Origin of the sequence: Stenotrophomonas maltophilia (assembly GCF_001676385.1) — a bacterium.
GTDB classification, from domain to species: domain Bacteria; phylum Pseudomonadota; class Gammaproteobacteria; order Xanthomonadales; family Xanthomonadaceae; genus Stenotrophomonas; species Stenotrophomonas maltophilia_J.
On record NZ_LYVJ01000009.1, the window covers coordinates 114113 to 171091 of the forward strand.

The following is a 56979-nucleotide window of genomic DNA, read 5'->3' on the forward strand; positions in this document are numbered from 1 at the left end:
ATCAGCGCCGAGTTGGCCGTCCGGGCGCCGCTTGCAGCTTCCTTTGCGGCCTCGGCCGCGCGAACTCGGGCTTGAGCCTGCTCCAGCGCAGCGCGCGCCTCGCGCAACTGCGTCTGCGCATTCGTCAGCTCTTCTTTCGAGACAGCGCCTTCTTCAACCAGGTTCTGCCTACGGCGCTCGTCGATGACCGCTTTTTCATAGGCGGCGGTTACACGGGTCAGGTCACTGCGAGCGGTGGCGATCTCCGCAGCACGCAGGACCACTTGTCCCGCGAGGCTCTCGTCATTTCCCAGTAGTTGCCGCACTTGGCGCTGAGTACGTGCCAAATCCGCTTCGGCCTGCGCGACAGCAATCTTGGCGTCGGTATCGTCCAAAATCACCAACACGTCGCCAGCCTTTACGGCCTGCGTGTCACTGACCTTGACTTCCTTTACAGGGCCGGCAACGAGTGGTGTGATTTGGGCCACTTCCGCTGCCGTGTAGGCGTTATCCGTGGTGACGGATTTGCCTGCGAACAGAAGCGCCCACGCACCGTAGAGAACACCGATGGCGACCAAACCAACCGTCGCGATTAAAACGAGACGTTTGCGCTTCGCCCGCTTTCGTGAAGCCTCCGGCGTTGTGGAAGAATCTTGAGGGTCAGGGGGCATCGGAGCACTCATCGGGTCACCTGTTCATTCATTGAGGAATCGGAAAAGCCGCCGCCAAGGGCCTTTGTCAGCGCAATATCGAGGGATAGGCCGCGCACCCACAGGGCATTGACGGCCATCCGCGCATTGAGCGCGGCATCCTCCGTCGTTAGCACGGTTTGATAGTTGGATAAGCCGCCCTCGTAGCGGCGCTTGGCGAGTTGGTAGGCTTTGTCGCTGCTGACGACCGCCGACTCCGTTGCTTCGAGGCGGATCGGAAGCGCTTGCAAGCTCCTCACTGCGTCAGCGGTTTCTCTCAATGCTTGGACCAGTGCATCGTTGTAGCTGGCTACCGCGAACTCGTATTCGGCCCAAGCTCGGCTGTAGTTCGCTCGGAGCCTTCCACCCTCGAAAATGGGCAGATGGATGGCGACTCCGGCACGGCCCGCATCGGAACCCGAATCGAACAGGCGGTTCAGGCCCAGCGACTCGTAGCCAACCAAGGCGACCAGATTGACGCTGGGATAGAAGCTTGCCTTTGCAACGCCGATACGCTTGGCGGCCGACTCCACGCGCCATCGCGCTGCCACGATTTCGGGTTTGCGCCCGATCAGATCGCTCTTCAGTGTTTCCGGAAGCGCCAGAGACAGGCTTGGCGAAAGATGGGTCTCGTGGATATCCAGACCACGATCCGGTCCACGCCCTAGCAGAGCAGCGATCCCATTGCGAGCCAGTTCTATCCGTTCTTCCACGTCGGCCAAGTCAGCCCGTGCCAGCTTGGCCCTCGCATGTGCCTGTTCCAGTGTTGTTTGTGTATCGAGGCCCTGCTCAACGCGGCGCATCGCCATGCGCTCGGAGTCCTCACGGTTTCTGAGCGTATCTCTCGCCAGATCGCGCTGTACATGCAAGCCATTGAGTTGGACATAGCGGCTTGCGAGTTCCGTCGTCAGCAGGACGCGAGCTGCGGCGGCATCGGCTTGCACCGCCAGCGCCTCGGATGTGGCCGCATCCAGTGCGGAGCGGTTCTTTCCCCAAAAGTCGAGTTCCCATCCGAAATTCAGAGAAGCCGCACCATAGTCGTTCCACCCCTTGGGAACGACGTCCCTTGGGAAGATGCTGTTGTACGTCAGCTTCTGCTCGCTGGCGGATGCGTCGAGTGAGACAGAGGGAAACAGCGCTGCGCGCGCACCTTTCGATCGCGCAATAGCGGCATTGAGGCGAGCCTGCGCTTGCGCCATCGACGGCGAGTTAGCCAGCGCTTCGTCCATCAATTGGTCGAGTTGTGGATCGCCAAAGGACTTCCACCACGCCTGCGTTGGCCATTCACCGACAGGCGCCTCAAGGCTCTTGTTGGCCGCAAGCCCCTCCATTGATGCGGGCTTTTCCATCGGCCCCAGGTCCGGGATGGAGGCACATGACGCCAGGACTGCGCAGCAAATCGCCGCTGCAGCGGTCTTACGCCATGCGGCAGAGGGCTTATCGACAAAGGATGAATATTGGAGTGATGGGCTTGACATGGGGGCACCCGTAACTTGGCACGGCGCCATGCTAAACCGAGCGGTTCGGTGTAGTCAATAGCGAGAGTCGAACGGTAAAGCCAATGATGTCAAGGTGTTGTTGGAAGAAAGTTCAGTACCGATCGGTTTGTCTTGGACCGCTTATGTGCTATCGTGCTGCTTTACTTTCCGCAGCGGTGGACCGAACACATGACCACTTCGTCAGCGCGCTCGAAGGCGAGCACGCCTTCCAAGCATCCCTCGTCCACTGGGGGCGCAGTGCAATCAGAAAAGGCGCGCCTTGTCCTTGCCGGCGCAAGGACTGTCTTCTTGGCAAACGGCTTTAGCGCTGCGACGACCGACATGATTCAGCAGGCCGCCGGCGTATCGAAATCGACGGTGTACTCGCACTACCCAAACAAGGAAGCCTTGTTTGTGGCCGTCGTCGAGGCTGAATGTGAGCGGTTTCTTAGGGCCGTTCGTAAGCCCAAGTTTCCAGAAGAACGGCTCGCCGATATTCTGAACGCGATGGCGCTCGCCTACTTGGAGATTGTGCTGTCGCGTGACGGGTTGGCGCTATACCGCATGATTGCGGCCGAAGCGCCGAGGTTTCCTGAACTTGGAAGACGCTTCTACTTGGCCGGCCCCGCCGCCATAAACAACATCGTTGCGGAGACGTTGGAAGTCGCCTCCTCGAAAGGAGAGCTGGATCTTGGGAGCATTGGACTCGATTCCGCGGCGTCCCTGTTCGTGAATATGGTGCGTGGTGAAGCGCAGATGCAATGCGTAATGCACCCCGATGCTCCGGCGTCCGCTGCCCAGCGGGATCGGTGGGCGAAAGATGCCGTCACTACTTTTCTTCGTGCCTTCCAGAAAAATAGCTGAGTGCAGTCGTCACGTAAGTGCTGCCTCTCGTTCCATGCAATAGCGCTCAATCAGCCAATAGCGGGGCCGCGTGGTCGCCCCAGCTCCCACGATGTTGAGACCCCTCGCACCGTCACGGCCAGTTGCCGCCCCAGCCGTTGCTCGATCACCGGCTTCCACGGCACCAGCGAGAACCCCATACCATCGTCGAGCATCGCGTAGCGCCCGCTGGCGAGCATGACGGAACGCCGGTAGATACCAGTCACGCGCCGCCCGTCGGCCACCGGCCGATGCTCTAGGCCGGTTTCGGCGGCGATCTCCAGCGCGGCCTTCGCCAATTCACGCCCGCGCAGCGTCGCCAGCAGGTTGCGCGCGAGGACGACGCGCTGCCCACGATGCTCGGCCAGTCCTTGTTCAGCCAGGAAGTCGGCGCGCTGGCGCAGCGCGTCCTTGACCTCGGCCCCAAAACCCAGGTCGCCCAGTCCCTTGCAGCCACCGACCAACTGCTGGTCGAGCCAGGTGGCGCCGATCACCCGGGCCTGCCGCTCGATCGGCAAGTGCGCTTTCAGCTCGACCGCCACACCACCACCGAGGCGCTGCGCGTCGTACTGGCGGCCTCGCTCGGCCAGGTCGGCGGGCACGCGCCAGACGCCTTCAGCCTCGCGCTCCACGATGCCAGCGCGGCGCAGGGCTCCGAGCCGGCGTACATGGGCGGCCACTACCTCGCGCGGATCGCGGTCGTTCATGGCCTGACCTTGGGCAAGCGCAAGGTGATGATCGGTGCGGTACACGCCATAGGCGGCCAGCGCGGCGATGTTCCGGTCGGCGGCGCGCACGTCGGCCGCGCCTTTCACCTCCACCACGGCCCCGCTCGGGTACTGCTCTAGCTCGGCACGCGGCGGCAGCGTGACGTAGTGCGCCTTGCCGTCCGTGCCATCGACGATCAGATAGCCCTTGTCGTACAGCTCGTCGGCCAGCCCCTTGCCGACGACGCGACCGATGACGGCGCGGCCACCCTCGCCGGCCTGGAACACGGCCAGTTCGCGCTGCTTGCCACTCATCGCCCGTTGCATCGTGCGGATGATGTCGCCGCGCTCGCCCATTGCCCGCAAGGTTGGCTCGGCGTCGGCACGGACGGCCCACGTGCCGGGCTGCGGTTCGGACGCCAATCCCATGCGTTGTAGGTGTTGCAGGCGGCCGATCAGCACTTGCCGCTGGCGTTGCAACCGGGGTTCGGCGAAGCGTTCGACGCGCACCAAGCCATCGTCGGCGGCCTCGCGCTGCAAGGTGCGATCCAGGCCCGTCCAGCGCTCCTGATCGACTTCGCGCTGCATGGCGCGCTGCATCTCCAGCTCGGTGCGCGGCCCCAGCCATTCGGTCGCTAGTTCCGACGCACGCCGGCGCCTCCCCTCGGCGATGTAGTCGCGGGAAATGATGAGGTCTTTGCCGGTGTCATCCTTGCCGCGTAGGACGACGTGCGTGTGCGGGTTGTCGGTATTCCAATGATCGCCGGCGACCCATTCCAGCCGCGTGCCGAGGTCGGCCTCCATGCGCGCCATCAGGTGCCGGGTGTAAGTGCGCAGGTCGCCGAGTTGTTCGGCATCCTCCGGCGAGACGATGAAACGGAACTGGTGCCGGTCGTCAGCGCCGCGCTCCTTGAACGCTTCGAGCTCGGCGTCGTCGGTCGCCGGCCCGTAGGCGTGGCCCGGCCCGCCCTGGCGATCGACGCCTTCGCGCTCGATGTAGCGCAGGTGCGCGGCGGTCGAGCGCGGCCCGGCCTGCGCCAGATTCACCAGTCGCGCCTTGATCGTCACGCGCCGGGCGTTGGCCCCAAGTCCCCGGCCAGCGAAGCGCGCCGCGACGTGCCCGCGGCCTAGCCGGGAACCGGGTCGCTGGCCGACGTTGCCTGCCACCTTGCCGAGCTTCGTACCGGCTTTGTTGGCCTGCCGCAGCACCTTGTTGACGAAGGCATCGCCGCGCTGTTTCGGAGCGCCAGGCCGGACGTGGAATCGGTCATCGTCGCGCTGGCTCATGGCGTCGCTCCGTCCAAGACCAGCGCAGTCCAGCGGACGAAGCACGCGACTTCGCCAATGCCGATGCGGCATTGCGCACCTTCGCGGCACGCTGCCGCCCCGTGGCGCGTGCCGCGCTCCCCCCCACGTGCAGACAAGGTTTTCAAGCGGCCATGTGCCGCGACCTTTTATCTTGCCCTGCATCTTTCCCCAGCCTGACGGCACGGGGATGCGATGCCCCGGCGGCGCTGCGCGGGGCGCAGCCAGCCAGCCGGCGAACGCCCACCAGGCGGTAGGCCGGGCGCGTTCGGGACAAGCGATCTGCACAGGGAAATGCACGTTGCCGTGCAGCAGCGGATGCCGTGCGAAGTGCGGCGCGGATGCGCTCGCACTGCACGTATGGCGACATGGCGAATGCACGCGCATCGACACACCCGATGGCAGGTCAGCGGCAAGCGGTAGCGCGCCGGACATGCCACGGGAAGGACGAAGGCCCACGCGCCAGCGAAGCCGCAAGTCATGCACGGTCATGGCTGCTTCTCCAGATAGAGCGGCTGCGCGACGCCGATCACGGCGGATGCCTGGATCGGCCCGAAGTAGCGGCTGTCGAACGACGCCGGGTTGGTCGTGCTCAACAGGAACAGTTCGCCGTCGGCCAGCGGCCGGCAATGCGGCCAGGATGGCAGCGGACGGCCCAGGCGGTCGGCAGGCAGCACGGCGGCCATCGGCACGCCGTCTATACGTACCTGACCGGCGACGATGCAGACGTGTTGCGGCGCGACCGCACCCACACGCTTGAGCAGCGGGATGTGGGATGGCGGGTAGCCGCGCTGCGCAGCGAGCGCGGCCACGTCTGCCGGAAGCCGGGCCAGCACGATGCTGCCCACGGACAATGGACGTGGCGGCGAGCCGGCCCGCTCGATGCGATACCAGCCGACCGGCACGCTGTCCGACGGGTTGTAGACCACGTGCGCCGCAGGCCGCACGAAGGATGCCCAGGCCAGCGCAGCGAGGCCGCAGGCGGACAGAACGGCCGGCACGATGCGAGCGCGCAGGCGGGGGCGAGGTTCCGGTGGGGTTCCGGGCGTAGAGGCGGCCGTCATTGCAGCGTCCTCCCGGCCAGCCAGGCGGCATGCCGCTCGGCGGTGTATTCGGGCAGCGGCAGGCGCGCCGCCAGACGGTTGCGCAGCGTGCGCCAGTACGGGGACGACACGTCGATGGCGGCGATGCCCAGCGCCTCTATGGCATCGGTGCGTTCCAGCACGGCGCGCACCTTGCTTTCTCCTTCGACGTGCAGCAGCAGATGCGCGCCCGGCTGCACGCCGGGGATGCGCTGAAGAAGTAAACCGGTGACCGGCCCGAGCCCTGATCCCGATCAGCGCCGGGCATGATCGAAAGACGGCCCGCCGCCATCGGTTGCGGGCCGTCGCGCTGTTGCCGCGCCTGGCTAGCGTGCGGCACATGCCTCCCAATGGGGGCGGCCGTCGGCGCCGGGAGCCACGGCGATTGCACGGGTCGTACCCGTACCTGCCTGCAGGCAGAAGAACGCATTGAACCAGCGCGATTGCGCCTTTCCACCGCGGCCCTCGGCATGCCCCCACATTTCCACCTGGTAGCGCTTGCCGGGCTGCAGCGCCGGCTCGGCCACGCCCTCGCGCAGGGAATCACGCTCCCAGATCGGTGTGCCTCCGCTGCCGACCTCCATCACCGACACGCCGGTGATGCGTGGGGGATGGGCGCGCGTCTCGCTGCTGTCCGGCACGCCGAAGCACGGCACGCCACTGCGGTCCTGCACCGTGGCCGGCTGGTAGCGCGCCGGCGGAGAGGTGCAGCTGGCCATCATCTGCAGCAGCAGACCAAGCAGGGTCACCGGCAGTCGCACTCGCATCATCGGGTTGTCCTCGGCAGGTTGTCCTTGCTGCTGCGGTTGGCCAGGAAGCTGGCCAGGGTCCGCTCCAGCTGTGCGGCGGTATCGGGCGTGGTCTGGTACCGCACGTTGTTCATGCGCGACTGTGACCCACGGAACGTGACAAGGAAGTAGTCCGCCAGCATGTCGCCCTGCGCCTCCATGTTGTAATCATGGAACAGGCGCGTTTCATCGAGCAGGTAGTCGTAGCTCATGCCCGGCCTCGGTGCCCGCACCAGCTTGACGTTGTAGCGCCGAGCACCTAGTGGCCCAGCTAGATGGCGGCAAGGACGTGGCCGGCATCATCGCTGCTGCCTGCTGGCTCTGCAACATGCGCCGGCACCAATGTAAATCGCCGCCCTCCCCCGTGGCCTACCGTGCCTTCGTGCAAAATCGCCTGGCGAAGGGAAAGTGGCACCCGCCGAGCGTGGCCAAGTTGCTCCTTAGAACGCGTGGACCGCAACCACCCGCCAGATGAGCTCCGCCGCGCTGATGCCTTGCCCAAGGTACCGCCATCGGCCGTGAACGGCTCCTCCCCACCTGACCCGGCAGCATGCGGGAGCGGTTGGTCAAGAATCCGACCGCAGCTTGATCGAGCGCTACACCGCCGAGCATCGGAACCGGATAGGTGGGCGTCAACGAGTCAAAGACCCGCAGACTCTTGGCCACGCGCCCTGCCCAGGTTGACCGGAGAGGACAACGGACCGGCGAACACGTCCCCGGGCTGCTAGGTCACCAAGCGGTTGAGATCATCTTTCTGCCAGCGCCCCCCCCCTTGCGGACCGGGTCGCCCAAGGAGAAGCGGTTGGTCTGCGGAAAAGTATGGCGAGCTAACCTCCATGCTGCGGTTCTGGCCAACCCTGCACTTCGGGGTCTGGGTAGCCGGTAGAGCCGCCGCGAGAGCGGCGGCAGAGATCCGTAGGGCTCGGTGGTTAGCGACCAACTACTAGTTATCGTGCTTATACCACTGCCAGCAGCTTTGCCTTACCTGTTCCAATCCTTAGCTTGTCCAAGTAGTCGGCCCATGCTTGCATCATCCGGCGCCGCTCCGGAAGATGTTCAGCGCGGTTGTAGGCTGCTTTGATGGGGTTACGCTCCGCATGAGCTAACTGCCGCTCAATCGCATCCGAGGTCCACCCCATCTCGTGCAGGAGTGTGGATGCCATGCTCCGGAATCCATGACCCGTCATGTCGTCAGTCCCGTAGCCCAGCCTTCGCAGTGCTGCGTTAACGGTGTTCTCGCTCATGGGGTCGCGCAGGCTACGCACTGATGGGAAGATGTAACGGCTCTTACTGGTCAATGGGTGGAGCTCACGGAGAACCGCCAGGGCCTGCTTTGATAGGGGGACGATGTGTGCAACGCCCATCTTCATCTTTTCTGCTGGGATACACCATTGGCCAGCCTCGAAGTCGATCTCGGACCATTCCGCCTTCCTCAGTTCACCTGGACGGGTGAACACCAGCGGCGCGAACTTGAGGGCGCACAGGGTCGTGAGCTGGCCCGTGTATCCGTCAATCGCCCGCAGTAGCTGCCCAATCTCTGCAGGATCCGTGATCGATGCATAGTGACGGTTCTTTGTGGTCTTCAACGCCCCTCGTAGGGCTGCAGTAGGGTCCCGATCTAGCCGACCTGTGGCCACTGCGTATCGAAATACTTGGCCGCAGATCTGGCGCAGCCGTTGGGTCGACTCAATCTTGTCCTGGGCCTCAAGCCGGCGCAGAACTGACAGAACCTCTGCAGTGCTGATGTCTTCGATTGCGCGCTTACCTAGCCATGGGAATGCGTATGTCTCAAGCATCCACTTGGCTTTGGACCGCGTGCTGTCTGCCAGATCCCCTCTTGTCTCGAGCCACTCAAGGGCCAATGCTCCGAAGCGCCCATCTGCGGACAGCCGGGCCTTCAGCTTTCCCAACTGTTTCTCTTCAGACGGATCCTTGCCGTCTCGCAACTGCGCCCGCGCCGCATCGCGCTTGTCACACGCCTCCTTCAAGGTCACCTCTGGGTAGACCCCGATGGAGAGCAACTTCTCCTTGCCCGCATGGCGGTACTTCATTCGCCAGTAGCGATTGCCATTGGGCATGACCTGCAGGTAGAGCCCTGCTCCCACGGCAAGCTTGTAGGGCTTCTCCTTACCCTTTGCGTTCCTCGCAGCCATATCTGTCAACGACTTCTGAGCCATTGGGGGTACATCCTCCTATCAATCTAGCTTAGTCCCCCTTGTACCCCCAATTGCACCCCCTGAGAGGGCGGATGCTCATGGACGACTGGAGACAAAAAGCACAAAAAAACCCGCCATTTCAGCGGGATGATTGTGCACCGCGGACATTTGCGGATGCTAGTGGATCGGAAGATGGTGCCGCTTATCCGAATCGAACGGATGACCTACTGTTTACAAGACAGTTGCTCTACCAACTGAGCTAAAGCGGCGTGGTGGCGCACCGGCGGCAGCGCCGCGGTCCGGGGATTCTAGCGCAACCGCGTGCAATCCAGCGACCGGCTCTGTGCCGCCCCGCTGCGCTGCTGGGCCTGGGCCGGCTGCGTGCCCGCCGCCAGTTGCCCTTCCAGCCACCACTGGCCGGCGTCGCCGCTGGCGACAAGGCGCGGCTGGAAGCCGGCGGCCTGCACCGCCGCCATGCGCCGCTCGGCGCCTTCGCGGTTGCGGTACTGGCCCAGCGCCACGGCGTTGGCCTCCTCGCCCTGGCTGATGATGTAGTAGTCGCTCAGGCCGGCGGCGACGATGCGCTTCACGGTGGCCTGCGCTTCTTCGCGGTTGGTGGCGGCCGGCAGCAGCACCCGGTAACGGGCACTGCCGCTGGCAGCGGGCTGTTCGCGCAGGCGCGTCTGGCTGAGCAGCGTGCCGGCCTTGCCCTGCGCGCTGCTCGCGGCGGCGCGGTCGGCGAACGGGCCCAGCGCGACGCAGCGCGGCGGCTCAGCGGCCGCGGGCGGGGTTACGGGCTTTTCCGGTGCCGGAACGGGTGCAGGCGGTGTTCCCGGCTTGGCAGCGTCAGCAACCGGCGTAGCCTCAGCCACCTGCGGCTTGGCGATCTCGGGCTTGGGCGGGGCTGCCGGCGCAGGCGTCGCCGCCACAGCGGTCTTCTCCGCCGGTTCGCGCTCCATCAGCGGCGCGGTCGGGGCGGCAGCAGTGGCCTCGGCGGCCGCGTCCGCGTCCGCGCCACCAGGCACCCAAAGCAGCTCGGCCACGCCAGTGGGTTGCGGTGGCGGCGCGGGCTTCTGCGGCTCGTCGCGCAGCAGCCACCAGCAGGCAACGCCAAGATTGAGGATGGCCAGTACGACGATCAGGGCACGGGTCAGCATGCGCGGATACTAGCCTGCGGGCGGGTGCACCGCCCAGCGGGCGAGGCCATCCAGCACCAGCGACGGGTGGTAGTCGGCGGTGGGCAGCAACGGCATCAGCGCAGGTGCGCCGCCGCCATGCACCAGCAATGACGGCGCGACGCCCAGCAAGGCATGCGCCTGCTCCGCGCTGCGTTCGATCAGCGCCACCGCAGCACCGTCGCAACCCGACGCCAACGCATCGGCCGTGTCGTTGGCGAATTCACTGTAGTCGCCACCGGTGGCCGGCAACTGGGCCGCGCGCGCGTGCAGCGCTTCGCGCATGGTGGTGGGTGATGCGGAGATACGGCCACCGTGATGCTGGCCCGCCGCGTCCAGCAGATCAAGGGTCAATGCGGTACCCACGCCCACCACCAGCACCGGGCGCTGCGCCTTGGCAGCCGCCAGCAGCGCGAGGAAGCGGTCCACGCCGAACTTCTCGGGCCTGGCATAGGCAATGCGCACGCCGGCGCATTCAGCACTGGTGCGCACCACATGCACGTGCTCGAAACGGCGCTGCAGCTGATCCAGCATGGCACGGGTCAGCGATGGCGCTGCCACGCTGGCCACGAACGCGGTGGTACCGCTGGGTAGGCTGTGCGGTGGCTGCCCGGCCATGCCCTCGGCACCGTGCGCCCAGGCCTGCACGTCGCCCGCGCGGTCACCCTGCAACGGCGCGAACTTGAAACGCGAGTTGCCCAGGTCGAACAACCAGTCGCTCATGCCGCCCTCACGCTGACTTCGCCGGCGTGCAGCAGGCGCTCGCGGCCATCGATGCGCACGCGCAACGCGCCGTCATCGGCCAGCCCCAGCGCGGTGCCGTGCTGCCATTGCCCAGCCAGCTCCACCCGTACTTCGCGGCCAGCCAGCATGTCGAAGGCAGCGTAGCGCGGCAGGAACGGGGCCAGGCCTTCGCGGTCGAATGCCTCCAGCGCCGGCAACAGGCGCGCCAGCACGGCGGCGACCACTCCGTTGCGGTCCACCGGATGGCCCGCCAGCGTCTCCAGGTCCACCCACGGCTGGGTGATCTGTTCGCCGAACGAGGGTGGCATGTGCGTGTTGATGCCGATTCCGATCACTGCACGTGCCGGGCCGGCGTATTCGCCTCCCCCTTCTGCGAGCAGGCCGACCAGCTTGCGGCCGTCGACCAGGACATCATTCGGCCACTTCAACTGCACCTGGGTGTAGCCCAGATCATGAAGCGCTTCGGCGACGGCGACGCCGGCCACCAGGCTCAGCCCCGCCAGCCGGCCGAGGCCACCGGAGAACAGGCGCAGGACCGACAGGTAGACGTGCGCGGCCAGTGGCGAGGCCCAGGTTCGGCCCCGGCGGCCGCGTCCACCGGTCTGGCGTTCGGCCAGCAGGACGCTGACCCCGCGCTGGGGGGCGTTGCAGCGCAGCAATTCGGCATTGGTCGAATCCACCGTCCACGCCACCTGCAGGTCGTGCAGCAGGGCTTGGGTGCCGGCGGGCAGGCCAGCCTTGATCGTTGCCGGATCCAGCAGCGTCACCGGGCGAGTCAGGCCATAGCCCTCGCCGGCACGTCCCTCGATGCCCACGCCGGCGGCCCTAAGCCCTTGAATACGCTTCCAAATGGCCGCCCGGGTCTGGCCCAGCTCGCGAGCCAGGGCATCACCGGACAGGCGACCGGCAGCGAGTTTGGCCAGCAGTTGGCGATCGTCCACGGCAGCTTCCACGAAGTCAGTACGGAATTATGCGGGAAAGCCGCCAGCGGCGCCCGCCATGGGCCGGCGCAGGGGGCTTCCAACAGGGCGGCAGGTTCGGGCTAGAATCGGGGACTCACCTCCCCTTAACGTGGATGTCGTCAATGCGCCGCTATGCCCATTGCCTGATCCTGCTGACGATGCCCTTCGCGGCGTCTGCAACGGCAGCGCTGGACGACAGCCGCGGAGCATGCGTGTCGTCCACTGTCGACGCCGCATCGCAGCGCGTACCGACCGCCACGGCGCCGGCCGCGGCGGCCAGGCCGGCACCGGTACGCCCCGCAGCCAGCGGCGCCACCAGTACCGGGGGAGGCGGCAGCGACGACGACGTGCTGCAGCGCATCCGTGCGCCGAAGTGGCACAGCTACCTGCCGGGAATGTTCCGCTGATCAAGTCGTTGCTGCAGTGGCTGCGGCCCACGCCGCAGCCGGTCGATGATGTGCTGTGGGATGCAGCCTGCCGCCGCGCGGCCTGGCTCCACGGCCTGGGCGACGAACGCCGTTCGCGGCTGCGTGGGCTGGCCACGCGCTTCCTGCACGAGAAGACCATCACCCCGATCGGCGAACTGCAGTTGCAGCCCGCCGATGGCGTGCTGCTGGCCGCGCTGTGCTGCCTGCCGCTGCTGGAGTTTGGCGAGGTCGGGCTGGAAGGCTGGTCGCAGCTGATCGTCTACCCCGACGCATTCCGCGTGCATCGCAGCCACCTGGACGCAGCGGGCGTGCTGCACGAATGGGATGACGAACTGATCGGCGAGTCGTGGGACAGTGGACCGTTGATCCTGTCCTGGGCCGACGTGCAGGCCGACCTGGCGGCGCCGCACGAGGGCTACTGCGTGGCGGTGCACGAAATGGTGCACAAGCTGGACGCGCTGGATGGCGCGATGGACGGTACGCCACCGTTGCCGCGTGCGTGGCAGCGCGAATGGGCGGGCGTTTTCCAGCGCGCCTACGATGCGTTCTGTGCACAGGTGGACGCGGGCGAAGAGACGCTGATCGATCCGTATGCGGCCGAGGCGCCGGAAGAGTTCTTCGCAGTGGCCAGCGAGTACCACTTCTCGGCGCCGGACCTGCTGCTGCAGGCGTTGCCGGAGGTGGCCGCGCAGCTGCGGCGGTTCTATGGCGAGCCGCCGGCGATGGCCGGCTGATTCATTACCCGGGCTTCTGTAGAGCCGAACCATGCTCGGCTGCTTTTCGCGGAGCAGTCGAGCATGGCTCGACTCTACACAACGCCTACGGCCCCGGCGGCAGGCGCACTTCGAAGCGGGCACCGCCCAGTTCACTGGACCGGCCCACGGCCAGCTCGCCGCGGTAATCCTTGATCAGGTCCTGCACGATCGACAGGCCGATGCCGTGCCCCTGCACGCGCTCGTCGCCGCGCACGCCGCGCTGCAGCACCTTGCCGATGTCGTCGGGTGCGATGCCCGGGCCATCGTCGTCCACGGCCAGCAGCAGGCCGGCACGGCGCGCGTTCGGCGCCGGCAAGGGCTGCGCGGTCAGCAGCACGCGGCGACTGGCCCACTTGAAGGCATTTTCCAGCAGGTTGCCAAGCAGTTCCTGCAGGTCGCCGGGCTCGCCATGGAAGCGCGCGGCCGGGTCGATGTCGAACTCGCACAGCACGCCCTTCGAGGCATAGACCTTTTCCAGGCCGCGCACGATTTCCTCGGCGTTGGATTCGATCGGCAACGGCGCGGAGAACAGCTTGTGGCCTGACGACGCAGCGCGCGCCAGCTGGTACGAGACCAGGTTGTTCATGCGCTGCAGCTGCACGTCCAGTTCCTCGCGCAGCGCGCCATCGCCGGCACCGCTGTCCATCTGCGTGCGCAGCACCGCGATCGGCGTCTTCAGGCTGTGCGCCAGGTCGGCCAGGGTGTTGCGCTGGCGCTCGAGATTCTCGCGCTCGCTTTCAATGAAGGCGTTGATGCTGTCGGTCAGTGGTTCCAGCTCGCGCGGGTGGCGCTCGCTCATGCGCTCGGTCTCACCGCGCTGCACCTTGGTCAGCTCGGCGATCACGCGGCGCAGCGGCCGCAGGCTCCACTGCAGGATGACCGTCTGCAGCAGCAACAGGATCAGGCCGATGCCGCCCAGGTAGAACCAGACCCGGCTGCGGAATACGCGCAGCTGCGCGCCCAGCGCGCGCGAGTCTTCCATCACGTAGATGGTGTACGGGAATTCGGTGGCAGGGTCGGCGTCGGCGTCCCACACCAGGCCCAGGCCATAGCGGTACACCGAGCCCTGGCTGCCGTCGATCTGGATCATCGGCAGCGGGCCTTCGAACACCTCCTGGCGCGGCGCGAGCAGGCCGCCCCCCACGGTGGGCAGCATCGGGCCTTCGGCGGACATTGAATTGCCCTTGCCGTGCGGCATCACCACCTGCAGGTACAGGCCGCTGCCCGGCACATCGAAGCGCGAATCCGGCGGCTGCTCGCGGATGTACAGCGAGCGGTCGCGGGTGAAGTCGATGCCGGCCGCGTAGGCGGTGGCATAGTTCTTCAGGCGTTCGCGCAGGTTCGCCTTCGCGGTATCGGCGAAGGCGGCATCCAGCGCGTAGCCGGCAAGCGCCAGGAACGCGACCAGGCCCACGGACGCGGCGAACGTCTGGCGCGCCTGCAGGGAGCGCGGCCGCCAGCGTCGGAAGAACCACAGACGGCCGGACATCGTGTAATCGCCAGGGTGAGCCGGCTCAGCCCTCGTTGCGCGGGATCGCGAAACGGTAGCCGCGACCACGCACGGTCTCGATCGGCTTCAGTTCGCCATCCGGGTCCAGCTTCTTGCGCAGGCGGCCGATGAAGACCTCCAGCACGTTCGAGTCGCGATCGAAGTCCTGCTGGTAGATGTGCTCGGTGAGGTCGGCCTTGGAGACCAGTTCACCGGCGTGCATCATCAGGTACTCCAGCACCTTGTACTCGTAGCTGGTCAGGTCGACGTTGCTGCCGGACACGCTGACGGTCTGTGCAGCGAGGTCCAGCGCGACCGGGCCGCACTCCAGGGTCGGCTTGCTCCAGCCAGCGGCGCGGCGCAGCAGCGCGTTGACGCGCGCCAGCAGTTCTTCGACGTGGAACGGCTTGACCAGGTAATCATCGGCGCCCTGCTTCAGGCCTTCGACCTTGTCCTGCCAGCTCGAACGCGCGGTCAGGATCAGCACCGGGAACTTCTTGCCTTCGTCACGCAGGGCCTTGATCAGCTCCATGCCCGACATCTTGGGCAGGCCGAGGTCGATGATGCCGACGTCGAACGGCACTTCGCGCCCCATGTAAAGGCCTTCCTCGCCGTCCTGCGCAGCATCGACGGCAAAGCCTTCGCGCTTGAGCCGGGCTGCCAGGGTCTCACGCAGCGGGGCTTCGTCTTCGACCAGAAGGATACGCATGAACTCTCCCTAGTGTCCTGGGTGTGGCCCGGAGGCCAGTGGGTGCGGGTTGATAGCGGCAACTATCCCTGTTCAGGGGTTATCGCCGCGTAGTGATGACATATCCGACCGCGGCGTGCGCGGCTGTGAACGTGACGGCGCGGGGTCATCCATGTAGCGGACCCGGCCCCGGTCGTCCATGTACTTCACCCGGTTGATGTCACGACCATCGAACGGTACGCGCTCGGCGCCGAGGATGTGGCCGCCGGTGGTGCGTTGCACGCGGCGTACTGCATCGGACAGCGAGCGCTCGTCGCCGCGGCCACCGCGCTCGCCCCGGCCCATCATCTCCGCCCGTCCGTGCTCACCGCGCAACGGCTGTTGCGCCAGCGCCAGCGCCGGCGACAGCGGCACAGCCACCGCCATCACCACGCAGGTGGCCAGGGCAATGCGGCAATGGAGGGGAACGGAAGACATCGATGCGATCCTAGCCGAGCACGGCGATTCGTTCAAAAGTCGTAAATCCGGGAACCGGGGTACGCGACCCGGTCTTTACAATTCCTTTGCAAATTCTTGGTTTGAGGCAGTGAATCCGGTCTGAACTTTTCCGGTTGCTGCGCAGTATTGTTCATCTAAGTGAACATTCGGGACCAACCAGCCCTGCCTTGTCAAGTCAGGAATGTGATGAAAATCACACAACGACGCGATCGGCGTCGCGCTCGGTAGTGGCCAGCGCCTGCTCGACCAAGCGCCAATCCGCGCCCGGGCGGTGTGCGCCTTCGCTCAACACCTGGCGGAATGCGCGGCCACCGGGCTGGCCGTGGAACAGGCCGAGCAGGTGGCGGGTGATGTGCTTCAGTGCCAGGCCTTCGGCCAGCCGTGCTTCCACGTAAGGCCGCAGCGCGCGCAGCAGGTCGCCACGGGCCCGCAGGGGGGTTCCGGTGTGCAGCGACTCCAGCTGATGCAGCAGGTAGGGATCGTGGTATGCCGCGCGGCCCAGCATCACGCCATCGACCTGCCCAGCCTGGGCCTGCACCGCCTCGACACTGGCCAGGCCGCCGTTGAGGACCACCGGCAGCGTCGGCCGCTCCTGCTTCAGGCGATAGGCCCAGTCGTACTTCAGCGGCGGAACCTCGCGGTTCTCCTTCGGCGACAGGCCCTTCAGCCACGCATTGCGCGCGTGCACCACCACCATCGCCGCGCCGGCCGCGACCTGGCGGTCGACGAAGGCAGCGAACACGTCGTAATCGTTGTCTTCGTCGACGCCCAGCCGGCACTTCACCGTCACCGGGATGTCGACCGCACCGGCCATCGCCGCCACGCACTCAGCCACCAGCGCCGGCTCGCGCATCAGGCAGGCGCCAAAACGCCCGGCCTGCACGCGGTCGGACGGACAACCGCAGTTGAGGTTGACCTCGTCGTAGCCCCATTCGGCCGCAATGCGCGCCGCCTGCGCCAGCAGTGCCGGATCGCTACCGCCCAGCTGCAACGCCAGCGGCTGTTCACTGCGATCGAAGCCGAGCAGGCGCTCGCGATCACCGTGGATGACCGCGTTGGCATGCACCATCTCGGTGTATAGCCGCGCACCTGGGGCGAGCACGCGATGGAAGACCCGGCAATGGCGATCGGTCCAATCCATCATGGGCGCAACGGACAGGCGCAGGGAATCGGCGTAACGGGCGGTGGCGGACGTCATCGGGGCGTTGATCGTGGAGACTGGCATTGCCAGTGAGATCAATAGTTTACACCGCCCGGCTGAATGCGCCCGGTCAGCCGCCCGGGCCCGTTTCCGGCCGGCGGCCGGGGCGGGCTGGGCGGCGGCGGCGGACGCCTCCTGCCCTCGGGGAGCTTGGGGTTCGCGTTCTCCATGGATACGACCGGCTGGTCCAGCGCAGTACGCCACGCATTGACGCAGATGCCAATTGAACGGTGTATCCTTTTGGATACGATTCATGGATGGCAACCCTCCAGGCAACAGAGACGTTCACGCGCTGGCTGCGCGGGCTCAACGACAGCGGCGCCCGAGCAGTGATCGTGGAACGCCTGCAGCGCGTCGCCCGCGGTCTCGCTTGCGGAGTTGCTGTAGCCGCCATTTGATTCCATGCCGTTCCCAGGACTCTCCCCATGAGCAAGCTGAAGACGATTCCCTTCGATCCCGCAGACTATCTGGATGATGACGTCGCAATCGCCACCTATCTGAGCGAGGCCTTGGCAGCAGGTGATGCCGGCCACTTCCAGGAGGCACTCGGAACAGTGGCGCGCGCGCGCGGCATGGGCGGCGTTGCCGAGGTCTCCGGTCTTGGACGCGAGAGCCTGTACAAGGCGCTGCGTCCCGGAGCACACCCGCGCTTCGACACCGTGCAGCGGGTACTGTCAGCGCTCGGGGTGCACCTCATCGTGCAAGCCGACAAGCAACCCGCTGGCACCGCCTGATCGCTGCCGCTGCGCCCGCCGGGCATGGCCCGGCGCTACCAGCATACCCTACGCAATCAATGCCCCCCAGGTGTGCCACCCACCTGCTCGATCAACGTCTGGCTGGCCGCATTGAGCCCCACCACCGTCACCTGCGCACCGTGTGCGGCCAGCTTTTCCTGCGCCCGCTCCAGCGCGGCCACGGCAGTCAGATCCCACAGGTGGGCATCGCGCAGGTCAATCTGCACCTTTGGCGCCACGTGCTGGTAATCAAACGCCGCGCCCAGCTGGCCGGCTGAAGCAAAGAACACCTGCCCACGCACGCGGTAGACCTGCGTGTCACCCGCATCGTCGCGCTGCACATCCAGCATGAGGCCAACCTTGCGCGCGAAGAACAGGGCCGACAGCAGCACACCGCTGAGCACGCCCTTGGCCAGATCGTGGGTGGCCACGGTGACCACCACGGTCAGCAGCATCACCGCAGACGAGCTGCGCGGATGCGTGCGCAGGTCGCGCAGCGAGCGCCAACTGAAAGTGCCAATGCTGACCATCATCATCACCGCCACCAGCGCAGCCATCGGGATCTGCCGCACCAGGTCGCTGCCGTACACCACCAGCAACAGCAGCAGCACGCCGGCCACCAGGCAGGACAGGCGGCCGCGGCCACCGGAGGTCACGTTGATCACCGACTGGCCGATCATCGCGCAACCGGCCATGCCGCCGAGGAAACCGGTGACCGTGTTCGCCACGCCCTGGCCGACGCATTCGCGGTTGCGCTCGCTGGGCGTCTCGGTGATGTCCTCGACGATCTGCAGGGTCATCATCGATTCGAGCAGGCCGACTACGGCCAGTGTGGCCGACACCGGCAGCAGGATACGCAGCGTCTCCCAGGTGGCCGGCACGTCGGGCAGCAGGAAATGCGGCAGGCTGTCGGGCAACTGGCCCATGTCACCCACGCTGCGCACGTCCACACCAAAGCCGATCACCACGGCAGTGAGTACGACGATGGCCACCAGCGGTGATGGCACGGCACGGGTGAGGCGCGGCAGCAGGTAGATGATCGCCAGCGCGGCGGCGCACAGCACGTACACAGTCGGGCCGCGACCCATCAGCTCGGGCATCTGCGCCAGGAAGATCAGGATCGCCAGCGCGTTGACGAAGCCGGTGATGACTGAGCGAGAAACGAAGCGCATCAGCGAGCCGAGCTTGAACACGCCCGCGAGCACCTGCAGCAGGCCGGCCAGGATGCTGGCGGCGAACAGGTACTGGAGGCCATGGTCCTTGACCAGGTCGACCATCACCAGCGCCATTGCACCGGTGGCAGCGGAGATCATGCCGGGGCGACCGCCAGCGATGGCGGTGATGACGGCAATGGAGAACGCGGCATACAGGCCGACCTTGGGGTCGACGCCGGCGATGAGCGAGAAGGCGATGGCCTCGGGAATCAGGGCCAGGGCGACGACGAGGCCGGACAGCAGGTCGCCACGGATGTTGCCGAGCCATTGCTGGCGCAGGGGGTAGGACGTTTGCATGGGAAAACTCCGCGCGCAGGCGGGCGTGGCCGCATGGCGCTGCAGTGGAAAGACACGGGTTCCTGAGCCGGGCGGGCCGGCGCCGATGTGCGGCAAGGGTCAGGGTGGCGTGATCACTGCAGGCGGGGGTCGGTACGCGGGAGGGACGCAGTCTACGGCACAGCGCTACCCAGGGACAGCGTCGACAGTCCGCAACGGCAGCGGAGCATGGCTCCACTCTACAATCGCGGCATGGCTACCGACCGCCCCCGCTTCTTCGACCCCACCACCGAACAGGGCGTGCTGCGCCTGTCGATCGCTGCTTCGCTGCTGCTGGCTGCGGCGGCGGTGATATTCGGCCTGCTGGCCAATTCCTCGCTGATCATCTTCGATGGCATCTACGGCCTGATCGACGTGGTGATGACCTGGTTGTCGCTGCTGGTCGCGCGGCTGATCAGGCTGTCCACCAGCACCGACGCGCTGCAGTCGCGGCTCAACCAGCGGTTCACCATGGGCTTCTGGCACCTGGAACCGATCGTGCTGGGAGTCAGCGGTACCCTGATGATCGGCGCGGCACTGTATGCGCTGGTCAATGCGGTGGATGCGCTGCTGTCCGGTGGCCGCCACATCGCGCTCGGTCCGGCCATTGCGTTCGCCGGGCTGTCGATCATCGGCGAAGGCGTGCTGGCCGGGTTCATCCTGCGCGCGAACCGCCGCATCGGTTCGGAGTTCATCGCGCTGGACGCGAAGAACTGGGTGATCGCCGCCAGCATGTCGGCCTGCTACCTGGTTGCCTTCCTCGGTGGCGCGCTGGTGCGCGGCACCCCGCTGGCCTGGGTCGGGCCCTACATCGACCCGGCCATCCTGGCCTTCGTCTGCGTGCTGGTGGTGATCGCCCCGCTTGGCACCGTACGCCGCGCGCTGGCTGGCATCCTGCTGGTCACCCCGCCGGAACTGCAGGCGCACGTGGACACCGTGGCACGCGACATCGTCACCCGGCATGGCTTTGTCGAGCACCGCAGCTATGTGGCGCAGGTGGGGCGGGGCGAGCAGATCGAGTTGTTCTTCGTGGTGCCGGAGAACGATCCACCGCGGCCACTGGTGGAATGGGACCGGCTGCGCGATGAGATCGGCGATGCGCTGGGCGAGGCCTCGCCGGACCGCTGGCTGACGATCGTGTTCACCACCGATCGCGAGTGGACGATCTAGGCAAGCAGGACGATGGATCAAGTTTTTCGTACGCTTTGCAACCCGGCGTACGCGAGAACCGGGCAAAGTACGCTCCAACGCAGCACCCACCCACCGACCAGGAGAATCCCGATGTCCATTGAAAAGGTTCTGTATACCGCCCAGGCCACCTCCACTGGCGGCCGTGAAGGCCGTTCCGTTTCCTCCGACAACGTGCTGGACATCCAGCTGTCGACCCCGCGCGAGCTGGGCGGCGCCGGCGGCCCGGGCACCAACCCGGAACAGCTGTTCGCGGCCGGCTACTCGGCCTGCTTCCTGGGCGCGCTGAAGTTCGTCGCCAGCCAGGCCAAGGTCGCGCTGCCGGCCGATACCACGGTGACCGGCAAGGTCGGCATCGGCCAGATCCCGACCGGCTTCGGCATCGAAGCCGAACTGACCATCAATGTGCCGGGCGTGCCGCGCGAGCAGGTGGAAGAGCTGGTGCAGAAGGCACACGTCGTATGCCCGTACTCGAACGCCACCCGCGGCAACATCGACGTGACGCTGGTCGTCGCCTGACGCGGTCGGGTCGGATCCCTTTCGCGATGCGAAAGGGACCCGACCCCAAAAAAATGGGCGGATGCCGGTCGAAACCGGGCATCCGCCCATCCCACCTCGGGTGGGCCCCGGCACGTGGCCGGGGACGCATTCGCTTCTGTAGCGCCGAGCCCATGCTCGGCTGATCCGTCCGGTGCTGGAACATCCGGCGGAAAAGCAGCCGAGCACGGGCTCGGCTCTACATATCCAAGCCTTATTTTTCGCTGGTAATCAGCTGCACGACGCTGGAGAAATCCAGCTTGCCGCGGCCGGCCTGGTGGTTCATCGAGTACAGGTTGCGGGCCAGTTCACCCAGTGGAATCGAAGCACCGACACCCATTGCCGCTTCCACCGCCAGGCCCATGTCCTTCAGCATCAGGTCGCTGCCGAAGCCACCGCTGTAGCCACGCGAGGCCGGGGCATTTTCCAGCACGCCCGGCCACGGGTTGCACACTTCGGTGGCCCAGCTGCGGCCAGTGCTGACCGCCATCATCTGCGACAGCACCTTCGGGTCCAGCCCGTGCGCCACACCCAGTGCGATGGCTTCGCCGGTCACCGCCATGATCACGCCCAGTGCCATGTTGTTGCACAGCTTGGCAACCTGGCCGGCACCGCTGGCACCGACGTGGAAAATGTTCTTGCCCATCGCCTGCAGCACCGGGCGTGCGCGTTCCAGCGCGTCCTCTTCGCCGCCGACGATGAAGGTCAGGGTGCCGGCCTGGGCCCCCGCGGTTCCGCCGGACACCGGCGCGTCGATCATCTGCAGGCCGCGTGCAGCCGCGGCTTCGGAGACCTTGCGGGCGCTGGCCGGCGCGATCGTGCTGCAGTCGATGACCAGTGCGCCGGCCGGAATCGCGGCGAGGATGCCGTCTTCGCCGAGGTACAGGCCTTCGACGTGGCGGCTGGCCGGCAGCATCGAGATCACCACCTCCGCATCGGCCAGGGTGTCACGCGCCGACGACGCTGCGCTGGCACCGGCGTCGACGGCAGCCTGCACCGCAGCCGGCACCAGATCGAACACGCGCACGCTGTGGCCGTTCTTGACCAGATTGGCGGCCATCGGGCCACCCATGTTGCCCAAACCGATGAATGCAATGCGGGTCATGCGAGGCTCCTTTCAGCAAGCGGGGTTCCCAGGTCGGCCAGCGGATGCGCGGCTTCGGCCCAGGGGGAAGCGAAGAAGGTGTCGGCCCACGCGCCGGTGGCTTCGGCCAGCGTGGCCGGGTTCCATGAAGGGTTGCGGTCCTTGTCGATCAGCAGCGCACGGATGCCCTCGGCGAAATCGCCATGGGCGGCGCAATGCAGGGCGGTGATGTACTCGAGGCGGTAGACGCTGGCCAGATCCTGGCCGGCGCTGCGGCGCTGCAGTTCGAAGGCCAGCCGTGCCGAGCCGGGTGCACCGGCGGCGAGGGTCTTCTGTGCGGCCTGCAGCCAGGCGTCATCGGTCTGCAGGCCGGCAATGCGCGAGACGATGGCCGGCAGGTCATCGCCTTCGCACAGCGCGTCGACCTGCGCGGCGTTGGCCAGCAGTGGGCCGGTAGCAGCGTCACTGGCGTGCGACTGCAGCAGATGGGTCAGGCGCTCGTGGTTGTGTGCGGCGTCGCCGGACCAGGCCACCTGCAGCAGCGCATCGAACACCGCACTGCGGCGATCTTCGGGCACATGTACATCGGCCAGGCCGGCGTAGATGGCATCGCCCGGGTTGAGCAGTGCGCCGGTCAGGGCCAGGAACAGGCCACCCTTGCCGGGTACGCGCGGCAGCAGCCAGCTTCCACCCACATCCGGGAACAGGCCGACGGTGATTTCCGGGAACGCCAGCTTGGAGCGCTCGCTGACCACGCGGTGGCTGGCGCCGGACATCAGGCCGATGCCGCCGCCCATCACGATGCCATGACCCCAGCACAGGATCGGCTTGGCGTAGGTGTGGATCAGGTAATCGACGCGGTACTCGACGTCGAAGAACTCGGCCGCGTAGCCGTTTTCGCGGATATCGCTGCGGCCAGCCTCGCGGAAGGCAGCCATGCTCCTGTACAGGCTGTGCAGGTCGCCGCCGGCGCAGAACGCCTTTTCACCGGCGCCCTGCAGCACGACCATGGCGATGCCGTCGTCGTCGGCCCAAGCGTTCAACTGCTTAAGCAGCAGGTGCGCCATCGGCAGCGAGAAGCCGTTGAGCGTGCGCGGCGCATTGAGCGTGGCGATGCCGATGCGCGTGCCGTTGCCGGCCGCGCGCTCTTCGAACAGCACCGGTGCGTCATCGGCAGCGGTGTCGGTACTCATGCGTTCTTCCACTGTGCAGCGCGCTTTTCCAGGAAGGCGGTCACGCCCTCGACCTGGTCGGCGGTGTCGAACAGGTCGACGAAGGCTTCGCGCTCGGCCACCAGCGCCGAGGCGTGGGTGCCGGTGCGGGTGGCCTGCACCAGGGTCTTGCAGGCGGCGATGCTGGTCGGGCTCTGCCTGCCGGCCTTCTTTGCCCACTCGAGGGCCAGCGCCTTGGCTTCGCCCTTGCCGACCTTTTCTTCGACCAGGCCAATGCGCAGTGCGGTCTCGGCATTGATGCGCTCGCCCAGCAGGATCATGCGCTTGGCCCAGCCTTCGCCGACCAGGCGCGGCAGGTTCTGGGTGCCACCGGCGCACGGCAGCAGGCCGACGGTGGCTTCCGGCAGTGCGACCTGGGCGTGGTCTTCAATGATGCGCAGGTCACAGGCCAGCGCGCATTCCAGGCCACCGCCCATGGCGTATCCGTTGATCGCGGCAATCGACACGCCGCGGAAACCGGACAGCGCCTCGAAGGCTTCACCGAAGCGGCGCGCGGCCTCGCGTGCGGCGGCCTTGTCGCCGGAGGCGAACTGGTTGAGGTCTGCACCCGCGGAGAAGAACTTCTCGCCGTCACCGGTGATCACCAGCGCGTAGATGTCGCGATCTGCGTTGAGCGCGCCGACCACGTCGCGCAGCGCCGACAGGCTGTGCACGGTCCAGGTATGCGCCGGCGGGTTGTGCAGGGTGACCACGGCGGTGTGGCCATCGGCCTCGACCTTCAGGCCCACGTGCTCCTGGGTACGCCAATCCTTCATCGCAGTTCCTCTTCGGTGTTGAGCAGGTGACGGGCAACGATCACCCGCATGATCTCGTTGGTGCCTTCCAGGATCTGGTGCACGCGGCAGTCGCGCAGCAGGCGCTCGATCGGGTATTCGCGGATGTAGCCGTAGCCGCCATGGATCTGCAGCGCTTCATTGCAGATGTTGAAGCCCGCATCCGTGGCGAAACGCTTGGCCATCGCGCACCACACGTTGGCATCGCTGGCACCGGCATCGAGCTTGCGTGCGGCGGTGTGCACCATCTGCCGGGCGGCCACCAGCTGGGTGACCATGTCGGCCAGCTTGAACTGCAGCGCCTGGAACTCGGCCAGTGCCTTGCCGAACTGGCGGCGCTCGCCCATGTAGCGGCGCGCGGCATCCAGCGCACCCTGCGCGGCACCCAGCGAGCAGGCGGCGATGTTGATGCGGCCACCGTCGAGCCCCTTCATCGCCAGCTTGAAGCCGCCGCCTTCCTCTCCCAGCAGGTGGCTGACCGGCACGCGGACGTTCTCGAAGGTGATGCCACGGGTGGGCTGGCTGTTCCAGCCCATCTTCTCTTCCTTGCGGCCGAAGCTGATGCCCGGCAGGTCCGACGGCACTGCGATCGCGCTGACACCCCCTGCGCCGGCTCCGCCGGTACGCGCCATGACCACCAGCAGCTCGGTGGCACCGGCACCGGAAATGAAGGCCTTCGAGCCGTTCAGCACGAAGTGGTCACCGTCGCGCACGGCGGTGGTCTTCAGCGAGGCCGCATCGGACCCTGCGCCCGGCTCGGTCAGGCAGTACGAAGCCAGCTTGAGGCCAGCGGCGAGGTCATTGCCCCACGCATCGCGCAGCGACGGTTGGCCCCACTGGGACACCATCCACGAGGCCATGTTGTGGATGCTGATGTACGCCGCGGTCGACGGATCGACGTTGGCGAGCTCCTCGATGACGACGGCGGCGTCCAGCCGGCTCAGGCCGCTGCCGCCCACTTCCGGGTCCATGTACAGGCCGCAGAAGCCCAGTTCACCGGCCTTGGCGATCGCCTCGCGCGGGAAGATGCCCTCCGCATCCCACCGCGCGGCGTGCGGCGCCAGTTCGGCCAGTGCGAAGTCGCGCGCCGCCTCGCGGTACGCCTGCTGTGCTTCTTCCAGTTCCGTCGTCATCGAGTGGCTCATGGTGGCTCCTGCCGTTACTTCAGGCTGATCGTGGTGTTGACGCCGTGGCTCAGCGTCTCGTCATCGAACCAGCGCGCGGTGACCGTCTTGGTCTGGGTGTAGAACAGCACCACCTGCTTGCCGTACGGACCCAGGTCGCCCAGCTTGGACGCACGCGAACCAGTGAAGGAGAACAGCGGCACCGGCACCGGGATCGGCACGTTGATGCCGACCTGGCCGACATCGATGTCTTCCTGGAACTTGCGCGCGGCGGCGCCGGACTGGGTGAACAGCGCGGTGCCGTTGCCGTTGGGATTGCTGTTGACCAGCGCGATGGCGTCTTCCAGGGTTTCCGCCTCAAGGATGACCAGCACCGGCCCGAAGATTTCTTCCTGGTAGATGCGCATGTCGGTGGTGACACCGGCAAAGATGGTCGGGCCGACGAAGTTGCCCTTCTCGAAGCCATCCACCTGCGGCTTGCGTCCGTCCAGCACCAGCTGGGCGCCCTGCTCCACGCCCGAGGCGATCAGCCCTTCCACGCGCTCGCGGGCGCTGCAGGAAATGACCGGGCCGACGTCGGTGCCGGACACGGTGCCGGCGCTGACCTTCAGGGTCCTGGCCTTTTCGACCAGATCCTGCACCCAGTTACGTGCTTCGCCGACCAGCACCAGCGTGGAGGCGGCCATGCAGCGCTGGCCCGCAGCGCCGAAGGCAGCACCGACCATCGCGTTGAGCGTCTGTTCCTTGTTGGCGTCCGGCAGCACCACGGCGTGGTTCTTGGCGCCCATCATGCACTGCACGCGCTTGCCGGCCAGCGAGGCGCGGTTGTAGACGTGGGTGCCGACGCGGGTGGAACCAACGAACGACACGGCCTTGATGTCCGGGTGGTCGCAGATCGCGTTGACCACCTCCTCACCACCGTGGACGACGTTCAGCACGCCCTTGGGAATGCCGGCTTCCAGCGCCAGTTCAACCAGGCGCATGGTGACCATCGGGTCCTGTTCGGACGGCTTGAGGATGAAGGTGTTGCCGGTGGCAATCGCCATCGGGAACATCCACAGCGGGATCATCGCCGGGAAGTTGAACGGGGTGATGCCAGCGCACACGCCCAGCGGCTGCATGATGGTGTAGGTGTCCACGCCATTGGCCACGTTGTTGGCCAGCTCGCCCAGCTGCAGGTTGCCGATGGCGGCGGCGTGCTCGACCACTTCCAGGCCGCGGAACACATCGCCTTCAGCGTCCGGCAGGGTCTTGCCCTGTTCGGCGGTGAGGATGTGGGCCAGCTCGCTCATGTGCTCGCGGATCAGCTGCTGGTACTTCAGGAAAATGCGCGCGCGGGTGCCGATCGGGGTCTTGCGCCAGGTCTTGAAGGCTTCCTTGGCGGCAGCGACGGCAGCGTCCACTTCGCTGGCGGTGGCGAACGGCACCTGGGCCAGCACGTCCTGGGTGGCCGGATTGATCACGTCCTGCCAGTGGGAGGTAGCCGATTCAACGAACTGGCCATCGATCAGCATGCGGATACGGGGCGCTGCAACAGTCATGACGACAATCCCACAGGGTGCGAAAGATGCTTGGCATTATTCACAGCATCCACCTCGCTTTCCGGGCTGAATCCGCTTAATCTGGCCAACACGCCAGACGATTCATGTTAATTCTGTGAATTATTCATCCACCCAGCGGCAACTTGGGCTGCGCCTGCTGCGGCTGCGCGAGCAGCGCGGGTACAGCCAGGTGGAGCTGGCACGGGCGCTGGGGCTGTCGGCCAGCTACCTGAACCAGATCGAGCGCAACAAGCGCCCGCTCACCCCGGCCGTGCAGAAGAAGCTGGGCGAGGTATTGGGCGATGTTTCCTCGCTGTTCGACGAGGATGAGCCCGCTGCCCTGCAGGAGGCGCTGGGCGAGACCCTGCGCGACCTGGGCCTGGCCGAGGTGAGCGCCACCGAGCTTCGTGCCCTGGCCGGCAACCTGCCGCAGGTCAGCCGCGCACTGCTGGACCTGCATCGCCGCCATCTGGCACTGCGCGAGCATGCCGCCGCGCTGGAATTCCAGCTGGGCGAGCCCGGCGCCGGCAGCACCCTGCCGGCCGGCGACCAGGTGCGCGACTTTTTCAACCGCATGCACAACCACATTCCCGAACTGGACGAATTGGCCGAACGCCTGTTCGCCGAGTGGGGGCTGTCGCCCGGGCACGTGGCGCCGCGGCTGCGCCAGTTGCTGGCCGACCGCCATGGCGTGCTGGTGGAAGTGGCCGTGCTGCAGGCTGGGCGCGAAAAGCGCCAGTACGATGCCGCTGCACGGCGGCTGTGGCTGCCGGACTACCTGGAGCCAGGCCAGCAGGCATTCCAGATGGCCGCCGAGCTGGCCCTGCACGGCTACCTGCCGCAGATCGATGCGGTGGTGGCACGTGCCGGCTTCACCGATGAGGCACGCATCGCACAGGCCCGCATCGGCCTGTCGAACTATTTCGCTGGCGCCCTGGTGATGCCGTACATGCGCTTCCTGCGTGCGGCCGAGGCCAGCAGCTACGACATCGAGCTGCTGGCGCACCAGTTCGGCGTGGGCTTCGAGGCGGTCTGCCATCGGCTGAGCACACTCGCGCGGCGCAGCGCGCCCGGCCTGCCGTTCTTCTTCATCCGCGTGGATCGCGCCGGCAATGTGTCCAAGCGCCATTCGGCAACCGATTTCCACTTCTCGCAGGTAGGTGGATCGTGCCCGCTGTGGATCGTCTACGAGGCCTTCAACCAGCCCGGGCGCATCCTTACCCAGACCGCACGCATGCCCGACGGCCGCCGTCATTTCTGGCTGGCGCGGCAGGTCAGCAGCGGGCCGGTGGGCCATGGCCAGCCGCGCAAGACCTTCGCGGTGGCACTGGGCTGTGACCTGCAGCATGCCGAACGTCTGGTGTATTCGCTGGGGCTGGATGTGCAGAGCCCGGGCAATTCGGTGTCGATCGGCCCGGGCTGCCGGGTGTGCCCGCGCGAGGACTGCATGCAGCGCGCGTTCGCGCAGTTGCCGGGGCGGTAGGGCGGGTTCGGCAGGGCTGCGCCCTGCACCTGCGGTAGTGCCGGCCGCTGGCCGGCAACCTCAAAAGCAACAGCGGGCTTTCCGTGGGATGGCGGGGTGGGTCCACGTCATGCGTGGATGCTCTTCGATGAATGTTCGAAATATTCGATTTCGATGGGGTCCCATCCACGCATGGCGTGGATCTACTACCGGGTCAGTAGATCGGCGTTACCTTCATCTGCGGCAGCGGTCGCGGTGCACCGTCGGTGAGGTCGGGGCCGAGGTCTTCCCAGGTACGTCCCTGCTCGACCATCAGTCCCCACAACTGCTGCGAGGCGAGCCGCTTGTCTTCCGAACTCAATTTGTACGAGGGCGGCGCCGGTTCACCGGTGGCGACCATTGCGTACGCCGCGCGGTACGCCAGCACCTGCTGCGCCGGGTCATCGGTACGCGCCACTTCCAGCACGTAGCGCTGGTAGGCCGAAGCCAGGTTGCGCCAGCGGATCCAGTAATGGTTCTCGAACGAGAACGCACAGAAGCGCGCGCCCGCCAGGCTGCCCTTGTCGGCGATGCGGGCCAGCACCTCCTGCGGCATGTCCAGGTTCATGCCTCCTTCGTCACCCTGCAGGCTCACGTGCACGATACGGTCGCGATAGCCCGGTGCGCGTGCCTGCAGCAGATCGCGCCAGTTCTGCATGGTGGCCACCACCGCGAACAGGAACCTGCCCAGTTCCCCCGCCGCCAGCGGCGCAGCGATGGACTGGTAATGGCGCTGCCAGCCATGGCGGTTCCCGGTGGGCAGGAACACCGCCTGCTCCAGCGCCTGGCGGCCCCGGCTGCTGTCGCCGGCATCCTCGACGTGCTGCGGATACACCAGGTTGATGGCGAAGGTCGGCCAGCGCGGCAGCGCCGCATCGAACAGGTGAATCGGGAAGTTGCTGGCGATGCCACCATCGGAGAACCAGCAGATGCGGAAGGCCGTGATCACCGGCCCGAAGGACTGGCCGGCATTGGTCAGGCCTTCCATGCTGTCGGCCACGTTGTGTTCGGCGTCGGCCTCCGCCACCGCCGGTGTGGGCTCCCAGCGGCGTTCCCGGCGCGAGGGTTCGTGCAGTGGCACCGCGCTGATCAGCAGCGGGAAGCTCAGGCTCATGCGCGTAGCGACCAGTACCGGCAGCTTCGGGCCCTGCGGCAGATGGTAGTAGCGGCGGCCCTCCACCTCCAGCGGAGGACCGGCCTGCTGCACCAGCCACTGCACCACGCAGTCGGGGAACAGTTGCTCGAACTCCTCGCGCAGGAACCAGAACTGCGCGCCGCCCAGCGGCAGCGTACGCGGCTCGTTGTGCGAAACGCAGGTGGTGATCATCTGCAGGCTGATCGCGTGCGGGCTGTGGGGCTCTCCCTCGTAACGCGGCGCATTGTGCAGGTCGGCGAAGGTCAACGGTGCGTCCAGTGGCTTCCCCGAGAGTTGCTGCAGGCAGGTGTGCAACCACTCGGTAAGGGCGGGCCTGCGCGCGTCGCGGCCGAGGCCGCTGCACAGGCCCAGCAGGTTGCGGCGCGCCACGCGCGCCACGCGCAACGCCGCACCCGCCACGCCGGCGCCGTAGGCGCACAAGAGCGACGGCAGCAACGTGGCAGCCACGCCACTCCAGCCGCCTCCCCACCCGCCCAGGCCCAGCAGCAGCAGCAACGACACCAGTACTTCCAGCGGTGCGATCTGGAACACCGCAACAGCCAGGCACAACAGCTTGCGTGGCAGGCCGGCCTTGCCGGTCAACACCACCAGCAGGCGATAAGCCGCGTGGGCTCCCCGCGCAGGCTGGAACAGGCTGTAGATGAAGCCCCGCCGCGACAGCTGCGCCGACACCGCCGACAGCCCGCCATAGCCGGCACCGTCGGGCAGCGGCTCGCCAGCCTGCTGGCGACGATCGCCGCAGGCTGCGGCCGCGGCCACCGCCGCAGCAATGGCACCCGCCGACGTCCCGCCGATGTTCTTGAACCGGTACTGCTGCGCCAGCGCCAGTACCGCATTGGGATACACGATGCCGCTGGTGATGCCTCCCTTCATGACCAGATCGCAGTATTTGTCTGCCACTGTCCTGCCCTCGCATGAGCTGCTGATCGGTGCAACGCCGCCGTTCTGTCTCTGTGCAGATGCGGAAGAGACGACACTCGCTGACGCTATAAGCTCAGTATGGCCGGAAGGCTTCTCATGAACTGAGAACACGGCCCGGGCTTGGCGCAGCATGCGGCAGGTCGGCACGCATTTGACGCTCAGCGTGGCACCGGCGTTCGCGCCAGCGCGTAGGACCGGCAGGGCCAGCCCCGGTCGCCCATCACTGCAACCGGCGGCACATTCCGGCGATGCACACGATGCCGGGCTTCGATTCTTCACCCGCGGCCCTTGACCCCCGCTGGCATTCGGCCTACCTTGTGCGGGCCGAAGGTATCCATCGCTTCATGCAGATGAAGGGATGGATTTAAACGGGAATCCGGTGAAGGCGCCCCCCAGGTGCCCATTCCGGAGCTGCCCCGCAGCGGTGAATGGAAACGAATCCTGCCAACAGCACTGGGCGCTCGCCTGGGAAGCGGCAGGGAGTAGGTGGGCCTTCCGGCCTGTGTCCATCAGCCCGAATACCGGCCCCGGCCGGGGGACACGTCCGTCCCCTGATTCGACCTGGACTCTCCGCGGGGAGGGCACCGGGGCCACTGCCGTCCTGCACCTGCAGGCCGCATGGCCGCGTGCGCCCTTTTCACGGCATCCGGTTCGCCCGCGGGGGCGAAGGTCGCTGGCAAGGCGTTCGTGGGCCGGCAGCGGCACGCGTCGCCCTGCGGTTCCTTCGTTCCTCAATGCCGACATGCAATGAGGACACGCTGCAATGACCACTGTTACCAACCTGGGCTTTCCCCGCATCGGCGCCAAGCGCGAACTGAAGCGGGCGCTCGAACGCCACTGGGCCGGCGAAGACGATGCCGCCACTCTGCTGGCCACCGCCGCAGGGTTGCGCGCCCGGCACTGGCAGCTGCAGATCGAGGCCGGGGTGGATGTACCGCCGAGCAACGATTTCAGCCTGTACGACCAGGTGCTGGACACCGCCTGGCTGTTCGATGCCATTCCCGAGCGTTACCGCGCGCTGGCGGCACGCGATCCGCTGGCCGCCTACTTCGCCGCCGCCCGTGGCCTGCAGCGCGATGGCATCGACCTGCGCGCGCTGGAGATGACCAAATGGTTCGACACCAACTACCACTACCTGGTACCGGAACTTCATGCCGGGCAGGCCTTCGCACTGCGCGGCGGCAAGCCGCTGGCCGAGTTCAACGAGGCCAGGGCGCTGGGCATCCACACCCGCCCGGTACTGTTGGGCCCGGTCAGTTTCCTGCTGCTGTCCAAGACCACGGATGGCAGCGCCGCGCTGGACCTGCTCGACGCACTGCTGCCGGCCTATGCCGAGCTGCTCGGCAAGCTGGAGGAGGCCGGCGCCGACTGGGTGCAGCTGGATGAACCAGTGCTGGTGCAGGACCTTGATGCCGAAGCGCGGGCGGCCTTCGAGCGCGCCTATGCCGTGCTGGACACGGCCAGGCGCCCGAAGCTGCTGGTCGCTACCTACTTCGGCGCCCTGGAGGACAATCTCGCACTGGCTGCCGGCCTGCCGGTGGAGGGCCTGCACGTGGACCTGGTACGCGCGCCGGAGCAGCTGGATGCGCTGCTGAAGGCCCTGCCCCCGGAGCGCGTGCTCTCGGCCGGCCTGGTCAACGGCCGCAACATCTGGCGCACGCACCTGGACAACGCGCTTGTCCTGGCCCGTTTCGCACAGGTGAGCCGGGGTGCCGACAAGCTGTGGCTGGCGCCGTCATGCTCGCTGCTGCATGCCCCGGTGGACCTTTCGCTGGAGAAGAAGCTTGATGACGAGCTGAAGGGCTGGCTGGCATTCTCCAGGCAGAAGCTGCAGGAACTGCGCCTGCTCGCCGATGCACTGGATGGAAAGGCCGGGGCTGAAACGGGGCTGGCAGCCAACCGTGCCGCGCTGGACGGCCGGCGCCGCTCGCCGCGCGTGCATGACCCGGCCGTGGCCGCGCGCCTGGATGCACTGACTGCGGCCGATGCGCAGCGCCACAGTCCTTACCCGGAACGACGTGCAGTGCAGCACGCCGCACTGCAGCTGTCGCTGCTGCCGACCACGACGATTGGCTCCTTCCCGCAGACACTGGAGGTCCGCGAGGCACGTGCGAAACACAGGTCCGGCAAGCTCGGCCTGGACGAGTACGAGGCATTCCTGCAGCAGCAGACCGCGCACGCGGTGCGCGTGCAGGAAGAACTCGGCCTCGACGTGCTGGTGCACGGTGAATTCGAGCGCAATGACATGGTCGAGTACTTCGGCGAGCAGCTGGAAGGCTTTGCCTTCACCAGCAATGGCTGGGTGCAGAGCTACGGCTCGCGCTGCGTGAAGCCACCATTGATCTTCGGCGATGTCAGCCGCCCCCGGCCGATGACGGTGCGCTGGTCCAGCTACGCGCAGTCGCTTACCCGCAAGCCGATGAAGGGCATGCTGACCGGCCCGGTGACCGTGCTGCAGTGGTCGTTCGTGCGCGACGACCAGGAGCGCGATGTCACCTGCCGGCAGATCGCGTTGGCACTGCGCGATGAAGTGCACGACCTGGAGGCAGCCGGCATTGGCGTGATCCAGGTGGACGAACCGGCCATTCGCGAAGGCCTGCCGCTGCGCCGGGCGCAGTGGCGCAGCTACCTGGACTGGGCAGTGGAATCGTTCCGCATCAGTACCAGCGGCGTGCGCGATGCGACCCAGATCCACACCCATATGTGCTACTCCGAGTTCAACGACATCATCCATTCCGTGGCGGCGATGGATGCCGACGTGATCTCGATCGAGACCTCCCGCTCGCGCATGGAACTGCTCGATGCCTTCGTGAAGTTCAACTATCCCAACGAGATCGGCCCGGGCGTGTATGACATCCACTCGCCGCGCGTACCGGACACGGCCGAGATGGTGGACCTCCTGCGCAAGGCGCTGGCCGTGCTGCAACCCGGGCAGTTGTGGGTGAACCCGGACTGCGGCCTGAAAACCCGCGGCTGGCCGGAAACCCGGGCCGCACTGCAGGCCCTGGTGGCAGCCGCTGCGCAGCTGCGTGCCGAACATGAAGACGCCCACGTGGCCTGACTGTTTCCTCTCCAACCCGATGCACGGGCCGCCGCCGTCGCCGGCGGTCCGTGCGGTACCTGATGATGACCCAGTTCCAACGTCCCCTCCTGTCCCTGCCGGCCGATGGCAAGCGCCTGCTGCTGCATTCGTGCTGCGCGCCGTGTTCCGGCGAGGTGATGGAAGCAATCACCGCCTCCGGAATCGACTACGCAATCTTCTTCTACAACCCCAACATCCACCCGGTAAAGGAGTACGAGCTGCGCAAGCAGGAGAACATCCGCTTCGCCGAGCAGCACAACATCCCATTCATCGACTGCGACTATGACACCGACAACTGGTTCAGCCGTGCCCGTGGCATGGAGAACGAACCCGAGCGGGGCATCCGCTGCACGATGTGCTTCGATATGCGTTTCGAGCGTACCGCGCTGTACGCGCACGAGAACGGCTATGACACCATCAGTTCGTCGCTGGGCATCTCGCGCTGGAAGAACATGGCGCAGATCAACGCGTGCGGCATCCGTGCCGCCTCACGCTATGACGGCCTGCAGTACTGGGACTACAACTGGCGCAAGGGCGGCGGTGCCAGCCGCATGATCGAGATCAGCAAGCGCGAGCAGTTCTACCAGCAGGAATACTGCGGCTGCGTGTACTCGCTGCGCGATGCCAACCGCCATCGCCGCGAGAACGGCCGCGAGCGGATCCGGATCGGCCTGCTGTACTACGGGCAGGACGCTGGGACGCCGCAGGATGATTGACGTGTGACCATGGGGCGGCCACGCTGGTCGCCCCTTCCGTTGTGCCGGACCTGCGATGACCGCCCTGCCCGCCGATGTCGCCCTGCTGGTGATCGACCTGCAACCGGACTTCATGCCCGGTGGCGCCCTGGCCTGCGACCAGGGCGATGCGCTGGTGGCCCCGATGGCAGCGCTGCTGGCCCAGCGACGCTACTGCACGGTCGTGGCCACGCAGGACTGGCATCCGGCCGACCACGCATCATTTGCCAGCCAGCATCCCGGCAAGCGTCCGTTCGAGACCATCCTGCTGCACGCGCAACCGCAGACCCTGTGGCCGGACCATTGCGTGCAGGGCAGCGCCGGTGCCGGCCTGCACCCGGGCGTGGACTGGACCGTGGCCGACCTGATCCTGCGCAAGGGCACGCGCCCGCAAGTGGATTCGTACAGTGCCTTCCGCGAGAACCATGGCCCCGACGGCGAGCGCCCGGCCACCGGCCTGGCCGGCTGGCTGCATGAGCGCCGCATCCGCGAAGTACACGTGTGCGGCCTCGCCCGCGACTACTGCGTGCTGTGGAGTGCCCAGGATGCTGCCAAGGCCGGCTTCCGGGTGAAGTTCCTGTGGGACCTGACCCGGCCGGTAACCGAAGCCAACGACGCGATGGTGCGTGAGGCGCTGGGCAAGGCCGGGATCGCAATCATCTGAGTTGCCCTGTAGAGCCGGGCCATGCTCGGCTCATCCGCGAGGCACACGGCATTGGACCGAAGAGCAGCCGAGCATGGCTCGGCTCTACAGAACGTCGCCTAGCGGAACACGACTGTGCGGTGCCCGTTGAGCAGGATGCGGTGCTCGACATGGCGACGCACCGCGCGCGCCAGTACCAGCGACTCGGTGTCGCTGCCCAGCCGCACCAGCTCGCGCGGTGTCATCGCGTGGTCCACGCGGGCCACGTCCTGTTCGATGATCGGGCCTTCGTCCAGGTCCTCGGTAACGTAGTGCGCGGTGGCGCCAATGATCTTGACTCCGCGCGCGTGCGCCTGGTGGTACGGCTGCGCGCCCTTGAAGCTGGGCAGGAAGCTGTGGTGGATGTTGATCGCGCGGCCGGCCAGCGCGCGGCACAGCGCCGGCGACAGGATCTGCATGTAACGGGCCAGCACCACCAGGTCGATGCGCTCGCGCTCGACCAGGTCGATGATCTGTTGTTCCTGGACCGCCCGCGTCTCCGCTGTCACCGGCAGGTGGTGGAACGGTACCTGGTAGGACGCAGCCAGCGGCGCGAAGTCGGCATGGTTGGAAGCGACCGCAGCGATATCCACCTTCAGCTGCCCGCTGTGGGTGCGGAACAGCAGGTCGTTGAGGCAATGCCCCTGCTTGCTGACCAGCACCAGCAGGCGCGCGCGGCGGCGGCCATCGTGCAGCTGCCAGTCCATGCCGAAACCTTCGGCGAGCGTGGCCATCGCGGCGTGCACGGTCTCCAGCGGAAGGCTGGCGTCACGGTCGAAATGCACGCGCAGGAAGAAGCGGCCGCTTTCCTCGTCGCCGAACTGCTGGGCGTCGAGGATGTTGCAGCCATGGTCGAACAGCAGGCCGGACACGCGGTAGACGATACCGGTACGGTCGGGGCAGGACAGGGTAAGGATGGAATCGGGGCGCATCGCGCGAGTGTAAGGCAGCGGGCGGCAGGCCTGCATGGGTCGGCTGCTCATCGATGCAGGCGCGCCGCCACCTCAGGATCGGAACCGGCGCCCGGTCGTGCGGACTGGCGCCGGCCGGGCCTGCACCTCAGCGCGCCTTGAACACGCCGCGCGCCTGGCGCGGTTCACAGCGCAGGTACTGCGGTGCCGGTACCACGCTGTCACCCAATGCGGCGGCGGCATGCCACGGCCACCGCGGGTCGTAGAGGATGCCGCGCGCGAGCGCTACCGCATCGGCATGGCGGTGGCGCAGGATGGACTCGGCCTGCTCGGGTTCGGTGATCATGCCCACGGCGATGACCGGCATGCGCACCTTGGCCTTGATCGCCGCGGCGAACGGTACCTGGTAGCCCGGGCCCACACTGATTTTCTGCTTCTCGTCCAGGCCGCCGCTGGAGACATGCAGGAAGTCGCAGCCGCGGGCCTCCAGCACCTGTGCCAGCGCTTCGCTCTGCACCACGTCCCAGCCGCCGTCGACCCAATCGCTGGCGGAAATGCGCACGCCCACCGCGACCTTGGCCGAAACCGCCGCGCGCACCGCATCGAACACCTCCACCAGCAGCCGCAGGCGGTTTGGCAGCGAACCGCCGTAGCCATCGCTGCGGCGGTTGCTCAGCGGCGACAGGAACTGGTGCAGCAGGTAGCCGTGCGCGGCATGCAGTTCGATCAGCTCGAAGCCCAGTCGCTCGGCACGCACGGCGCTGGCAGCAAAAGCAGCAATGATCCCGGCGATACCCGCCTCGTCCAGTTGCTGCGGTGCCGGATCGACGGCACGGAACGGCAGGGGCGAGGGCGCCACCGTCGTCCAGCCACGCGGATCATCGGCCGACAGCTGGCCACCACCGTCCCACGGACGCTGCACCGAGGCCTTGCGCCCGGCATGGCCCAGCTGGATGCCCAGCGGCATCGGCGACCAGCGACGGATGCTGGCCAGCACCTGGGCCAGCGCGGCCTCGGTGCCGTCGTCCCACAGGCCGAGGTCCGCCCAGCTGATTCGACCGCGGGGTTCGACCGCAGTCGCTTCCAGGATCATCAGGCCGGCGCCGGACTGCGCCAGGTTGCCCAGGTGCATGGCGTGCCAGTCGCTGGCACGGCCATCTTCGGCGGAGTACTGGCACATCGGCGCGATGACGATGCGGTTGGACAGGGTCAGGGGGCCGAACGAGATCGGCGAAAACAGCTGGCTCAAGACGGTGGTGAACGACGTAGGGGGATGCGTATTGCACCGCTGCGCGGCTCCCGGATCAACCATCTGGATGGATCGCTGTTTCGCAGCCGATCATGCAGCCGAGCGCCGAACAGCCCCTTGTAGAGCCGAGCCCACGCTCGGCTCAGCCCGCCACCCACCCGGCCAACGCCTCGGCGCAGTCCCGCTCATCCTTGAACACCAGCAGGTCGTCGGCGCGGGTGCGGCCGCGGTTGAGTGCCGCCACCGGCAACCCGGCCCTGGACGCGGCCTGCACGAAGCGGAAGCCGGAATAGACCATCAATGAAGAGCCGACCACCAGTACGGCATCGGCCTGTTGCAGGTGCTCATGCACCGCCGCCACCCGTTCACGTGGCACGTTTTCGCCAAAGAACACCACGTCCGGCTTCAGCAGGCCGCCGCAGGAAGGGCAATCGGGCACCACGAAGCGCGAGAAATCGGTCTCCAGGTCGGCATCACCGTCCGGGGCGATGCCGGCCTCCAGCGCGTCCCAGCCGGGGTTCGCATCCAGCAACCGCTGCTGGAACTCCTCGCGCCCACTGCGGCGTTCGCAGCCCATGCAGCGCACGAGATCCAGGCGGCCATGCAGGTCGATCACGTTGTGGCTGCCAGCGCGCTGGTGCAGGCCGTCCACATTCTGGGTCAGCAGCAGCTGCAGTTTCCCGCGGCTTTCCAGCGTGGCCAGGGCCTGGTGGGTCGCGTTGGGGCGAGCCCGGCCGAAGCGCGGCCAGCCCACCAGGCTGCGCGCCCAGTAACGCTGGCGGGTAGCCGCTTCACCCATGAACGCCTGGTAGGTCACCGGCGGCGTGCGCTTCCACTGGCCGTTGGCATCACGGTAGTCGGGAATGCCAGAAGCGGTGCTGCAACCGGCGCCGGTCAGCACGAACAGGCGCCGGGCGCGGTCGATGAAGTCGGTCAGCGGCAGGGTCATGGCGCCCAGATGGGGACGCCGGGGCGCCCCCGCAAGCCGGCATCAGGCCGCCGGCAGCGGCGGTACCGCGATCGGGTGGCCTTCCTCGTCCAGCGCGATCATCACGAAGTGGCCGCGGGTGCACAGCTTGCGCTCGCCACTGTGCAGGTCTTCGGCGATCAGCTCCACCTCGACCTTCATCGAGCTGCGGCCGACCTCGACGATGCGACCGATGGTTTCCACCATCTGGCCGATACGGATCGGCAGCTTGAAGTCGACCTGGTCGCTGCGGGCGGTGACCACGGTACGGCGCGAATAGCGCGCGGCGGCCAGGAACGCGGCCTTGTCCATCCATGCCAGCGCCTGGCCGCCAAACAGAGTGCCGAGGTGGTTGGTGTGGTTGGGAAAGACGATTTCGGCCATGCGCACTTCGGTGGGCGGCACGGTCTCGGGGGTCGGGGTCATGGCAGGGCTCGCGGTGGGGTCCGGCAATTTTAAGCCACGCCCCCGTGCAGGCGACGCTACGCTGCACGGGGGCACCACCCGCGCAACGGCGACGGCCCCGTGCAGGCGCCGTCGCGGGTGCTCGGCTAGGCTGTGCCCGGCCCCGGGTCAGCGTGAGGAGCCGGAAGCGTTGGACCGGCCGGCAGCAGAGCAACAAAAAACCCCGGCGTCGGCCGGGGTTTCTCGTTCCGACAGACCTGACCGGTTCGATCAGAAATTCATGTCGAAGGCCACTTCGCCCTGCACGCCGACCTGGTAGGCCGAGACGCGGCGTTCGAAGAAGTTGGTCAACTCCTGCACGTCCTGCAGTTCCATGAACGGCAGCGGATTGCGCACGTTGTACTTCTTTTCCATGCCCAGCTTGGCGAAGTGCTGGTCGGCGCAGTGCTGCAGGTACTGGCGCATGTCGCGGGTGGAGATGCCCGCCACGCCGCCGGACAGCACGTCCTCGGCAAACTGCAGCTCGCACTCGATCGCTTCTTCCAGCATCTGGTAGACCTGCTGCTTCAGTTCATCGTCGAACAGGTCGGGCTCTTCCTCGCGCACGGTACGCACGGCTTCGAAAGCGAACTCCATATGGCAGCTCTCGTCGCGGAACACCCAGTTGGTGCCCGAGGCCAGGCCCGGCAGCAGGCCGCGCGACCGGAAGTAGTACACGTAGGCGAACGCGGCAAAGAAGAACAGGCCTTCGATGCAGGCGGCAAAGCAGATCTGGTTCAGCAGGAACTGGCGGCGCTGCTCGCGGGTTTCGATGCGGCGCAGGTCCTGGATCGAGTCGATCCACTTGAAGCAGAAGTCGGCCTTCTTCTTGATCGAGTCGATGTTCTCCACCGCCGAGAACGCCTTGGCACGCTCTTCCGGATCCGGCAGGTAGTTATCGAGCAGGGTCAGGTAGAACTGCACGTGCAGTGCTTCCTCGTACAGCTGGCGCGACAGGTACATGCGCGCTTCGGGCGCATTGAGATGCTGGTAAAGGTTCAGCACCAGGTTGTTGGACACGATCGAATCACCGGTGGCGAAGAACGCGACCAGGCGATGGATCAGGTGGCGGTCGGCCGGCGACATCTTGCTGTGCAGATCAGTGATGTCGATCTGGAAATTGATCTCTTCCACCGTCCAGGTGTTCTTGATCGCATTCCGGTACATGTCATAGAACTGCGGGTAGCGCATCGGGCGCAGGGTCAGTTCGAAACCGGGATCGAGCAGCATCTGCTTGGGCTTGTCGGCCATGGGTGTTTCCTTGTCTTCTCGGGTCAAAACGCCGGGCGTGGCCCGGCGCTACCTTGGTGTTTCCGTGCTGCAGCCGAGCATGGCTCGGCTCTACAGGCGCGAGGTGCTCGAGTGCCGACCAACGGTCGGCACCCACCGCGCGGTGTGTTACTGGCAGGCCTCGCAGGCTTCCGGGTTTTCCAGCGAGCAGGCCACGGCTTCGGCCGGGGTGTAGCTGCTGACCGTGGTCTTGGCGATCTTGGTGGCCGGGCGCGAACGCAGGTAGTAGGTGGTCTTGATGCCCTGCTTCCACGCGTACATGTACATGGAGGACATCGCGCCGATGTTCGGGCTTTCCATGAACAGGTTGAGCGAGGCCGACTGGTCGATGAACGCGCCACGCTCGGCAGCCATGTCGATCAGCGAACGCATCGGCAGTTCCCACGCGGTGCGGTAGACCTCGCGCAGCGCTTCCGGAATCTGGGTGACGCCCTGGATGGAGCCCTCGGCCAGCTTGATGGCATCGCGCATTTCCGGGGTCCACAGGCCCAGCTTCTTCAGCTCGTTGACCAGGTAACGGTTGACCTGCAGGAAGTCACCGGACAGGGTCTCGCGCTTGAACAGGTTGGACACCTGCGGCTCGACGCACTCGTAGCAGCCGGCGATCGAGGCGATGGTCGCGGTCGGGGCGATCGCGATCATCAGCGAGTTGCGCAGGCCGTGCTCCTTGATGCGGGCCCGCAGGGCATCCCAGCGCGCGGTATCTTCCGGCACCACGTTCCAGGCATCGAACTGCAGCTCGCCGCTGGCAGCACGGGTGTCGTTGAACGACGGGTGCTTGCCGCGCTCCTGGGCCAGCTCGCAGGAGGTTTCCAGCGCGTGGAAATAGATCGTCTCGGCGATCTTCTTCGACAGCGCGCGGGCTTCGGCGCTGTCGAACGGCAGGCGCTTGCGGAAGAACACGTCCTGCAGGCCCATGCAGCCCAGGCCGACCGGACGCCAGCGCAGGTTGGCGCGGCGCGCGGTTTCGATCGGGTAGAAGTTCAGGTCGATGACGCGGTCGAGCTGGCGCACGGCCAGGCGCACGGTCTCGGCCAGCTTCTCGTAGTCGAACTCGTTGTGCTCGTCGAAGTGGTTGCCGAGGTTGATCGAACCCAGGTTGCACACCGCGGTTTCATCGTTGGAAGTGACTTCCAGGATCTCGGTGCACAGGTTGGACAGGTGGATCACGTTGCCCGGGCGCAGGGTCTGGTTGCTGGCGCGGTTGCACTTGTCCTTGAAGGTCATCCAGCCGTTGCCGGTCTCGGCCAGCGTGCGCATCATGCGGGCATACAGCTTGCGCGCGGAGATGGTGCGGCTGGCCTTGCCCTGGGCTTCGGCCTGCAGGTAGGCGGCCTCGAAGGCTTCACCGTACAGGTCGGTGAATTCCGGCACCACGCGCGGATCGAACAGCGACCATTCCTGGTCGGCCTCGACACGCTTCATGAACAGGTCCGGCACCCAGTTGGCCAGGTTCAGGTTGTGGGTACGGCGCGCTTCGTCACCGGTGTTGTCGCGCAGCTCGAGGAAGTCCTCGATGTCGGCGTGCCAGGTTTCCAGGTACACGCAGGCCGCGCCCTTGCGCTTGCCGCCCTGGTTCACCGCCGCCACCGACGAATCCATGGTCTTCAGCCACGGCACGATGCCGTTGGAGTGCCCGTTGGTCGACTTGATCAGCGAACCACGCGAACGCACGCGGGTGTAGCTGACGCCGATGCCGCCGGAGAACTTCGACAGCTGGGCGATGTCACCATATTTGGCGTAGATCGATTCCAGCGAATCCTGCGGCGAATCCAGCAGGAAGCATGAGGACAGCTGCTCGTGGGTGGTGCCGGAATTGAACAGGGTCGGGCTGGACGGCAGGTAGTCCAGGTTGCCCATGCGCTTGTACAGCGCCAGGGTCTCGGGCACGTCCTCGCTCAGCGCGCTGGCAATGCGCAGGAAGAACTGCTGCGGGGTCTCGATCACCTTGCGGGTGTGCGGGTGGCGCAGCAGGTACCGGTCGTACAGGGTACGCAGGCCGAAGTAATCGAAGTTCAGGTCCAGTGCGCCGTCGATGGCATCGTTGAGCTTGCGCGCGTTGGTCTGCACGAAGTTCAGCAGGCGGTCGTTGATCAGGCCGACTTCATGGCCACGGCTCACCGACTGCGAGAATGCGTAGATTTCCTGGCCCGAGACTTCCTTGGCGATGTAGTTGGCCAGCAGGCGCGCAGCGAGGCGGCCGTACTCGGGCTCTTCACCGATCAGCAGCGCGGCGGTGCGGATGGACAGTTCGTCCAGCTCGCGGGTGGTGGCGCCGTTGTACAGGCCAGAGATGGTGCGGGTGGCCACGCGCATCGGATCGACGGCGTGCAGGCCTTCGGAGGAACGCTGCACCGCACGCACGATCTTGTTCAGATCCACCAGCTCGGTCGTGCCGTTGCGCTTGGTCACGCTCATCGCGTTGGCCGTCGGCGGCGACGTCAACAGGAACTCGCTTTCCTTCTCGATGGTAGCGCTGGATTCGGTGGTCACGGCGTATGTCCTCTTGGCGTGATTGGGGTGCTCGATGCATCGGGGTGACGCAACCCGGGACATGACGGCCCAGGATGGCAGGAAGGCGTCGCAGGGACTGAGACCCTGCGCCTGCCACTGCCGTTGACGATCACGAAGGGCTGTCCCCGTGGACCCCCAGGCTTGGGGTCGTTGCGACCGACAGCCACAAGATAGTGGGGGTAACAGGGCCCGTCAACGCCAAATATAGTGAAATTCGGCAATCCCTTGCGCCGCAAGGATCGTGCCATCAGCGCCCGGATCAGACGCTTCGGACCTGCCGGAACGGGCTGCGCAGTCAAGCCCGGAAAGCGTCATCGCGGCGGTACAACGCACCGCGGAAATGGAACAATGACAGCTTCACATGACAGTGATGAAGCTGGCCAGGGACAACCCTGTGGATAGGTGGTGGGCAGCCGGTGGGGATCCGGTGGACGGGCGACCCCGGCCGGCTCATGTAGAGCCGAGCCTGCGCTCGGCTGCCTTCCGGCGAACCCTGCGGAAGCAGCCGAGCATGGGCTCGGCTCTACAGGAATCACCTTCACGCCCGGTGCGGGGTGCCCAGGTATTCGGCGCTCTGCATTTCGATCAGGCGCGAGGCGGTGCGCTCGAATGCGCCCTGCAGGCGCTGGCCGGTGTACAGCTCGATCGGCGAGGTGCTGGCCGTGCAGACCAGGTTGACGTGGCGGTCGTACAGCTCGTCGATCAGGTTGACGAAGCGGCGGGCCGCATCCTCGTTCAGCCGGTCGAAAGCCGGGATGCCGCCCAGCAGCACCGTATTGAATTCGTGCGCGATCTCGATGTAGTCCGACGGCCCGCGTGGACCTTCGCACAGCGCGGCGAAATCAAACCAGGCGATGCTCTTGCCACGGCCCCGGACCGGGATCTTGCGGGCCTCGATCTCGATGTTGCCGGCCTTGGCCGGCTGGCCGCCACTCAGCTCACTCCAGCGCATGGCCAGCCAGTCGTCGCTGTCGGCGGCCAACGGCGCGCGGTACACCGGCGAGCGGGTCAGCGCGCGCATCCGGTAATCCTCGGTGCCCTCGGCGTACAGCTCGACGCAGAAGCGCTGCAGCAGGCCGATGGCCGGCAGGAAGCTCTCGCGCTGCAGGCCGTTGAGGTACAGATTCTCCACCGCGGTGTTGGAGGTGGTGACCAGGGTCACGCCTTCAGCAAACAGGCGCTCCAGCAACCGTGCCAGCAGCATCGCATCACCGATGTCGGTGACGAAGAACTCGTCCAGCACCAGTACGCGCAGGTTGCTGCGCCATTCCTGGGCGATCTTCGCCAGCGGGTCGCTCTGGCCCTGGTGCTCGCGCAGGCGTTCATGGACGCTGCGCATGAAGCGGTGGAAGTGCGTGCGGTACTTCTGCTTGATCGGCAGGCCGTCATAGAACAGGTCGACCAGGAAGGTCTTGCCGCGGCCGACGCCGCCCCAGAAGTACAGGCCCTTGACCGGCTCGGGCTTCTTCCAGAACGAGGACAGGCGGTCCAGCCAGCCGTCCTCGGCACTGTCCAGCAGGCCCAGGTGGATGCGGTCCAGTTCGGCCAGCGCCGCATGCTGGGCCGGATCGTTCTGCCAGTCGCCACGCGCGACCCCTTCCGCATACCGCTGCGACGGGGTCAACTCGGTTGCACTCATGCCGCTGCGCCCAGCCAGTGTTTGACGCCGTGGGTCAGCGCGCCGCGCAGGTCGATCAGCTTGCGATGGAAGAAGTGGCTGGTCTCCGGCATGCGCACCAGCTCATGCGGGAAATCCAGCGTGTCCAGCCACTGGTAGACGGCCTGCGGGTCGACGATCTCGTCCTGCTCGCCCTGGATCACCAGCCAGCGCGCCGGCGGAACGATGCCATCGAAATCCCAGCGGCCGGCCGGTGGCGCGATCGAGATCAACGCTTCGGGCTGGAGCTCGGCGGCCGCCTTCAGCGATACGAACGAACCGAAGCTGAAACCGGCCAGCCACAGGCGGTCGTCGGGGCGCTGGCTGCGCACCCAGGCGGCGACGGCCTTCAGGTCATCCTGCTCACCCACGCCGTGGTCGAACTCACCGGCCGAGGCGCCGACGCTGCGGAAGTTGAAGCGCACCGTGGTGATGCCCAGCTCGCGCAGGGTGGTGGCGGTCATGGTGACCACCTTGTTGTGCAGGGTGCCGCCTTCGGTGGACAGCGGATGGCAGACGATGGCCACGATCGGCTGCACCGGCACATCGGCCTTGGGCAGGTCGACGACCACTTCCAGCGGGCCGGCCGGGCCGTCCAGCATCAGGCATGCAGTTTCGCCAGCGGCGACAGGGAACGAGGGCTTGTGCATGGCACCATGATACCGTCCCCCGCCCCTGCCCTGTGCCCGCCCCATGCTCTACCTGTCTTTGGCCGTGATCTGCAGCGTGCTGGTTTCGGTGTTGTTGAAGGTGGCCGGACGCCGCCAGCTGGACGTCGCGCAGATGGTCACCTGGAACTATCTGGTGGCGGCAACGCTGACGGCCGCGGTGCTGCGGCCGCCGCTGGATGCACTGCGCGCACCGCACGCGCCGTGGCTGCCATTGCTGGCGCTGGCGGTGGTGCTGCCCTCGATCTTCCTGGTCCTGGGCCGCGCGGTGGCGGTGGCCGGCATCGTCCGCAGCGACGTGGCACAGCGGTTGTCGCTGCTGCTGTCGCTGGCGGCGGCCTTTCTGTTCTTCGGCCAGACCGCCACACCGTGGAAGCTGGCCGGGCTCGGCCTGGGCCTGCTGGCGATGGTGGCCATCAGCCTGCGCCCGCGCGGCCCGGCGGTGACGTCCTCGCCCGGTGGTTGGGGCTGGCTGCTGGGCGTATGGGCCGGCTTCGCGGTGGTGGACGTGCTGCTCAAGCAGGTGGCGCTGTCCGGCACGCCGTCGATGGCGGCGGTGCTGGCCAGCTTCAGCGTGGCCTTCGTGCTGATGCTGGCGCTGCAGCTGTGGCGGCACTTCAGCGGTCGCAGCCGGCTGGCCTGGCGCAACCTCGGCGCCGGTGCGCTGCTGGGCCTGCTCAACGGCGGCAACATCCTCTTTTATGTGCACGCGCACCAGGCGATGCCGGACAGCCCGGCCACTGTGTTCGCCGGGATGAACATCGGCGTGGTGGTGCTGGGTGCGCTGGTGGGCGTGTTCGCCTTCGGCGAAGCCACCACGAAATGGAACCGCGCCGGCCTGGCGCTGGCGGTGCTGGCGATCGGCTTGATCGCCTGGGGGTGAGCGATACCCGGGGTCGGATCCCATTCCCACGGAATGGGCTCTGACCCAAGGCATCGCGGGGTCTGAGGCGTAGGGGTCAGAGCCCATTCCGTGGGAATGGGATCCGACCCCGGCCTGGCGCGTTACTTGTCGAAACCCAGCAGCAGCGGGTCGTGGTCGGAGCTGCGCCACGGGCCCTGCACGTTGCGGCCCTGGTAGCCGCTGGCGTCCTGTTCGTCGGCGTTGCTGTGCCACTCTGCGGCACCGCGCAGGCGCTTGGCCATGCCCGGGCTCAGCAGCGCGTGATCGAGGCGCCCGGTGTAGCCGTTGTAGACGTAACTGTAGGGATGCCCGACCTTGGCGACCTTGAACGCATCCTGCCAGCCCAGGTCATGCAGGGTGCGGATCGGGTCTTCCATGGCGTAGGCATTGAAATCACCGAGCAGCACCGCGTCCTTTGCACCGGTACCGGTCGGGTCGGTCTGCAGCCAGGCGTGCAGCTGCTGCGCCGAGGCCACGCGGGTGACGTTCCAGCAGCCCTGGTTGTCATTGTGGTCGGCATCGGCGCCGCTCGCGTCGCGGCAGCCTTTCGACTTGAAGTGGTTGGCGACCACCACGAATGGCGCGCCCTGCTTGCCCTGGAAGGCCTGTGCCAACGGGACGCGGCTGTGTTCGACGAACGGGCCGCCGGTCAGCGTGGCCGGCGTGCCGACCGGCTGCAGGCGCGAGCTGCGGTAGATGATCCCGACCCGGATCGGGTTGTCGCCAGGACCCTTGCCTGCGTCGACGAAGCGCCAGTCCCCCTGCGCACCACGGTCGCGGTTGAGGGCATCGACCAGTTCGGCGATGGCCGACTGCGGGCCGTAGCCGTCGTTCTCCAGTTCCATCAGCGCCGCGACATCGGCGCCGAGCGCGTTGACCGTGGCGACCAGCTTGGCCACCTGCGCTTGGTGCTCGTCCAGCGTGCGCGCACCACGCAGGGTGGGGAAGCCACCGCCCTGGCCGTCGCCATTGAAGAAGTTCTCCAGGTTGAAGGCGGCCACATGCAGGCTGCCCGGCACCGTCGGCACCGCGGGACGCTTCAGCTCCGGCAGCTTCAGCACGCCTTCGACCTGCAGGCGTGGGCGGCCCTGTGCGTCCACGCGCACGATGCCCTCCACGTTGCGCAGCTGCATGCCGGTGCGCAGCACCGGGTTGCCCGGCAGGTAGGCGACGCTGCCCCGGTCGCGGGCATCACTGCCATCTTCCAGCACCAGGCGGCGGCGCTGGTTGTCGGCCATCACCTGTGCGTAGCCGGCAGTGCCCGGCGCGGCCACTTCGGTCGGCTGCCAGAGGCGGCCGCCGAAGGCCGCGGTGAGCTGGCCGAAATGCTCCAGGCCATCGCTACCGGCCAGGGTCAGCGGTGCGGCGATGCGCACGCGCTGGCCATCCAGCGCGCGCCAGTCGGCCGGCGCGGCGGTCAGCACCTCGGGGGCGCTGCTGCGCGCGGCGGGGGGCGTCGCGACCGGCGTGGCCTGCGGCTGGGCCTGGGCGAAGGCGCTGGCCGGTAGCAACAGGGTCAGGGCAAGGGCGAGGGAACGGCGGCGCATCGACGGGCGATTCCTGGGAGAGGGCGCACAGACTAACCCTGAAATGCGGAGATCCGCCTGCGCGGCGGGGGCACAGGGGCAATCAGGCCTCGGTGGGCAAAGCTTAGTAGGTGGTAGAGCCGAGCCCACGCTCGGCTGCGCCTGGCCACACCGTGCGCAGAGCAGCCGAGCGTGGGCTCGGCTCTACAGGAAGCGGCGCGTTGCGGCGGCTATTTCAGGTTGCCCAGCATCCAGTCCACGGTGGCGTGGATCTGCTCCTCGGTCAGTGCCGCGTTACCGCCCTTGGGTGGCATGATGCCGCCATCCGGGCCGGTGTAGCCCTCGATGGCGTGCTTGTAGAGGGTGTCCTTGCCCTGTGCGATGCGCTTGTCCCAGTGCGAATGGTCCAGCGTCGGTGCCATGCCCACTCCGGTGGTATGGCAGGCGGTGCACAGGTTGTCGAAGATGACCTTACCGTCCTTGGTGCCGCCGTAGGCCACCTGCGAGGCGGCCTTGGCCAGTGCGGCAGCCTTGGCTGCGGCCTGCGCGGCGGCGCCGGTGCTGCCGGCATAGACCGCACCGGTGGGCGAGATGCGCTGTTCGGTGCGCTTGGCCGCAGTGGGCGAGACCTCGGGCGGAATCCGGGTGTGGAGGTAGGCGGCAAGGAGGATGAGGCCGAGGGTGATGGTCGCCAGCAGCGCGATCACCATGGAGAAGCGTTTCAGGAACTCCAGATCGTAATTCCGCACTCTTCGTTACCCCTGGCTGATAGTCGTTGGACCACGGCTGAGCGACTGCGTGATGGGCCGAGTATAGAACGCGCTTTGCGTGCGACAACAGGCGTCGTTGCTGATGCGGCGCAACATGCCGGGGTGCCGGGGTCAGATCCCTTTTGCGACGCAGAAGGGATCTGACCCCGGCATGGAAGCCACCAGCGGCCGGCGCTACCGAATTGCCGGGGCACCGATCGCGCGCAGGCAGAAGCTGCAGATCGCATCGACCAGCGCGTCCTCGTCCCGATGCGCTTCGCGGCTGGGTGCAGTCGGGCCGACCATCGCTTCGGTGAACGCGCCGACCAGGCACGCGGCCGTGGCGTGCGCGTCCTGCGCGGGCAGCTCGCCAGCGGCCACGCCCTCTTCCACCAGCCGCAGGAACACATCGCCGAATGCACGGCGGCCGCGCATGCGCTCGGCTTCCACATCCGGATCGACCGGTTCGACGATGAAGGCGTGCGCCAGCCCCGGCCCGGCCAGGGCACGGCGGACGAAGGCGGTGATCGCCAGCCGCAGCCGCTCGCTGGCCGCCTCCGGGCCACTGGCGATGCGCTCCATGATCGCCACTTCGTGGGCCACGGCGGCGTTGAGCACCTCCACGAACAGCTCGGCCTTGGACGGGAAGTGGCGGTAGATCAGGCCGGTGGACACCCCGGCCTGGGTCGCCACGGCGGTCACCGGGGCATTGCGCCAACCGCCGGTGGCGACCAGCTCGCGGGTGGCCAGCAGGATCCGTTCACGGGCCCCGGCCAGGCGTTCTTCCATCAATGCAGAGCGTTTATAGGCCATATTCTGATTCTAGTTTCAATTTTTGAATTTGTATTCACTTCTTGCCCGAAGCCCGCTACGCTGGGGCCATCGCCCGTGCGCGCGGCAGTCCTGCAGACCGCCGCCCGCTCCCCCGCCGGGTGCGTCCATTCCCTGCCATCCCGCCGTGGAGCCACCCAATGCACGTGCCATCCCTGAACTTCGATCTTGGCGAAGACATCGACCTGCTGCGCCAGAGCGTGGCCCATTTTGCCGCTGCCGAGGTTGCACCGCTGGCCGCCGAGGCCGATGCCACCAACCAGTTCCCGCTGGCGCTGTGGCCGAAGCTGGGCGAACAGGGCCTGCTCGGCCTCACCGTGGAAGAAGCATACGGCGGCACCGGCATGGGCTATCTGGCGCATGTAGTGGCGATGGAAGAGATCTCGCGTGCCTCCGGGGGCATCGGCCTGTCCTATGGCGCGCACTCCAACCTGTGCGTGAACCAGTTGCGCAAGAACGGCAACGAGGAGCAGAAGCAGCGCTTCCTGCCCGGGCTGTGCGATGGCAGCCTGGTCGGCGCGCTGGCCATGAGCGAGCCGGGCGCCGGTTCGGACGTGGTGTCCATGAAGCTGCGCGCCGACAAGCGCGGCGACCGCTACGTGCTCAACGGCAACAAGATGTGGATCACCAATGGCCCGGACGCCGACGTGCTGGTGGTCTACGCCAAGACCGACATGGACGCGGGCGCCAGGGGCATCACCGCATTCCTGGTCGAGAAGGGCATGAAGGGCTTTTCCACCGCGCAGAAGCTGGACAAGCTCGGCATGCGTTCTTCGCCCACCTGCGAGCTGGTGTTCCAGGACTGCGAAATTCCCGAAGAGAATGTGCTGGGCCAGGTCGGCGGCGGCGTGCGCGTGCTGATGTCCGGCCTGGACTACGAGCGCGTGGTGCTGTCCGGTGGCCCGCTGGGCCTGATGGCCGCGGCCATGGACGTGGTGATGCCTTACGTGCACGAGCGCCACCAGTTCGGCGAGCCGATCGGCAGCTTCCAGTTGATCCAGGCCAAGATCGCCGACATGTACGTGGGCCTGGGTGCCTGCCGCGCGTATGTCTATGCGGTGGCGCGCGCCTGCGACCAGGGGCGCACCACCCGCCAGGATGCCGCCGGTGCGATCCTGTATGCCGCCGAGAAGGCCACCTGGCTGACCGGGCAGGCGATCCAAATCCTGGGTGGCAACGGCTACATCAATGAGTACCCGACCGGCCGTCTGTGGCGCGACGCCAAGCTGTATGAAATCGGCGCCGGCACCTCGGAGATCCGCCGCATGCTGATCGGCCGCGAACTGTTCCAGCGCACCCTGTAAGGCCACCCCGATGACCGTCCTGAACAGCCAGCTGCAACCCGGCAGCGACACATTTGAAGCCAACCGCGCGGCGATGCAGGCCGTGGTCGATGACCTGCACGCCACCCTGGCCCGCACTGCCCTGGGCGGCAGCGAATCCGCCCGCGCCAAGCACACCGCCCGCGGCAAGCTGCTGGTGCGCGACCGCATCGACGCCCTGCTCGATCCCGGCAGCGCCTTCCTGGAGATCGCGCCACTGGCCGCGCATGGCATGTATGACGATGCCGTGCCTGCCGCCGGCGTGGTGGCCGGCATCGGCCGGGTCAGCGGCGTGGAGTGCGTGATCGTGGCCAACGACGCCACGGTCAAGGGCGGCACCTACTACCCGATGACCGTGAAGAAGCATCTGCGCGCGCAGGAGATCGCCGAACAGAACCACCTGCCATGCATCTACCTGGTCGATTCCGGTGGCGCGTTCCTGCCGCTGCAGGACGAAGTCTTTCCCGACCGCGACCATTTCGGCCGCATCTTCTACAACCAGGCCAACCTGTCGGCGCAGGGCATTCCGCAGATCGCCTGCGTGATGGGCAGCTGCACCGCCGGTGGCGCCTACGTCCCGGCGATGAGCGATGAGACGGTGATCGTGCGCGAACAGGGCACGATCTTCCTCGGCGGCCCGCCGCTGGTGAAGGCGGCCACCGGAGAAGTGGTGACGGCCGAGGAACTGGGCGGTGCCGATGTGCACACGCGCATCTCCGGCGTGGCTGACCACATGGCCGACAACGACCTGCAGGCACTGGCACGGGTGCGCGCGATCATCGCGCAGTTGAACTGGCGCAAGCCGGAACCGGCGATGGCGGTGCAGCCGCCCGAAGAACCCCTGCTGCCGGCGCACGACCTGTACGGGGTGATCCCCGCCGACACGCGCAAGCCGTACGACGTGCGCGAAGTCATCGCGCGCCTGGTCGATGGCTCACGCTTCGACGAGTTCAAGCCGCGCTACGGTGCGACGCTGGTCACCGGCTTCGCCCACCTGAACGGCTACCCGATCGGCATCATCGCCAACAACGGCATCCTGTTCTCCGAGTCGGCGCTGAAGGGCGCGCACTTCATCGAGCTGTGCACCCAGCGCAACATCCCGCTGGTGTTCCTGCAGAACATCACCGGCTTCATGGTCGGCCGCAGGTACGAACAGGGTGGCATTGCCAAGGACGGTGCCAAGCTGGTGATGGCCGTGGCCTGCGCCAGGGTGCCCAAGTTCACCGTGGTCATCGGCGGTTCGTTCGGTGCCGGCAACTACGGCATGTGCGGCCGCGCGTACTCGCCCAATTTCCTGTGGATGTGGCCGAATGCACGCATCGGCGTGATGGGCGGCGAGCAGGCCGCCAGCGTTCTGGCCACGGTCAAGCGTGATGGCATCGAGGCCAAGGGCGGCCAGTGGCCGGCGGAGGAGGAAGACGCGTTCAAGGCACCGATCCGCGACCAGTTCGAGCAGCAGGGCCACCCGTACTACGCCAGCGCGCGCCTGTGGGACGACGGCGTGATCGATCCGGCCGACACCCGCCGGGTGCTGGCGCTGGCGCTGTCGGCCAGCCTCAACGCCGCCCCGCAGCAGACGCGCTTCGGCGTGTTCCGCATGTAACCCGTGCCATGACCGAGCCTGTTGCCATGTTCACCAAAGTCCTGATCGCCAACCGCGGCGAAATCGCCTGCCGCGTCATCGCCACCTGCCGCCGCCTCGGCATCGCCACCGTGGCGGTGTATTCCGATGCCGACCGCAATGCACGCCACGTACGCCTGGCCGACGAGGCCATCCACATCGGCCCGGCCGCCGCGCGTGAGAGCTACCTGCGCGGCGACGCGCTGCTCGACGCCGCACGCCTGACCGGCGCGCAGGCGATCCACCCGGGTTACGGCTTCCTGTCCGAAAATGCCGACTTCGCCGATGCCTGCGCCGCCGCCGGCGTCACCTTCATCGGGCCGCCGGCCAGCGCGATCCGCGCGATGGGTGACAAGAGCGCCGCCAAGGCATTGATGGCCAAGGCCGGTGTGCCGCTGACGCCGGGCTACCACGGCGACCAGCAGGAACCGGCGTTCCTGCGCGCGCAGGCCGATGCCATCGGCTACCCGGTACTGATCAAGGCCAGCGCCGGTGGCGGTGGCAAGGGCATGCGCAAGGTCGAACGCAGCGAGGACTTCATCGATGCACTGGCCAGCTGCCAGCGCGAGGCTGCCTCGGCATTCGGCAACGACCATGTGCTGGTCGAGAAGTACGTCGAGCGCCCGCGCCATATCGAGATCCAGGTGTTCGGCGACAGCCACGGTGATGCGGTCTACCTGTTCGAGCGCGATTGCTCGGTGCAGCGCCGCCACCAGAAGGTGCTGGAAGAGGCGCCCGCCCCGGGCATGAGCCCCGAACGTCGTGCTGCGATGGGCAAGGCCGCGGTCGATGCCGCGCGCGCGGTGGGCTACGTCGGTGCCGGGACGGTGGAATTCATCGCCGGCCCGGACGGCGATTTCTACTTCATGGAAATGAACACCCGCCTGCAGGTCGAGCACCCGGTCACCGAGTACATCACCGGCACCGACCTGGTGGAGTGGCAGCTGCGCGTGGCCTCGGGCCAGCCGCTGCCGCTGCGCCAGGAGCAGCTGGCGATCCACGGCCACGCCATCGAGGCGCGGCTGTATGCCGAAGACGCCGACCGCGGCTTCCTGCCGTCCACCGGCATCCTGCGCCGCCTGCGCCTGCCGGCACCGTCGACTCATGTGCGCGTGGATACCGGCGTCGAGGAAGGTGACAGCATCACGCCGTACTACGATCCCATGATTGCCAAGCTGATCGTCTGGGACGTGGACCGCGACGCCGCGCTGCGCCGCATGAGCCAGGCCCTGGCCGACTGCCAGGTGGTGGGCGTGACCACCAATGCCGGTTTCCTGCGCCGCCTGGTGAACACCGATTCGTTTACCCACGCCAAGCTGGATACCGCGCTGATCGAGCGCGAGCAGGCCGCATTGAGCCGGGTGGGTGACAGCGATGATGCGCTGTGGCTGCTGGCGGCGGTGGCCGCCATGGCCACTACTGCAGGTGCAGCCAGCGATGCGCGCGACCCGCATTCGCCGTGGCAGGCGCAGGACGGCTGGCGCCTTGGCGCGCCCGCGCCGCGCGTGCTGCCGCTGCAGCAGGGCGAACGCCGGCACACGCTGAAGGTGTGGGCGCAGGCCGATGGCTGGCGTGTGCAGTGCGATGACGCAGCACCCGTGCAGGTGATCGGCACAGCCGATGAGCGGGGGCTGGCGGTGCAGCTGGGCGACCGCCGCGGGTCGCTGCAGCTGCTGCGCGACGGTGACCAGCTGTACCTGTTCGGCACCGACGGCCAGCACCGTTTCACCCTGCATGATCCGGTGGGCGAATCGGACCACGCCGTGGCCGATGCCGGCAGCCTGCTGGCACCGATGCCCGGGAAGATCGTGGCCACGCTGGTCGCCGCCGGTGCCGAAGTCAAGCGCGGCACGCCGCTGGTGGTGCTGGAGGCGATGAAGATGGAGCACACCCTGCAGGCACCGGCCGACGGCATGGTGAAGGGCTACCGCGCCAAGGTCGGTGACCAGGTCGGCGACGGCGCGGTGCTGGTGGATTTCGAGGCGGCGTGAACGCCGTGGCGACGGCCGCTCAGCGGTCGTCGCCCGTTGCCACCCGCCCGGCGGGATCGAATTCGGCCGTGTCCAGCGTGGCACTGCGCCAGCCCAGGCCACAGATGGCCATCGCGCTCTGGCCGATGCCATCGAAGCCGAAGGCACGATCGACATCGGCATCGTTGATGGCCGCTGTCACGAACGCCGCCAGCCCGCGCTCGGTCGCGCACAGATACAGCAGCTGCGAGATGTGGCCGACATCCAGTGTCACCGCGCGGTGCGCCTTGGCATGATTGCGGTATTTCCAGAAGCAGCGGTCGTAGCGCGGCGCCAGTACCAGCAGTACCGGCGCATCGGCGAACCACGCCTGCCCGGACAGCATCCGCCGTGCCAGCGCAGGCAACGCCTGCGGCGGCGGCGAGGGCAACGGCAGCACCGCGTGCTGCACCGGGTGGTAGTGGTACAGGCCAGGCACCAGTCCTTCCACGTTCTGCACCAGCAGGAACCCTTCGGTGGGATGCAGGCCGCCACCGGAGGGCACGTTCTTCTTCAGGAACTCGGTATCGCGCTCGACCCTTTGCACGGCGTGCGCCATCAGCGTGCGCTGCAGCAGCTGCGCCAGCAGCGGCAGCGGCAGCGCACGCTGCGGGTCGAAATTGCGGCAGGTAGTGCGGCGTGCGAGCAATGCGTCGAACGAAGTCTCTTCGCTGCGCGGCAATGGCTGGTAATCGCCCTGCATGGGTTGCACCACCGGCGGCGGCGGCCCGAGGCGCTGGCGCAGGCCGGCAGCGGTATCCAACCCTTGCCGGCGCATGTCCTCCACGCTGTCCACGGCCTGCCAGCGCGCGTGGCGATGGGCCAATGCGGCCAGCGGCCACCAGTGGCTGCGACGCAGGGTCTCATCGCGCATCTGGTGCCCCACCTCGCTCGGCGGGTCGGTCAGCAGCAGGCCCTGCTCGACCAGGCGTGCCAGCAGGGCCGGAGAAGCGTCGGCCGGCGGTTCGCTCCACTGATGTGCGCTGAGCCCGCCCAGCAGTCGGCGCTCCTCGGCATCCACCGGAATGGGCTGGTCAAGATGGGCGGCCAGGGCCACCCAGCGGATCTGGCTGTCCACTTCGGCCTGGCCGGCCAGCATCGCGCGCAGGTCCAGCGTGACCGACTCGCGGGGTTCGAACATCAGGCTGGCGCAGCGGCGCAGGCGCATGGGACTCACTCCTTCTGCCGCATGACCGGCATTGCAGCAACGACCGCATCGCGGTCAACTTTAGCGTCGTGCACGCCACAGTCCTCAATGGCAGGCTGTCGCGGCCGATACGAGAAACTCCACCCACGGACGATCCCAATGAGCTCCCATCCCCGCCTTTCCGCCGAAGATGCCAGCATCCTGCTGGACCACCTGATCGGCAACGACGACTTCCGCAACCGCTTCACCGCGTCACCGGCTACGGCCCTGGCCTCGATCGGCCTGGATGCCGCCATCGGCGACAACGACTGCATGAAAATCGATAACCTTGCCCCGGTCGAGGAGCTGAGCCGCACGCGTGACGCGCTGCACGCGTACCTGAGTACCTCGACCGCATCGATGACCGTGGTGTTCTGCTTCGAAGCCGACCGGATCGACGAGCGCGTCAACGCCTGAGTCCGGCTCAGCGTGACGAGGGCGCCGACGCCGCCTCCGTGGCGATGTCGTAGACATTCAGGGGCTGCCACACCTGCATGGATGCCACTTCGGCAATGGCCTGGCCGTGGTGCCGGGCCAGCCACGCCTGCTCGCGGCGCACGCCGGCAGCATCCTGCTGGCCACGCAATGCCTGCAGCAGCACGACATGGGCCTGCACCGGTTCGCTGCCGTCAAAGGACGGTTCCAGCAGCTCGCGCGCCGCCTGGGGCCGCTGTTGCGCCAGTTCGCCCATCGCCAGTACCACGCGGCGCCACTTGCCCACCACCGGGCTGCGCTGCCGCTCGAGCAGGTCACCTTCAGCCTGCAACCATGCCGCGGCCAGTGCATGCTGGCCCTGGCGCTGGGCCAGATAGGCCAGCGCCAGCAGCTGCAGGGCGCGGCTGCCCTCGGCAGGGTCATCATTGGCCCGCAACAAGGGCCGCAGCAGCGCGGCAATGGACTCAAGCTCCTTCACGTCGCCGGCCGTGCACAGGGTGGTTACGGTGGCGTGCTGCAGGCGCTGGTGGATCTGGTAGTCAATCAGGGCCGGGGCCGGGCCATCCGCGGCAGCCGCTGCTTGCATCGCACTGCAATCGCGCTGCGCGGCCGCCACCAGCAGGTGGGCACGCAGGCGCATGCGCTGCTGCAGGTCGTCGCCACGGGGCAACTGCATCACGGCCTGTTGCGCCTGCGCATCCAAGCCTTGGGCGACCAGCACGTCCACGTCCAGGTCGTCGGCCTCGTCACTGCCGCGCAGCACCTGCGCCTGCTGCAGGGTCCGCATGGCCTGCTGCGGTTGACCAAGGCCCAGCTGTGCCCGTGCCACGTGCACCATCGGATACAGGCGCAACGGATCCTCTGGCACCGCGGCAGCGCGCGCATAGGGTTCCGCCTCGGTGAACCGATTGTCCTGCAGCAGCCCCCACGAGGTGTTGGACAGTCCCGCGAACGAGTCCGGATAGATCTTGGCCAGTGCGCGCCACTGCTCCAGCGGCCAGCCGCCGGGTTCCAGCTCTGCCTGCCAGCCCTTCAGGTACAGGCGCTCGCGGACGGGCAGCCGCTGCTGCTGGGCCAGCGCGTGCTGCATCGCCTCCCGCGCCTGCTGGACCTGCGCGGTGCGGAACAGCAGTTTGGCCACGCCCATGTAGGCCAGGGCGAACCCGGGATCGATATCGATCGCCGCCTGGTAGAGGTTGCGGGCTTCTTCGAAACGGCGCTGGCCCAGTGCACTCTCGGCCAGTGCGAACGCACGCAGCGCGCGCAGGTCCTGGGTCGATGCCCGCGGAAGCGGCAATGACTGTCCCAGGCTCGCCACCGACTCGCCCAATCCGCGGCGGAGGCGCCCCACCACGTCGTCCACCGCGAATACCATCTGATCAGATCGGTCCGCCGTGGCGGTGAATGTCCTGATCACCTGGCCGCTGCCGGGCGCCGCGACATCGATGGCCAGCTCGTAGCCGCCAATCGTCTGCCGCACGGTCGGCAACAGCACGGCCCGTGCGCCTTCACGCGCCCCGATGTCGACGGCGGTAGCGCGCGTCAGCCGGGTGTCGCCCGAGAGCCGCGCCATTTCCAGGCTTTCGCGGATCTTGCCTTCCGACAACACGTTGACGTAGCGCGACTGCTCCAGCGCGATCCGGATCGCGTGCTGCATAGAGTCATCGAAGATCGGGTCGCCGGTGAGGTTGTCGACATCGCCGAGCACGACCCAGTCGCGCTCGGCGAAGGCGATCGCCGGTTCCGGACGCAGCAGCAGCCAACCACCCAGCACCACCACGGCCAGCACCAGCCCTTCAGCCGCCAGCACCAGGGGTTGCCGCCACAGCGGAAGATCGCGGCGCGCCTTGGCGTTGGGGCGCGGCATGCGCA

At 67.1% G+C, this 56979-nt stretch carries 49 protein-coding genes, 1 tRNA gene, 1 pseudogene and 1 riboswitch (2 of these 52 only partly in view); of the genes and pseudogenes, 15 read left to right on the plus strand and 36 right to left on the minus strand.

Translation table 11 applies throughout. The features are described from left to right. Positions 1-662, minus strand: the 5' portion of a protein-coding gene (locus tag A9K58_RS12965) for an HlyD family efflux transporter periplasmic adaptor subunit (protein WP_065199714.1). Its footprint begins 517 nt before the window's first position; only the first 662 of its 1179 coding nucleotides appear in the window; its start codon is at positions 660-662; the stop codon falls past the left edge of the window. Beyond that, a complete protein-coding gene (locus A9K58_RS12970) occupies positions 659-2176 on the minus strand; it encodes an efflux transporter outer membrane subunit (RefSeq protein WP_331250483.1) in 1518 nt (505 codons plus the stop codon). The genes A9K58_RS12965 and A9K58_RS12970 overlap by 4 nt, the downstream gene beginning before the upstream one ends. Positions 2177-2335: 159 nt before the next feature. On the opposite strand from A9K58_RS12970, the gene A9K58_RS12975 reads away from it, so the two are divergent. Next, positions 2336-3010, plus strand: coding sequence for a TetR/AcrR family transcriptional regulator (locus A9K58_RS12975; protein ID WP_065179631.1), 675 nt, complete (start codon positions 2336-2338; stop codon positions 3008-3010). A 50-nt stretch (positions 3011-3060) separates the two neighbouring features. On the opposite strand, the gene A9K58_RS12980 is transcribed toward A9K58_RS12975, so the two are convergent. The 10 genes and pseudogenes from A9K58_RS12980 to birA form a co-directional block, all read right to left on the minus strand. Continuing rightward, positions 3061-5022, minus strand: a complete 1962-nt coding sequence (locus tag A9K58_RS12980) for a relaxase/mobilization nuclease and DUF3363 domain-containing protein (protein ID WP_065199716.1) — start codon at positions 5020-5022, stop codon at positions 3061-3063. Positions 5023-5528: 506 nt separating this feature from the next. Beyond that, complete coding sequence (locus A9K58_RS12985; RefSeq protein WP_065199717.1) at positions 5529-6104, minus strand: S26 family signal peptidase; 576 nt, start codon at positions 6102-6104, stop codon at positions 5529-5531. Next, a pseudogene (locus A9K58_RS12990) lies at positions 6101-6340 on the minus strand (DUF2840 domain-containing protein); the annotation flags it as partial. The pseudogene A9K58_RS12990 and the gene A9K58_RS12985, both read right to left, overlap by 4 nt. Positions 6341-6448: 108 nt before the next feature. Further along, positions 6449-6889 (minus strand): hypothetical protein, encoded by a 441-nt coding sequence (locus tag A9K58_RS12995; protein ID WP_155760490.1) that lies wholly within the window; start codon positions 6887-6889, stop codon positions 6449-6451. Next, positions 6889-7122 (minus strand): hypothetical protein, encoded by a 234-nt coding sequence (locus A9K58_RS13000; RefSeq protein ID WP_065199719.1) that lies wholly within the window; start codon positions 7120-7122, stop codon positions 6889-6891. The genes A9K58_RS12995 and A9K58_RS13000 overlap by 1 nt, the downstream gene beginning before the upstream one ends. A gap of 744 nt (positions 7123-7866) precedes the next feature. Further along, entirely contained in the window at positions 7867-9087 is a 1221-nt protein-coding gene (locus A9K58_RS13005; protein WP_065199720.1) for a tyrosine-type recombinase/integrase, read from the minus strand. Between the two features lie 172 nt (positions 9088-9259). Beyond that, positions 9260-9335 (minus strand) — tRNA-Thr (locus A9K58_RS13010). A 39-nt stretch (positions 9336-9374) separates the two neighbouring features. Continuing rightward, on the minus strand, positions 9375-10223 hold the full coding sequence (locus tag A9K58_RS13015; RefSeq protein ID WP_065199721.1) for an SPOR domain-containing protein: 849 nt from the start codon (positions 10221-10223) through the stop codon (positions 9375-9377). A 9-nt stretch (positions 10224-10232) separates the two neighbouring features. Continuing rightward, positions 10233-10964 carry a type III pantothenate kinase gene (locus tag A9K58_RS13020; RefSeq protein ID WP_065199722.1) on the minus strand — a complete coding sequence of 244 codons (732 nt, stop codon included), beginning with the start codon at positions 10962-10964 and terminating at the stop codon, positions 10233-10235. Continuing rightward, on the minus strand, positions 10961-11926 hold the full coding sequence (gene birA, locus A9K58_RS13025) for a bifunctional biotin--[acetyl-CoA-carboxylase] ligase/biotin operon repressor BirA (RefSeq protein ID WP_065199723.1): 966 nt from the start codon (positions 11924-11926) through the stop codon (positions 10961-10963). Before birA ends, A9K58_RS13020 begins: the two co-directional genes overlap by 4 nt. A 143-nt stretch (positions 11927-12069) precedes the next feature. Between birA and A9K58_RS13030 the strand changes: the two genes are divergently transcribed. Both A9K58_RS13030 and A9K58_RS13035 read left to right on the plus strand, forming a co-directional pair. Further along, on the plus strand, positions 12070-12354 hold the full coding sequence (locus tag A9K58_RS13030; protein ID WP_065199724.1) for a hypothetical protein: 285 nt from the start codon (positions 12070-12072) through the stop codon (positions 12352-12354). After that, positions 12321-13109 carry a M90 family metallopeptidase gene (locus tag A9K58_RS13035; RefSeq protein WP_196769196.1) on the plus strand — a complete coding sequence of 263 codons (789 nt, stop codon included), beginning with the start codon at positions 12321-12323 and terminating at the stop codon, positions 13107-13109. Before A9K58_RS13030 ends, A9K58_RS13035 begins: the two co-directional genes overlap by 34 nt. A gap of 85 nt (positions 13110-13194) precedes the next feature. Here the strand turns inward: A9K58_RS13035 and A9K58_RS13040 are convergent, their stop codons facing one another. The 4 genes from A9K58_RS13040 to dusA all read right to left on the minus strand — a co-directional run bounded on the left by A9K58_RS13040 (position 13195) and on the right by dusA (position 17030). Continuing rightward, complete coding sequence (locus A9K58_RS13040; protein WP_065199726.1) at positions 13195-14619, minus strand: ATP-binding protein; 1425 nt, start codon at positions 14617-14619, stop codon at positions 13195-13197. Between the two features lie 25 nt (positions 14620-14644). Then, entirely contained in the window at positions 14645-15328 is a 684-nt protein-coding gene (locus A9K58_RS13045; protein WP_053520384.1) for a response regulator transcription factor, read from the minus strand. 72 nt (positions 15329-15400) lie between these two features. After that, positions 15401-15784, minus strand: coding sequence for a hypothetical protein (locus tag A9K58_RS13050; protein WP_065199727.1), 384 nt, complete (start codon positions 15782-15784; stop codon positions 15401-15403). 214 nt (positions 15785-15998) lie between these two features. Next, positions 15999-17030 (minus strand): tRNA dihydrouridine(20/20a) synthase DusA, encoded by a 1032-nt coding sequence (gene dusA, locus A9K58_RS13055; protein ID WP_065199728.1) that lies wholly within the window; start codon positions 17028-17030, stop codon positions 15999-16001. A gap of 401 nt (positions 17031-17431) precedes the next feature. Here dusA and A9K58_RS13060 point away from each other — a divergent pair, with 401 nt between their 5' ends. Further along, positions 17432-17740, plus strand: a complete 309-nt coding sequence (locus A9K58_RS13060) for an addiction module antidote protein (protein ID WP_004136660.1) — start codon at positions 17432-17434, stop codon at positions 17738-17740. Between the two features lie 56 nt (positions 17741-17796). On the opposite strand, the gene A9K58_RS13065 is transcribed toward A9K58_RS13060, so the two are convergent. Beyond that, positions 17797-19251: a SulP family inorganic anion transporter gene (locus A9K58_RS13065; protein WP_065199729.1), complete on the minus strand. Its 1455-nt coding sequence runs from the start codon at positions 19249-19251 to the stop codon at positions 17797-17799. Positions 19252-19458: 207 nt separating this feature from the next. On the opposite strand from A9K58_RS13065, the gene A9K58_RS13070 reads away from it, so the two are divergent. Both A9K58_RS13070 and A9K58_RS13075 read left to right on the plus strand, forming a co-directional pair. Continuing rightward, positions 19459-20439: a cation diffusion facilitator family transporter gene (locus A9K58_RS13070; protein ID WP_065199730.1), complete on the plus strand. Its 981-nt coding sequence runs from the start codon at positions 19459-19461 to the stop codon at positions 20437-20439. Between the two features lie 111 nt (positions 20440-20550). After that, positions 20551-20976: an organic hydroperoxide resistance protein gene (locus A9K58_RS13075; protein ID WP_065199731.1), complete on the plus strand. Its 426-nt coding sequence runs from the start codon at positions 20551-20553 to the stop codon at positions 20974-20976. A 232-nt stretch (positions 20977-21208) separates the two neighbouring features. Here A9K58_RS13075 and mmsB read toward each other — a convergent pair whose 3' ends face one another. From mmsB to A9K58_RS13100, 5 genes are read right to left on the minus strand one after another with little or no spacing between them, the layout of a single operon-like run. Then, the gene (mmsB, locus tag A9K58_RS13080) at positions 21209-22099 is read right to left on the minus strand and encodes a 3-hydroxyisobutyrate dehydrogenase (RefSeq protein ID WP_065199732.1); all 891 of its coding nucleotides are present in this window, start codon (positions 22097-22099) and stop codon (positions 21209-21211) included. After that, positions 22096-23271 (minus strand): enoyl-CoA hydratase/isomerase family protein, encoded by a 1176-nt coding sequence (locus A9K58_RS13085; RefSeq protein ID WP_065199733.1) that lies wholly within the window; start codon positions 23269-23271, stop codon positions 22096-22098. Before A9K58_RS13085 ends, mmsB begins: the two co-directional genes overlap by 4 nt. Next, positions 23268-24065, minus strand: coding sequence for an enoyl-CoA hydratase (locus A9K58_RS13090; RefSeq protein WP_065199734.1), 798 nt, complete (start codon positions 24063-24065; stop codon positions 23268-23270). The genes A9K58_RS13085 and A9K58_RS13090 overlap by 4 nt, the downstream gene beginning before the upstream one ends. Next, complete coding sequence (locus A9K58_RS13095; RefSeq protein ID WP_475282634.1) at positions 24062-25216, minus strand: acyl-CoA dehydrogenase family protein; 1155 nt, start codon at positions 25214-25216, stop codon at positions 24062-24064. The genes A9K58_RS13090 and A9K58_RS13095 overlap by 4 nt, the downstream gene beginning before the upstream one ends. 26 nt (positions 25217-25242) lie before the next feature. After that, entirely contained in the window at positions 25243-26748 is a 1506-nt protein-coding gene (locus A9K58_RS13100) for a CoA-acylating methylmalonate-semialdehyde dehydrogenase (RefSeq protein ID WP_065199736.1), read from the minus strand. Positions 26749-26863: 115 nt separating this feature from the next. Between A9K58_RS13100 and A9K58_RS13105 the strand changes: the two genes are divergently transcribed. Next, positions 26864-28231 carry a helix-turn-helix domain-containing protein gene (locus A9K58_RS13105; RefSeq protein ID WP_065199737.1) on the plus strand — a complete coding sequence of 456 codons (1368 nt, stop codon included), beginning with the start codon at positions 26864-26866 and terminating at the stop codon, positions 28229-28231. Positions 28232-28424: 193 nt separating this feature from the next. Here the strand turns inward: A9K58_RS13105 and A9K58_RS13110 are convergent, their stop codons facing one another. Then, complete coding sequence (locus A9K58_RS13110) at positions 28425-30278, minus strand: patatin-like phospholipase family protein (protein ID WP_065199738.1); 1854 nt, start codon at positions 30276-30278, stop codon at positions 28425-28427. Between the two features lie 358 nt (positions 30279-30636). Beyond that, a riboswitch (cobalamin riboswitch) is annotated at positions 30637-30870 on the plus strand. A gap of 219 nt (positions 30871-31089) precedes the next feature. On the opposite strand from A9K58_RS13110, the gene metE reads away from it, so the two are divergent. From metE to pncA, 3 genes are all read left to right on the plus strand, one after another. Further along, positions 31090-33387 (plus strand): 5-methyltetrahydropteroyltriglutamate--homocysteine S-methyltransferase, encoded by a 2298-nt coding sequence (gene metE / locus A9K58_RS13115; protein ID WP_065199739.1) that lies wholly within the window; start codon positions 31090-31092, stop codon positions 33385-33387. Positions 33388-33452: 65 nt separating this feature from the next. Beyond that, positions 33453-34124, plus strand: coding sequence for an epoxyqueuosine reductase QueH (locus A9K58_RS13120; protein WP_065199811.1), 672 nt, complete (start codon positions 33453-33455; stop codon positions 34122-34124). 55 nt (positions 34125-34179) lie between these two features. Further along, the gene (gene pncA, locus A9K58_RS13125; RefSeq protein WP_065199740.1) at positions 34180-34806 is read left to right on the plus strand and encodes a bifunctional nicotinamidase/pyrazinamidase; all 627 of its coding nucleotides are present in this window, start codon (positions 34180-34182) and stop codon (positions 34804-34806) included. 98 nt (positions 34807-34904) lie between these two features. Here the strand turns inward: pncA and purU are convergent, their stop codons facing one another. The 8 genes from purU to A9K58_RS13165 all read right to left on the minus strand — a co-directional run bounded on the left by purU (position 34905) and on the right by A9K58_RS13165 (position 44506). After that, complete coding sequence (gene purU / locus A9K58_RS13130) at positions 34905-35756, minus strand: formyltetrahydrofolate deformylase (RefSeq protein WP_065199812.1); 852 nt, start codon at positions 35754-35756, stop codon at positions 34905-34907. 127 nt (positions 35757-35883) lie between these two features. Further along, positions 35884-36984: an NADH:flavin oxidoreductase/NADH oxidase gene (locus A9K58_RS13135; RefSeq protein WP_081284061.1), complete on the minus strand. Its 1101-nt coding sequence runs from the start codon at positions 36982-36984 to the stop codon at positions 35884-35886. A gap of 142 nt (positions 36985-37126) precedes the next feature. Beyond that, the gene (locus tag A9K58_RS13140) at positions 37127-37933 is read right to left on the minus strand and encodes an NAD-dependent protein deacetylase (RefSeq protein ID WP_065199741.1); all 807 of its coding nucleotides are present in this window, start codon (positions 37931-37933) and stop codon (positions 37127-37129) included. A 42-nt stretch (positions 37934-37975) separates the two neighbouring features. Then, positions 37976-38377, minus strand: a complete 402-nt coding sequence (locus A9K58_RS13145; RefSeq protein WP_065199742.1) for an acyl-CoA thioesterase — start codon at positions 38375-38377, stop codon at positions 37976-37978. Between the two features lie 249 nt (positions 38378-38626). Further along, positions 38627-39646, minus strand: coding sequence for a ribonucleotide-diphosphate reductase subunit beta (locus tag A9K58_RS13150; RefSeq protein ID WP_065199743.1), 1020 nt, complete (start codon positions 39644-39646; stop codon positions 38627-38629). Between the two features lie 147 nt (positions 39647-39793). After that, complete coding sequence (locus tag A9K58_RS13155; protein WP_065199744.1) at positions 39794-42178, minus strand: ribonucleoside-diphosphate reductase subunit alpha; 2385 nt, start codon at positions 42176-42178, stop codon at positions 39794-39796. 559 nt (positions 42179-42737) lie between these two features. Beyond that, entirely contained in the window at positions 42738-43838 is a 1101-nt protein-coding gene (zapE, locus tag A9K58_RS13160; RefSeq protein ID WP_065199745.1) for a cell division protein ZapE, read from the minus strand. Beyond that, complete coding sequence (locus A9K58_RS13165) at positions 43835-44506, minus strand: alpha/beta hydrolase (protein ID WP_065199746.1); 672 nt, start codon at positions 44504-44506, stop codon at positions 43835-43837. Before A9K58_RS13165 ends, zapE begins: the two co-directional genes overlap by 4 nt. A 43-nt stretch (positions 44507-44549) precedes the next feature. On the opposite strand from A9K58_RS13165, the gene A9K58_RS13170 reads away from it, so the two are divergent. Further along, positions 44550-45407 carry an EamA family transporter gene (locus A9K58_RS13170; RefSeq protein WP_065199747.1) on the plus strand — a complete coding sequence of 286 codons (858 nt, stop codon included), beginning with the start codon at positions 44550-44552 and terminating at the stop codon, positions 45405-45407. A gap of 122 nt (positions 45408-45529) precedes the next feature. On the opposite strand, the gene A9K58_RS13175 is transcribed toward A9K58_RS13170, so the two are convergent. The 3 genes from A9K58_RS13175 to A9K58_RS13185 all read right to left on the minus strand — a co-directional run bounded on the left by A9K58_RS13175 (position 45530) and on the right by A9K58_RS13185 (position 48516). After that, on the minus strand, positions 45530-46975 hold the full coding sequence (locus tag A9K58_RS13175; RefSeq protein ID WP_065199748.1) for an ExeM/NucH family extracellular endonuclease: 1446 nt from the start codon (positions 46973-46975) through the stop codon (positions 45530-45532). 209 nt (positions 46976-47184) lie between these two features. After that, entirely contained in the window at positions 47185-47703 is a 519-nt protein-coding gene (locus tag A9K58_RS13180; protein ID WP_065199749.1) for a c-type cytochrome, read from the minus strand. Between the two features lie 195 nt (positions 47704-47898). After that, the gene (locus A9K58_RS13185) at positions 47899-48516 is read right to left on the minus strand and encodes a TetR/AcrR family transcriptional regulator (protein WP_065199750.1); all 618 of its coding nucleotides are present in this window, start codon (positions 48514-48516) and stop codon (positions 47899-47901) included. A gap of 158 nt (positions 48517-48674) precedes the next feature. Between A9K58_RS13185 and A9K58_RS13190 the strand changes: the two genes are divergently transcribed. From A9K58_RS13190 to A9K58_RS13200, 3 genes are read left to right on the plus strand one after another with little or no spacing between them, the layout of a single operon-like run. Further along, positions 48675-49838, plus strand: a complete 1164-nt coding sequence (locus A9K58_RS13190; protein ID WP_065199751.1) for an isovaleryl-CoA dehydrogenase — start codon at positions 48675-48677, stop codon at positions 49836-49838. A gap of 10 nt (positions 49839-49848) precedes the next feature. After that, the gene (locus A9K58_RS13195; protein WP_065199752.1) at positions 49849-51459 is read left to right on the plus strand and encodes a carboxyl transferase domain-containing protein; all 1611 of its coding nucleotides are present in this window, start codon (positions 49849-49851) and stop codon (positions 51457-51459) included. Positions 51460-51485: 26 nt separating this feature from the next. Beyond that, the gene (locus A9K58_RS13200) at positions 51486-53468 is read left to right on the plus strand and encodes an acetyl/propionyl/methylcrotonyl-CoA carboxylase subunit alpha (RefSeq protein WP_065199814.1); all 1983 of its coding nucleotides are present in this window, start codon (positions 51486-51488) and stop codon (positions 53466-53468) included. 19 nt (positions 53469-53487) lie between these two features. Here the strand turns inward: A9K58_RS13200 and A9K58_RS13205 are convergent, their stop codons facing one another. Beyond that, positions 53488-54654 carry a putative peptide maturation dehydrogenase gene (locus A9K58_RS13205; RefSeq protein WP_065199753.1) on the minus strand — a complete coding sequence of 389 codons (1167 nt, stop codon included), beginning with the start codon at positions 54652-54654 and terminating at the stop codon, positions 53488-53490. A 138-nt stretch (positions 54655-54792) separates the two neighbouring features. Between A9K58_RS13205 and A9K58_RS13210 the strand changes: the two genes are divergently transcribed. Continuing rightward, positions 54793-55089 carry an NHLP-related RiPP peptide gene (locus A9K58_RS13210; protein WP_065199754.1) on the plus strand — a complete coding sequence of 99 codons (297 nt, stop codon included), beginning with the start codon at positions 54793-54795 and terminating at the stop codon, positions 55087-55089. A 7-nt stretch (positions 55090-55096) separates the two neighbouring features. On the opposite strand, the gene A9K58_RS13215 is transcribed toward A9K58_RS13210, so the two are convergent. Further along, positions 55097-56979 carry the 3' portion of a putative peptide modification system cyclase gene (locus A9K58_RS13215; RefSeq protein WP_065199755.1) on the minus strand. It continues 607 nt past the right edge of the window, so only the last 1883 of its 2490 coding nucleotides appear in the window; its start codon lies off the right edge, out of view — the gene reads right to left on this strand; its stop codon occupies positions 55097-55099.

Coding starts and splice junctions, on each gene's coding strand:
- A9K58_RS12970 (WP_331250483.1), bottom strand. CDS start 2,176: ATGGCGCCGTGCCAAGTTACGGGTGCCCCCATGTCAAGCCCATCACTC.
- A9K58_RS12975 (WP_065179631.1), top strand. CDS start 2,336: ATGACCACTTCGTCAGCGCGCTCGAAGGCGAGCACGCCTTCCAAGCAT.
- A9K58_RS12980 (WP_065199716.1), bottom strand. CDS start 5,022: ATGAGCCAGCGCGACGATGACCGATTCCACGTCCGGCCTGGCGCTCCG.
- A9K58_RS12985 (WP_065199717.1), bottom strand. CDS start 6,104: ATGACGGCCGCCTCTACGCCCGGAACCCCACCGGAACCTCGCCCCCGC.
- A9K58_RS12995 (WP_155760490.1), bottom strand. CDS start 6,889: ATGCGAGTGCGACTGCCGGTGACCCTGCTTGGTCTGCTGCTGCAGATG.
- A9K58_RS13000 (WP_065199719.1), bottom strand. CDS start 7,122: ATGAGCTACGACTACCTGCTCGATGAAACGCGCCTGTTCCATGATTAC.
- A9K58_RS13005 (WP_065199720.1), bottom strand. CDS start 9,087: ATGGCTCAGAAGTCGTTGACAGATATGGCTGCGAGGAACGCAAAGGGT.
- A9K58_RS13015 (WP_065199721.1), bottom strand. CDS start 10,223: ATGCTGACCCGTGCCCTGATCGTCGTACTGGCCATCCTCAATCTTGGC.
- A9K58_RS13020 (WP_065199722.1), bottom strand. CDS start 10,964: ATGAGCGACTGGTTGTTCGACCTGGGCAACTCGCGTTTCAAGTTCGCG.
- A9K58_RS13030 (WP_065199724.1), top strand. CDS start 12,070: ATGCGCCGCTATGCCCATTGCCTGATCCTGCTGACGATGCCCTTCGCG.
- A9K58_RS13040 (WP_065199726.1), bottom strand. CDS start 14,619: ATGTCCGGCCGTCTGTGGTTCTTCCGACGCTGGCGGCCGCGCTCCCTG.
- A9K58_RS13045 (WP_053520384.1), bottom strand. CDS start 15,328: ATGCGTATCCTTCTGGTCGAAGACGAAGCCCCGCTGCGTGAGACCCTG.
- A9K58_RS13050 (WP_065199727.1), bottom strand. CDS start 15,784: ATGTCTTCCGTTCCCCTCCATTGCCGCATTGCCCTGGCCACCTGCGTG.
- dusA (WP_065199728.1), bottom strand. CDS start 17,030: ATGCCAGTCTCCACGATCAACGCCCCGATGACGTCCGCCACCGCCCGT.
- A9K58_RS13060 (WP_004136660.1), top strand. CDS start 17,432: ATGAGCAAGCTGAAGACGATTCCCTTCGATCCCGCAGACTATCTGGAT.
- A9K58_RS13065 (WP_065199729.1), bottom strand. CDS start 19,251: ATGCAAACGTCCTACCCCCTGCGCCAGCAATGGCTCGGCAACATCCGT.
- A9K58_RS13070 (WP_065199730.1), top strand. CDS start 19,459: ATGGCTCCACTCTACAATCGCGGCATGGCTACCGACCGCCCCCGCTTC.
- A9K58_RS13075 (WP_065199731.1), top strand. CDS start 20,551: ATGTCCATTGAAAAGGTTCTGTATACCGCCCAGGCCACCTCCACTGGC.
- mmsB (WP_065199732.1), bottom strand. CDS start 22,099: ATGACCCGCATTGCATTCATCGGTTTGGGCAACATGGGTGGCCCGATG.
- A9K58_RS13085 (WP_065199733.1), bottom strand. CDS start 23,271: ATGAGTACCGACACCGCTGCCGATGACGCACCGGTGCTGTTCGAAGAG.
- A9K58_RS13090 (WP_065199734.1), bottom strand. CDS start 24,065: ATGAAGGATTGGCGTACCCAGGAGCACGTGGGCCTGAAGGTCGAGGCC.
- A9K58_RS13095 (WP_475282634.1), bottom strand. CDS start 25,216: ATGACGACGGAACTGGAAGAAGCACAGCAGGCGTACCGCGAGGCGGCG.
- A9K58_RS13100 (WP_065199736.1), bottom strand. CDS start 26,748: ATGACTGTTGCAGCGCCCCGTATCCGCATGCTGATCGATGGCCAGTTC.
- A9K58_RS13110 (WP_065199738.1), bottom strand. CDS start 30,278: ATGAAGGGAGGCATCACCAGCGGCATCGTGTATCCCAATGCGGTACTG.
- metE (WP_065199739.1), top strand. CDS start 31,090: ATGACCACTGTTACCAACCTGGGCTTTCCCCGCATCGGCGCCAAGCGC.
- A9K58_RS13120 (WP_065199811.1), top strand. CDS start 33,453: ATGACCCAGTTCCAACGTCCCCTCCTGTCCCTGCCGGCCGATGGCAAG.
- pncA (WP_065199740.1), top strand. CDS start 34,180: ATGACCGCCCTGCCCGCCGATGTCGCCCTGCTGGTGATCGACCTGCAA.
- purU (WP_065199812.1), bottom strand. CDS start 35,756: ATGCGCCCCGATTCCATCCTTACCCTGTCCTGCCCCGACCGTACCGGT.
- A9K58_RS13140 (WP_065199741.1), bottom strand. CDS start 37,933: ATGACCCTGCCGCTGACCGACTTCATCGACCGCGCCCGGCGCCTGTTC.
- A9K58_RS13145 (WP_065199742.1), bottom strand. CDS start 38,377: ATGACCCCGACCCCCGAGACCGTGCCGCCCACCGAAGTGCGCATGGCC.
- A9K58_RS13150 (WP_065199743.1), bottom strand. CDS start 39,646: ATGGCCGACAAGCCCAAGCAGATGCTGCTCGATCCCGGTTTCGAACTG.
- zapE (WP_065199745.1), bottom strand. CDS start 43,838: ATGAGTGCAACCGAGTTGACCCCGTCGCAGCGGTATGCGGAAGGGGTC.
- A9K58_RS13165 (WP_065199746.1), bottom strand. CDS start 44,506: ATGCACAAGCCCTCGTTCCCTGTCGCCGCTGGCGAAACTGCATGCCTG.
- A9K58_RS13170 (WP_065199747.1), top strand. CDS start 44,550: ATGCTCTACCTGTCTTTGGCCGTGATCTGCAGCGTGCTGGTTTCGGTG.
- A9K58_RS13175 (WP_065199748.1), bottom strand. CDS start 46,975: ATGCGCCGCCGTTCCCTCGCCCTTGCCCTGACCCTGTTGCTACCGGCC.
- A9K58_RS13185 (WP_065199750.1), bottom strand. CDS start 48,516: ATGGCCTATAAACGCTCTGCATTGATGGAAGAACGCCTGGCCGGGGCC.
- A9K58_RS13190 (WP_065199751.1), top strand. CDS start 48,675: ATGCACGTGCCATCCCTGAACTTCGATCTTGGCGAAGACATCGACCTG.
- A9K58_RS13195 (WP_065199752.1), top strand. CDS start 49,849: ATGACCGTCCTGAACAGCCAGCTGCAACCCGGCAGCGACACATTTGAA.
- A9K58_RS13200 (WP_065199814.1), top strand. CDS start 51,486: ATGTTCACCAAAGTCCTGATCGCCAACCGCGGCGAAATCGCCTGCCGC.
- A9K58_RS13205 (WP_065199753.1), bottom strand. CDS start 54,654: ATGCGCCTGCGCCGCTGCGCCAGCCTGATGTTCGAACCCCGCGAGTCG.
- A9K58_RS13210 (WP_065199754.1), top strand. CDS start 54,793: ATGAGCTCCCATCCCCGCCTTTCCGCCGAAGATGCCAGCATCCTGCTG.